A 46866-nucleotide genomic window follows, 5' to 3' on the forward strand; every position below is an offset into this window, starting at 1 on the left:
CCACGCAGTCGGGGCACCAGCCGTGCTTGCTGTTGTAGCTGAACAGGCGCGGGTCGAGTTCGGCATACGAGGTGGCGCAGACCGGGCAGGCGCGCTTGGTCGAGAACACCTCCAGCTTGCCGATATTCTTGGTGCTGGTGCCCGCCAGCATGGCCGCCTGCAGGCCGTCGAGCGGCGCCAGCACATGCACCACGCCCTTGCCATGCTGCAGCGCGGTGGCCAGCGCCGCCCGCAATGCAGCTTCGTTCTCGGGCGTCACATGAAGGTCGGCCACCGGCAACTCCACCGTGTGCTCCTTGAAGCGGTCGATGCGTGGAAAGCCGGTGGTCGGCAAAAACTCGCCATCGACGCGCAAATGCGGGTAGCCGCGCGGCCGCGCCCAGTCGGCCAGCTCGGTGTAGACGCCCTTGCGGTTGATCACCAGCGGCGCCAGCAGGCCGATGTGCTGGCCCCGGTAGCTCTTGAGCAGCTGCGCGGCGATGCTCTCGGGGCTTTGCGGCATGACCGCCGCGCCGTCCTTGGTGCAATGCTGGATGCCCAGCTTGACGTAGAGCAGCCGCAAGAAGTGCCAGACCTCGGTGGTGGTGCCCACGGTGGACTTGCGTCCGCCGCGCGACAGCCGCTGCTCGATCGCCACGGTGGGCGGAATGCCGTAGACCGCATCGACCTCGGGCCGGCCGGCCGGCTGCACGATGCTGCGCGCGTAGGCGTTGAGCGACTCCAGGTAGCGCCGCTGGCCTTCGTTGAACAAGATGTCAAAGGCCAGCGTCGATTTGCCCGAGCCCGACACGCCGGTGACCACGTTGAACTTGCCGCGTGGAATCTCGACCGACAGGCTTTTGAGGTTGTTTTCCTTGGCGTTGACGATCTGGATCATGTTGGCAAAAGCCGGCCGGGTTTTCCAGGCCCTGGGCCGGGCTTCTTCAACCTGGCTGACCTGGCCCATGGCCTGCTCGTACTCGCGCAGCGCCAGCGCGGTGTGCGACGTGGGGTGCTGGCGCACCATTTCCGGCGGCCCCTCGGCCACCAGCAGGCCGCCCGCCTCGCCGCCTTCGGGTCCGAGGTCGATCAGCCAGTCGGCCGAGCGGATCACGTCGAGGTTGTGCTCGATGATGATCAGCGAATGCCCGGCTTCGAGCAGCCGGCGCAGCGCGCGCATGAGCTTGGCGATGTCGTCAAAGTGCAGGCCGGTGGTCGGCTCGTCGAATAAAAACAGCGTGCCCCGGTCCGGGCGTTTCAGCGGCAGCGGCTGCTTGCTGGCGCTTTTGGTCTTGCCGGCGGACTTGCTGGCTTCGGCCAGAAAGCCGGCCAGCTTGAGGCGCTGGGCCTCGCCGCCCGACAGCGTGGGCACGGGCTGGCCCAGCTTCACGTATTCGAGGCCCACGTCCACGATCGGTTGCAGCGCGCGCACCACCTCGCGGTCTTGCGCAAACAGCACTATCGCCTCGCTCACGGTCAGTTCCAGCACGTCGGCCACATTGAGCAGCGCGGGCTTGAGCTGGCCAATGGCCTGGCGCTCGATCGTGATCTCCAGGATTTCGGGCCGGTAGCGCTTGCCGTCGCAGTCGGGGCAGCGCAAATACACGTCGCTCAGGAACTGCATTTCGACATGCTCAAAGCCGGAGCCGCCGCAGGTCGGGCAGCGCCCGTCGCCGTGGTTGAAGCTGAACTTGGACGCGGTGTAGCCGCGCTGCTGGGCCAGCGGCGCCAGCGCAAACAGCTCGCGCACGGCGTCCCACGCGCCCACGTAGCTGGCCGGATTCGATCGCGCGGTTTTGCCAATCGGCGACTGGTCGACAAACACCACGTCGGTCAGGTGCTCGGCGCCCAGCAGCCGGTCGTGCAGGCCGGGGGTCTCGGTGGCCTTGCCAAACTGGCGCAGCAGCGCGGGCGCCAGAATGTCCTGCATCAGCGTGGACTTGCCGGAGCCGCTGACGCCGGTCACGCAGACCAGGCGCTGCAGCGGAAACTCGACGTTCAGGTTTTGCAGGTTGTGGTCGCGCGCGCCTTCGAGCACCAGGCGCGGCGTGTTGTCCGTCACGGCGCGCTTGAAGCCCATGCCGACTTGCTTGCGCGCGCCCAGGTAGGCGCCGGTCAGGGTGTCGGCATGCTTGAGGTCCTCTGGCGTGCCGTCAAACACGATCTGCCCGCCCTTTTCGCCCGGACCGGGGCCCATGTCTATCATGCGGTCAGCGGCCAGCATCACGGCCGGGTCGTGCTCGACCACGACCAGCGTGTTGCCGGCATCGCGCAGCCGGTGCATGGCCCGCGTGATGCGGTTCATGTCGCGCGGGTGCAGGCCAATCGAAGGCTCGTCGAGCACAAACAGCGTGTTGACCAGCGAGGTGCCGAGCGCGGTGGTCAGGTTGATGCGCTGCACCTCGCCGCCCGACAGCGTGCGGCTCTGGCGGTCGAGCGTCAGGTAGCCAATGCCGACGTCGCAGAGGTATTTGACCCGCATGCGGATTTCCTCGAACAGCGACTTCAGCGCCTGGGCTTCGCCGGATGTTGCGCCTTCCCCCGCTGGGGGAAGGTTGGGATGGGGGCTCGGCGCTCCCGCCCCAGGCTGCCCCCACCCCAGCCCTCCCCCAGCGGGGGAGGGAGTAAATCCAGAGGCAGCGAAGAATGCGCTTAACCGGTCCAGCGGCAGCCGCATCAAATCGTGCAGGCACAGCCCCGGCAGCGCTTCAAGCTGCGCCCGCGTCCAGTCCACGCCCACCGGCATGAAGCGCTGGCCGGGCGGCAGCACCGCGTCGGCGGCTTCTTTGGAGCCCAGGCGCCACAGCAGCGGCTCCAGTTTGAGGCGCGCACCGCCGCAGCTCTCGCACGGCGTGTAGCTGCGGTACTTGGACAGCAGCACGCGAATGTGCATCTTGTAGGCCTTGCTTTCCAGGTAGGCAAAAAAGCGCTTGATGCCGAACCAGTGCTGGCTCCACTTGCCGTTCCAGCTCGGCGAGCCGTTGATGACCCAGGCCTGCTGCTCGGGCGTGAGCTTGGACCAGGGCGTGTCGCGCGGAATGCCGGCCGCTTCGGCGTGGCGCATCAAATCGTCTTGCGCTTCCTTCCAGGCCGGCGTCTGCATGGTCTTGATGGCGCCGGCCCGCAGCGTGAGCTTGTCGTTGGGAATCACCAGCCCGTAGTCGACGCCAATCACGCGGCCAAAGCCCTTGCAGGTTTCGCAGGCGCCCATGGCCGAGTTGAAGGAAAACAGCGAAGGCGTCGGGTCGGTGTAGCGCAGGTCGCTGTCGGGGCAGTGCAGGCCGGTGGAAAAGCGCCACATTTCTTCCAGCGCGCCCTCGGCCGCAGGCTGCACATACACATTGATGCGGCCGCCGCGCTTCAGGGCGGTTTCAATCGCTTCGATCACCCGCACTTTTTCAGCCTGGTGCAGGCGGAACCGGTCCGCCACCACGTCGAGCAGCTTGTGCGGCCCGGCCGGCGTGCCGATGTCGCGCTCCGCATGGACCCGCGTAAAGCCGCTGGCCGACAGCCACTGTTCGATCTCTGCGGCGCTGGTGTTGCCCGGCAACTCGACCGGGAAAGTCATGATGACCCTGGGATCGCTACCCTCCGTGCGCGCCATCAGCTCGGCATAAATCGACTCGGGCGTGTCGTGGCGCACCGCCTGCGCGGTTTTCTGGTCAAACAGCTGCGCCGCGCGGGCATACAGCAGCTTCAGGTGGTCGTTGAGCTCCGTCATGGTGCCCACGGTGGAGCGCGAGTTGCGCACCGGGTTGGTCTGGTCAATCGCAATGGCGGGCGGAACGCCTTCAACCTTGTCGACGGCCGGCTTGTCCATGCGGTCCAGGAACTGCCGGGCATAGGCCGAAAAGGTCTCGACATAACGGCGCTGGCCTTCGGCAAACAGCGTGTCGAACACCAGCGACGACTTGCCCGATCCGCTGGGCCCGGTGACCACCGTCATTTCGTTGGTCCGGATGTCGAGGTCGATATTTTTGAGGTTGTGCTGGCGCGCGCCGCGTATGCGGATGATTCCCTGGGGCATGGAGGCTGTCTTTCCTGAAGAGGTCAAACATTCTAGGAGTCTGGCGCGCGGGGCATGCCGGACGCGCGGATTGACCCCGGCGACGCCAGCCTTTGCCGGTCATTGTGGTTTCCCCCAACTCGTCACACTGCCCCGTTCGTGGTTAACTACCCGCCTATTTAAAAACCAAAGGAAATTCCATGAAAAGCCCAGGCCAGTGGTGCGCAGCGATTCTGATCGCCGTTTTGAGCCAAGCCAGCCACGCCCAGATTTTGATTGGACAAACCGCGGGTATCACCGGCGCCGTGAGCGCTGGGGTGAAGGAAACCACGGATGGCGCCCGACTTTTCCTGGATTCCATCAACGCCAAAGGCGGCCTGGGCGGGCAAAAGATCGAACTGGTTTCACTGGACGACAAGTTCGACCCCAAGCTGGCGGCAGAGAACGCGCGCAAGCTGATTGAAGAGCAAAACGTGCTGGCCATGTTCCTGACACGCGGCACGCCGCACACCGAAGCCATCATTCCCCTGCTGGACAAGCACGGGGTGCCGCTGGTGGGCCCGTCCACCGGCGCCATGGTGCTGCACCAGCCGGTGCAAAAACACATCTTCAATGTGCGGGCCACTTACCAGCGGGAAGCTGAAAAAGCCGTGACCCACCTGGTCTCCATGGGCATCACCCGGATCGGCATTGTGTATGCCGATGACAGCTTTGGCAGCGATGGCGTGGTCGGCGCCCAGAAAGGCCTGGCAACGGCCAAGCTGCAAGCCGTGGCGCTGGAGAAATTCAACCGGTCCAAGCCCGACTTTGGCCCGATCGCCCCCAAAGTGTTCCAGTCCAATGCGCAGGCCGTTGTCCTGGTGGCGTCCGGGCAAGCGGTGGTCGATGGCGTGAAAGCCTTTCGCGCTGCCGGCTCCAACGCCCAGTTTGTGACGCTGTCCAACAATGCGTCGGGCGGCTTCATCAAAAGTCTGGGCGACAACGCGCGCGGCGTGATCGTCACCCAGGTCTTTCCTTACGAACGCTCGATTTCCAACCCCTTGGTCAAGCAAGCCCTGGAACTGGCCAAGGCCAAGGGCATCAACGAGTTGAGCCCGGCCATGATTGAAGGCTTTGCGGCCGCCAAGGTGCTGGTGGAAGGCCTGCAACGCGCCGGCGCCAAACCCACCCGCGAAAAACTGCAGGCTGCGCTGGAAGGCATTCGCAAACTCGACATAGGCGGACTGGAAGTGACCTACGGCCCCAACGACCACACCGGCCTGGATTTTGCCGACCTGTCGATCATTGGCACCGACGGGAAGTTCAAGCGCTAAAAACCGGCGGGCGCTCAGCGCCCGTCATGGCGAGCCTCTAGTTCCGTTCCAGAACTGCACACGCCCCATGAACCGGTGCAATCTCTTTCTGTCATTGCGAACGACGCGCGGCAATCCATGACTGCGCTTTTCCAGCGATGGATCGCCGCGCTTCGCTCGCGATGACGGATCAGGGGCGGTTCATGGAAAGCAAAGCGCGGCAATTGCCGCACTACGTTCGCGGTGACGAATCGGGGCGCACCCTGGCCACGCCCGGCGAAATTCCGCCAGCGCCTTGCCAGCCAGGCCCGGCAAACCAGTCGCTGCCCAGCAGGTACTCGCGCAGCATGGGCAGCGCGTCCAATCCCCAAAACAGTTTTCCGTCCACTGCAAACGTGGGCACGCCAAACACACCCTGCGCCACCGCGTCCTCGGTATTGCGGGTCAGTTGCGCCTTGACCGCGTCGCCATGCCGGTCGCGCCGGGGTGACAGCTGCTGCGCCAGCGCGTCCAGCCGCTGCGGGTCGGTGGCCTCGGCGCCGCCGCGCCAGACATGGTGAAAAATCTGCTCGCACACATAGCGGTTGGGCGTGGCTGGCGCATGTTCGGGGCTGCAGGCCAGCGCCAGCCGCAGCAAATGCAAGGGATTGAACGGGTGGCTGGCCGGCAACTGCAGCGCAATGCCCCGGCTGTGCGCCAACCACAGCACCTGGCGGTAAGTCCAGTCGCGCTTGGGGGCAATTTCAGCCGGGCCCAGTTGGCCATGGTGCTTGAGCAGGCCGGCAAACAGCACCGGCATGTAACTGACCCGGTAGCTGACCCCCGTCAACGCTTGCGGCAGCAGCTCGAACGCCAGATAGGCGTAGGGCGAGATGAAGTCGAGGTAGACCGTGATGTGCCTGAGTTCACTGGCCGCCTCTTTGGCCGGCCCGGCGGTGTCAGATGGTTTCATGTGCGCAGTCTCCTTGGTTCTGTTCTGCGCTGAGCATAGCGGCAAGGCGGGCAGCAGGTGCCCAGCCCTGTATTGATCAGGCGCAAGCCCGACGCGTCGCAACCGGCCCGGGCTTGCGCCACAATGACTTTGCCTGTTGTCCATCCCTTTTTGCCTGCTGCCCGCCATGACACAAAACACCGCCGCTCTGCCTCTTGATGTGTTGTCGCGCCACCGCGTGTTCGGGCTGCTGCCCGAACACGCGCGTGCCGCCCTGGCCAGCCAGTGCAATTGGACCTGCGTTGCGGCTGGCGCCGAGGTGCTGGCGCCAGGCCAGTGGCCGGACCAGCTGGCGCTGATTGCCAGCGGCGCCGTCAGCCTGCAAGACCCCGACCTGGGCTGGGCGGTTGCGCTGCAGGCGGGCGAATGCTTTGGCGCTGGCATCACGCCGGCGCACCAGCAGGCGGCCTGGCAGGCGGTGGCCGTTTCCGACACCGCACTGGCCCTGCTGCCGACCGACGCGCTGAAGGCGATGTGCGCGGCCAACCCGCAGCTGGCGGTGTTCTTTCCGTCGCTGCCCGCCGTTGACCGGGCTGCGCCAGAAGATACGGGCACGGCACTCAACCTGCTGTCGGCGCCAATTCGCACCCTCGTCAAGCGCGAACCCATCACCCTGCTGCCCACCGAGTCGATTCGCGCGGCGGCCGAACTGATGCGCGCGCAGCACGTGTCGTCGGTGCTGCTGGTTGAGCAGGGCCGCCTGATCGGACTGGTGACCGACCGCGACCTGCGCAACCGCGTCGTGGCCGAGGGGCTGGCCCTTGACAGACCGGTGGCCGACATTGCCACGCTGGCGCCGCTGACGCTGGACGCCGGCAGCCCCGCCTTCGAGGCGCTGCTGCTCATGGCGCGCCACAACATCCACCATGTGCCGGTGATGGACGGCCAGCGCCTGGCCGGCATGATTACCGCCACCGACCTGGCCGAGCAGCACAGCACCTCGGCCGTCTACCTGGCGGGCGACATCTACAAGCAAACCACCGTGAAAGGGCTGGCCCGCATCAGCACGCGCATCAAGCGGCTGCAGCAACACCTGGCCGGCGCCGGTGCCAGCGCTTACAGCACCGGCCATATCATCACAGCCATCACCGACGCGCTGACGACGCGGCTGATTCACCTGGCCGAAGCGCAGTTGGGCCCGGCGCCCATTGACTACGTCTGGGTGGCGGCAGGCTCGCAGGCGCGCAGCGAACAGACCGCCAAGTCCGACCAGGACAACTGCATGATCCTGGACGACCGTTACGACGAAGCGCTGCACGGCGACTATTTCCGCGCGTTTTCCAGGTTTGTCTGCGACGGCCTCGACGCCTGCGGCTACATCCACTGCCCCGGCGAGATGATGGCCATGACCGACACCTGGCGCCAGCCGCACCAGCGCTGGGTGCAGTACTTTGCCCAGTGGGTGAACACGCCCGAGCCCAAGGCGTTGATGCTGACCTGCGTGTTTTTTGACCAGCGCGCCATTCACGGCAAGGCCGAGCTGCTGGACACGCTGCGGCGCGAGGTGCTGCAGCGCACCCGGGGCAACAGCCTGTTCCTGGCCTACATGGTCAGTAACGCGCTCAAGCACCGCCCGCCGCTGGGCCTGTTTGGCAACCTGTCACTGATTCGCGGCGGCGACAACGACCGCACCATCGACCTCAAACACAGCGGCATCGTGCCCATCGTCGACCTGGCGCGGATCTATGCCCTGGCCGGCGGGGAGCCGGCCGTCAACACCTACGACCGGCTGGAACAGGTGGCGCAGTCCGGCGAGGTGAGCGCGCAAGGCGCGCACGATTTGCGCGACGCGCTGGAGTTTCTGGGCACGCTGCGCATCGCCCACCAGGCACGCCAGATCGGACGCGGGCAGGCGCCTGACAACTTTCTGGCGCTGGAGGAACTCTCCAACTTTGAGCGAAGCCACCTGAAGGACGCGTTTTTGGTGGTGCAGACGCTGCAGGGCGTGCTGGGCCAGCGCTACCAGTCCGGGCGGTTCTGAGTTGCACGCGCGGGAGGTGCTTGAAGCCTCGACATCCTGAAAGTCGCGGCGCAGTGGGGAGCGGTTGACTCTTCCTGGTTGGGCAGGCCGGTCTCGCCCGGCCGGCCCAACCACGCAAAACCCACCCAGCACCCAAAAAGTGCCGAACGTGAAGTCACGCGACCGCGCACCCCGCCGAAATCAAGACCCCTGCGTATGCCCGTCAGTCAGGCCGAAGCAAGGCCTCATCAATACGCGCCTTTAACTCAGGCCCCTCATAGCGGGTCAAATCCCCTGCAATGGAGCGCCTCACCGCCTTCTCAGCAGCATGGCTCAAACACGGCCTGAGCTCACCCAGCATCGGGCTGGAGGCCACCAGCACCAGCGCATTGCACTTTTGCGCAGCAACCCCTTCGTTGAGGTAATCCGCGAGTTCCCGGGCAAAGCTGGCACGCTCTTTGGCGTGGGCTTCGGTTTTGGGTTCAAACTGCGTGCCCGCGTGTCCGGTGCGGCCGTGGCCCTTGCCCGCAGCGCCCGTCAGGTCGCCCCCGCTGGCTTGCCCCGTGAGGCTGGCCTGCGGGTGCACAAAGTCAATCAGTTCGGTGAGGGAATGGTCCGCGGCATGCCGCTCGAAGCAGCGGGCGCGCTCGGCATTGGCGACCAGAATCCATGTGTTTTCCATCCTGTTGCTCCTTGTGGGAATCTGTTAAAACAAGGGCGCGCCGCCCTCTGGATTCAGCGCGCCCCCCTCGGTCGGCGGCTTGGGCGCCGTGGCAATCATGCAGTCGGTGGTCAGAATCAGGCTGGCGATGGAGGCTGCGTTTTGCAGCGCCAGCCGGGTCACTTTGGCCGGGTCGATCACGCCCATTTGCAGCAGGTCGCCATAGGTGCGTGTGGCCGCGTTGTAGCCAAAGGCGTGGTCCGGCGATTCGTCAACCCGGTTCAGAATGACCGAAGGCTCGTCCCCCGCATTGCTCACGATGCGGCGCAGGGGCTCTTCGAGCGCGCGGGCCACCAGGCGAATGCCCGAGGTTTCATCGAGCGTGCTGCCGGTCAGGTCCGTCAGCGCACGTCGGGCGCGCAACAAGGCCACGCCGCCCCCGGGCACGATGCCTTCTTCCACCGCGGCGCGGGTCGCATGCAGGGCGTCCTCGACGCGGACCTTGCGCTCTTTCAGCTCAGTTTCCGTGGCCGCGCCAACCTTGATCAGCGCAACGCCCCCCGACAGCTTGGCCGCGCGCTCGTCGAGTTTTTCACGGTCGTAGTCGCTGCTGGCCAACGCGCGTTCCTTGCGGATCGCTGCAACCCGCTCCTTGATCGCCTGCGGCTGCCCGGCGCCGCCGATCAGTGTGGTGGCGTCCTTGGTGATCTCGGCGCGCGTGGCGCGGCCCAGATCCGACAGCTTGACCTTGTCCAGCGTCAGCCCGACCTCGTCGCTGACGACGGTGCCACCCGTGAGCACCGCAATGTCCTGCAGCATCGCCTTGCGCCTGTCGCCAAAGCCGGGCGCCTTCACAGCGCAGGTTCTGAGGGTGCCGCGCATCGTGTTGATCACCAGCGTTGCCAGCGAATCGCTTTCAACGTCTTCCGCGATCACCAGCAAGGGGCGGCCGGACTTGACGATTTCTTCCAGCAGCGGCAACAAGTCCTTGAGCGACGTCAGGCGGCCTTCGCACAGCAAGAGGGACACCTCTTCCAGCACGGCACTTTGCCGCTCTGCGTTGTTGATGAAATACGGCGACAAAAAGCCCCGGTCAAACTGCAGGCCTTCGACCACCTCCAGCACGCTGACCAGCCCGGAGCCGTCCTCGATCGAGATGGCGCCCTCACGCCCCACCTTGTCGATGGCGCTGGCCAGCAGCTCGCCGATGGAGCGGTCGTTGTTGGCCGAGATCGCCGCGACATGGGCAATCTCCTGGGACGTCGCGCAGGGCTTGGCCATCTTTTTGATTTCCGCCACCACGGTCTCGATCGCCAGCTCGATGCCGCGCTTGAGGTCCATCGGATTCATGCCGCCGGCCAGATAGCGCAGGCCCTCCTGGATCATGCCGTGGGCCAGCACCGTGGCGGTGGTGGTGCCGTCGCCCGCCATTTCACTGGTACGGGCGGCCACTTCGCGCAGCAGTTGCGCACCCATGTTTTCAAACCGGTCTTCAAGCTCTACCGACTTGGCCACCAGCACGCCTGAATTGACGATTTGCGGCGGGCCAAAGTCGCGCTCCAGGATCACGGTGCGCCCGCGAGGCCCGAGCGTGACCTTGACCGCCTCGGCCAGCGCATCCACGCCGCGGCGGATCTTGTCCCGGGCCTCGTCGTGAAAAATGAGCTGCTTGGGTTTCATGGCCGGGCCGCCCGGTCTCAGGCTGCGTTCTTGCGAAAGCTTTCAACGCCGCCCTTTAGCTTCTGGAGGGCACTGCTGAAGGCGTCCTTGAACTGGCTCCAGGATTCAACCGTGGCGGCTTTGAGTTCCGCCAGGCGCTGCTGCGCCGCCCCCAGATCGGCTTCAAGTTTTTGCACCTCCTCGCCCAGTTTGGCCTTGACCTCGGCGCTGGAGGCCTCGGCCTTGGTCTTGAACTCTGCAATGGTGGCCTTGAGCGCATCCAGCTCTTTTTCAGCCGTTTCGGCGAAGGCCTTGCGCTCGCCCTCTGGCTGGCTGGCCTGCCCGGATGCCGCAGGGGGTTTTTCAACTTCGGGAAGGGGGGGCTTGATCTTGTCGCAGGCCACCAAGGTGACTGCCACGACAAGAACCGCGCCAATGACGGACAACGAATGTTTCATGATGGGTCCTTCTCCCGGGGTGACGAGAACCAGACGGGTTGACCTGCAATCCGCATGGCGACAGCCTGAAATCTAGCCCTGCCCCGACCCAAGCCATTGCGAAACATCAATTGCCCGCAAATCACCCGCGACTTCAGCAGGCTCAGGCCGCAGCAGCCGCCTTCTGGATCGCATCGCGGTGGGCTTGCTGGCTGACGTGCCGGCTCTGCCGCTCGGCCCTGGGCTTGGGCGCCCCCGCCGGCAAGGCCGCGCGCTCGGCATTCAGCAGTTCCGCCAGACACAGCGGCCGCCCGCGCGCGCCGCTGGCGCGGTAATCGGCCAGCAGGGCAGCACGCACGTCATCGTCGTTCAGGCCGCGCACGGCCGTGAGGTGCGCATGCAGCAAATCCACCAGTTTTTCCAGCGCAAACTCATGCGTCTTGGCCGTCGTGCGCCAGAGCCAGTCGCTGAAATCAAGGAAATGGTTGAAGGCAGAGCCCGGCCCCAGCAGCAGCGTCAGCCCGCCCGCAAACCGCCCCGAATTGGCGACCATTTCCCAGTAGCGCGCAAAGCGCTGGATGCGCTGCATGGTGGTGAAGTCAATCGTGGAGGTCTGCAAAATCGTGTACGGCGTTTGCGGGTCGTAGACCATCGCGTAATCCGCGGTGTGCCGGGTGATCGGCGTGCCGCGCAGGCGCTTCAAAATGCCAAACTGGATCTCGTGCGGCGCCAGGTCATAGAGGCGGTCAAAGCCCTCGGCAAAGCTGTCCAGCGTCTCGCCCGGCAGGCCGAAGATCAGGTCGGCATGCACATGGGCCTGGCTTTCGCTGACCAGCCAGCGCAGGTTGTCGGCGGTCCTGGCGTTGTCCTGCTTGCGCGAAATGCGCTGCTGCACCTCGGGGTTAAAGCTCTGGATGCCGACTTCAAACTGCAGCGAGCCGGCCGGAAACTGCGCAATCAGCGCTTTCAGCCGGTCCGGCAGGCTGTCGGGCACGACTTCAAAATGCACAAACAGGTCCGGCGCCATCCGGTCCATGAAAAACTGCAGAATGCGCACCGAAAAATCCACCTTCAGGTTGAAGGTGCGGTCGACAAACTTGAAGTTGCGCGCGCCACGCCGGTAAAGCGCGTCCATCTCGGCCATGAAGCGGTCCAACTCGAACGCCCAGGCGGTCTTGTCGAGCGAGCTCAGGCAGAACTCGCACTTGAACGGGCAGCCGCGCGAGGCTTCGACGTAGAGCAGGCGCTTGGCCAGATCCTGGTCCGTGTATTCGTTATAGGGCAAGGCCAGCACCTCCAGCGGCGGCTGTTCGCCCGCAATGACCTTCATCAGCGGCTGCGGGCCGTCGAGCAGCACGCGGCACAGCTTGGGAAAGCTGACATCGCCCCAGCCGGTGACGACATGGTCGGCCAGCCGGCAGATTTCCTGTTCGCCGGTTTCAAAGCTGACCTCCGGCCCGCCCAGCACGACCTTGATGTCGGGCCTCAGGGTTTTGAGCAGGCGCACGACCTGCGTGGTTTCCACCACGTTCCAGATGTAGATGCCCAGGCCGATGACAGCAGGGTTGAGCGCCAGCAGGTCTTCGACAATCTGCACCGGCCGCTGCTGGATCACAAACTCGCGCAGCTGCGTGCGCGCGCGCAGCCCGGCGCCGCCATGCAGGTCCATATTGGCCAGCAGGCAGCGCAGACCGAGCGAGGCATGGATGTATTTGGCGTTGAGGGTGGCCAGGACGATGGCGGGGGAGTCGGTGGCTTGGCGGGAATTCATGCCCGCATTATCGAACCCTGGTTCGGGCACTGCTTCATCAAAAGCGCCTGGCGGCGATGGGGGACAATGCAACGGCGTGGCCCGTGGGCGCGCGTTCATGCGTTTTCACGCAGTCTGCGGCGGGAGCAGACATTCATGTGCCGGGCTCCGCCTGGCACCAGTGACCGACGATGCGAACGCTTACCTGTTCGCTATTTCGCCGCTACTTCACTCAATCAGTCCGACAAGGAGTCATATGGATATTCAGGGGTTTTTTGAACAGTATTGGCCATTCATGGCGCTAGGTCTTTGGTTTGCTTACAAGTGGTGGAACTCAAAAAGAGTCGTCGCCATGCTGCCGGCACTCAAGAAGGACGGAGCAACCTTTGTCGACGTGCGATCAGCAGGAGAGTTCGCAAGTGGGAACGCCCCGGGAACCATCAATATCCCCCTTCAGGAATTGGGTAGCCGACTCGGTGAGATACCCAAGTCCTCCCCGGTTGTTCTCTGCTGCGCGAGCGGAACACGAAGTGGAATGGCAAAACTGATGCTGAAGAGAAAGGGCTATCGAAAAGTTTATAACATCGGAACCTGGAACAAGCTCCTGGACTGATCTTCTTTGGGAAGCGTGGTGATGGGGCAAGCCTCTATCATCGGAAGACCATGCCCCACCTCGCCCGGAAAGCCCCACCCAAGCCGGCATGGCTGCGACTGCGGACCGACGCATGAGCCGCAGCCGGATCCGAAACGCCACCGGCGACTCCTTCTTCGCCTGGGAAGGCGAGGTGCTGGTGGTCAACATCCTGGGCAAGCCGAGCGCCAGCAAGGACGCGATTGGCAAGCCCAAGGGCACGCAGCTCAAGATCAGCGTGACTGCGGCGCCTGTTGCGGGCAAGGCCACCGACCACATGGTGCGCTTTCTGGCGCCGCTGTTTGGCGTGGCGGTGGCCGACATTGAGGTGGTGTTTGGCCGCGAGAACGTCAACAAGCAGCTGCGCATCCGGGCGCCCAGCAAGCTGCCCGCCGTGTTTGCGCAGGCGTCGCGGTTGCCCGGCGACGGGGACTGAAGCCCTTATGCTTTTTTTCACACGGCGCATTGGGCGCCCTGCCACTGGAACTAACGGCGGGGTCGCCGCTCACACTGACATCATGAAAATTCAACGCCTGCTGTCCGCTCTGTTTTTAATCGCTGCCTGCGCACTTTCCACCGGGGCAAATGCCCAAAGCAATCTCATCAAATCGGCGTCTGGCGCTGCCGTGGTCAGCACCGAGCAGGTGCGTGCTGAACTGCTGGCCTGGGCGCCCGAGGGCGTGGAGGCGGGCAAGCCGGTCTGGCTGGGCCTGCAGCTGGCGCACCAGCCGGAGTGGCACACCTACTGGAAGAATTCGGGCGACTCCGGCCTGCCGACCGAGCTGGCGTGGCAGTTGCCGGCCGGCATCACGGCGGGCGATGTGGCCTGGCCCACGCCCAAAAAAATCGCGATTGGCGCGCTGGCCAACTATGGCTACGAGGGCACGGTGCTGCTGCCGGTGCCGCTGACGGTGCCGCCCGGCTTTGATGCGCCCAATCTGGACATCAAGCTCACGGCCACCTGGCTGGTCTGCCGCCTGGAATGCATTCCGCAGGAAGGCGCGTTCACACTGAGCCTGCCGGCGCGCAGCTCCAGCGCCGCCCACGGCCAGGCGTTTCAGGCCGCCTTTGCCGCCACGCCCAAACCGCTGCCCACCGGCAACAGCCAGCTCGAAGTCAGCGGCAGCACGCTCAAGGTGTCGCTGGCGGGCCTGCCCGACGCGCTGCAAGGCAAGACGCTGGCCGTGTACCCCGAAACCAGCGGCGTGATCGCGCCCGCTGGCGACTGGCAGCAAGCCTGGCAAGGCGCGCTGTGGACGGCGCAGCTGCCGCTCTCAAGCCAGCGCACCGAAAGCCCGGCGCAGATGCCGCTGGTGGTGGCCTTCAATGACGTCGCCTACCGCATCGAAGCGCCCGTGAAAGGCGACTGGCCCGCCGTGGCCGCCCCGGCCGTGGTGTCGCCCGCGCTGCAGGCGGCGCTGCAGGCCAACGCGGCGGCGAATGCCTTGCCGAAGAGCGCGCCGTCCGTGGGCCTGCTGGCCGCCTTGCTGGGTGCGCTGCTGGGCGGCATGATCCTGAATCTGATGCCCTGCGTGTTTCCGGTGCTGGCGATCAAGGTGGTGGGCTTTGTGCATGTCAAAAACCAGGCGACCCGGCTCAGCCACGGCCTGCTCTACAGCGCGGGCGTGGTGCTGTCGTTTCTGGCGCTGGGCGGCCTGCTGCTGGCGCTGCGCGCGGCGGGCGAGCAGCTGGGCTGGGGCTTTCAGCTGCAAAGCCCGGTGGTGGTGGCGGGACTGGCTGCGCTGTTCACGCTGATCGGCCTGAACCTGGCGGGCCTGTTTGAATTTGGCAACTTTCTGCCCGGCCGCGTGGCCAACCTGGAAGCGAAAAACCCGGGCGCCAATGCGTTTCTGACTGGCGTGCTGGCCACGGCCATTGCCTCGCCCTGCACGGCGCCCTTCATGGGGGCTGCGCTGGGCTTTGCCGTGGGCCTGCCCGCGGTGCAGGCGCTGGCGGTGTTTGGCGCCATTGGCGTGGGCATGGCGCTGCCTTACCTGGCCGCCAGCGCGCTGCCGGGGGTGGCGCGCGCGCTACCGCGCCCCGGCGCCTGGATGGTGACCTTCAAGCAGCTGATGGCGTTTCCGATGTTTGCCACCGTGGTCTGGCTGGTCTGGGTGCTGGGCCAGCAAAGCGGCATTGACGGCGCCGGCGCGCTGCTGGGCCTGCTGGTGCTGATGGCCCTGGCGGCCTGGGCGCTGGGCCTGCGCCACGCGCGGCCGCGCACCCGCACGCTGCTGGCGACCGTGTCCATCGCGCTGCTGGCCGTGGGGCTGTGGGCGATTGGCCCCAACATCACGCATGAAAAAGCCACGCCAACCGCCGCGGAGTCTGCCCTCTGGCAGGACTGGGCGCCGGGCCGGGTGGAGCAGCTCACGGCGCAGGGCCAGAGCGTGTTTGTCGACTTCACGGCCGCCTGGTGCGTGACCTGCCAGTACAACAAGAACACCACGCTGACCCATGCCTCAGTGCTGGCCGACATGGCGGCCAGGAATGTCGCCCTGCTGCGCGCCGACTGGACCCGCCGCGACCCGGCCGTGACCGCCGCCCTGGCGCAACTGGGCCGCAACGGCGTGCCGGTGTATGTATTTTACAAAGCGGGCCGCGCGCCCGTGGTGCTGTCAGAAATCCTGTCCGTCGATGATGTCCGGGCCGAATTGGCCAAGCTGTAGTTTTTTTCAGGATAAGAGCCGACCATGAACCCCATTCCCGTCACCGAGCGCCTCCCCTACATCCTGACGCATTGCCGCACCATTGCGGTGGTGGGCCTGTCGCCCAAGCCGCACCGCGCCAGTTTTGACGTGGCGCGCTACATGCAGGCGGCCGGCTACCGCATCATCCCGATCAACCCCAACGCCAGCGAAGTGCTGGGCGAAAAAGCCTACGCCACGCTGCAAGACGCCGCGCAGCACGAAAAAATCGACCTGGTGAACTGCTTTCGCAACAGCGAAGACATTCCCCCCATCGTCGACGACGCCATTGCCATAGGCGCGAAGGCGGTCTGGATGCAGCTGGACGTGACGCACCCCGCCGCCGCCGCCAAGGCTGAAGCCGCAGGCCTGATGGTGGTGCAGGACCGCTGCCTCAAGATTGACCACCGGGTGCTGCAGTCCAGCGGGCAGCTGCGGGCGCCTGCGCCATCGGTCTGACGCTCGCGTCCTTCGCCCCGGCGGGCGCGCCATGCTCCAGCTGAAAAATCAGCGCCTTGACAATGCCGAACATCACCGCGCGGTCGCGCGTCGGGTGGTCTGAAAAATGAACCAGCGTGTCGCCGATACGGGCAAACGGGCCTCCCGCATCCTGGCCATAGGTCACCGTGAGGCCGTACTCGGTCATCAGCGGCCCGCAGGCCCGCCAGTCGCGCGTCCACTGCGGCAAGGCCTGGGCCTTGTCCCACAGCGTGCCGGCGCTCTCATAGCATTCCTCGACCTGCGGGTGGCCCAGCAAATGGGCCAGTTGCCGCTCTTTGGCAATGCAGCTGCGAAAGTATTCCTGGTCAGACATGCGCATGGTGTGTCCTTTAAAAGTCCATCAAAAGCTCACCGCGCCATGGTAGTCCCCAAGGGCGGCGGTGGCTAGTAGGGACGGCCCAAGGCCGCCCCCCGCACGTCTGAGACAATTGCCCCATGTTTGCACCACTTCAAAACGACACTTTCCTGCGTGCCTGCCTGCGTCAGGCGACCGACTACACCCCCGTCTGGCTGATGCGCCAGGCTGGCCGCTATTTGCCGGAATACAAAGCCACCCGCGCCCAGGCCGGCAGCTTCATGGGCCTGGCCACCAACACCGACTACGCGACCGAAGTCACGCTGCAGCCGCTGGAGCGCTTTCCGCTCGATGCCGCGATCCTGTTCAGCGACATCCTGACCGTGCCCGACGCGATGGGCCTGGGCCTGTCGTTTGCGCTCGGTGAAGGCCCGCGCTTTGCCACGCCCATCCGCGACGAAGCCGCCGTGGCCAGGCTCGAAGTGCCCGACATGAACAAACTGCGCTATGTGTTTGACGCCGTCACCTCGATCCGCAAGGCGCTGAACGGCCGCGTGCCGCTGATCGGCTTTTCGGGCAGCCCCTGGACGCTGGCCTGCTACATGGTCGAAGGCGCCGGCTCGGACGACTACCGCCTGGTCAAAACCATGATGTATCAGCGCCCCGACCTGATGCACAAGATGCTGACCATCAATGCCGACGCCGTGGCGCTCTACCTGAACGCGCAGATTGAAGCCGGCGCCCAGGCCGTGATGATTTTTGACAGCTGGGGCGGCGTGCTGGCCGATGCGGCCTTTCACACCTTCAGCCTGGCCTATACCGCACGCGTTTTAGCGCAGCTCAAGCGCGCGCACAACGGCGTCATCATTCCCCGCCTGGTGTTTACCAAGGGCGGCGGCCAGTGGCTGGAGTCCATGAAGCAGCTCGACTGCGAGGTGCTGGGCCTGGACTGGACCGTGAACCTGGCCAGGGCGCGGGCGCTGGTCGGCGAAAACGGCCCGAACGCCAAGGCGCTGCAGGGCAACCTCGATCCCAACGTGCTGTTTGCCAACCCGGCGCAAATTGAAGCCGAAGTGGCCAGCGTGCTGGACAGCTTTGGCGCGCCGCACACCGACCCAACCCAGAGCGGGCCGACCCAGATCTTCAACCTGGGCCACGGCATCAGCCAGTTCACGCCGCCTGAAAGTGTCGAGGTGCTGGTTCGCGCAGTGCATGCTTACTCTCGCAAGATGCGCACAGCCCGGGGCTGAGGCCACACCCAACGCGATCGAAGCGCTGACTTTTGGGGCTATTTCGACCGTGGCTAGCACAAAACCAATCGTCGGCAGCGGGACTTATGCACAAAATCCGCACTGTGGGTCCATCCATTCACAGTGCCCTCCCGCACTACGCTATCAAACCAATAGCGAACGTAAGTCATTGATTTATATAGGATCTTTAAATTGCCATTTTTCCGGGCAGTTTAATGAAAGCCTTGATTTACAAGGCTTTGCGGCGTCTCAGGGCAATCTATCAACAAAGTTATCCACAGAAAACCGGGACATCTTTAAAGCGGTGAAAAATCAAGGACTTAGCGCATTGTCTGTATGTACTTGTGAAGAAATGCATACATTTCGACACACAAAATGAGGTATTGGCTCCAGGTGGTGGTGGCCACCCCCGCCCACAGCGCCATTGCCGGGCCCCTGACCTACCGCAGTGAATCGCTGCTAAGCCCCGGCACCCTGGTGCGCGTGCCGCTGGGCAAGCGCGAGGTGCTGGGCGTGGTCTGGGAAGTCCTGCCCGACAGCGGCGAGTTGCCCGAAGCCAAAACCCGCGACATCGCCGGCGTGCTAGAAGGGCTGGCGCCGCTGTCGGCCACCTGGCGCAAGCTGGTGACGTTTACGGCCGGTTATTACCAGCGCTCGCTGGGCGAAGTTGCGCTGGCCGCCCTGCCGCCGCAGTTGCGGGAACTCAGCGCCCTGCAGCTGGCGCGGCGCATGAAGCGCCCCGTGGTCGATACCAGCCGCCCGCAAGATGCGACTGATTTAATAGCACTTAGCCCACAGCAGACGATGGCTTTAGCCGAATTTGATGCTGAAACCCTGGGCGCCAGGCGACCCGCCCTGCTGTTTGGCGCCACCGGTAGCGGCAAGACCGAGGTTTACCTGCGCGCGGCGGCCAGGGTGCTGGCGCAGGACCCGAGCGCGCAAGTGCTGGTGATGGTGCCCGAGATCAACCTCACGCCGCAACTGCAGGCCCGCTTTGAAGCCCGCTTTGCCCACCTGGGCAAGGAGCGCGTGGTGGCGCTGCACAGCGGGCTCACGCCGGCGCAGCGGCTCAAAAGCTGGCTGGCCGCGCATGCCGGCCAGGCACGGCTGGTGCTGGGCACGCGCATGGCCGTGCTGGCGTCGCTGCCCAACTTGCGGCTGCTGGTGGTCGACGAGGAACACGACCCCAGCTACAAGCAGCAAGAAGGCGCACGCTATTCGGCGCGCGACCTGGCGGTGTACCGCGCCAGGCTGGAAACCGCAACCGGCGAGCCCTGCCGCGTGCTGTTGGGCTCGGCCACGCCGTCGCTGGAAAGCTGGCAGGCGACGATCACCGGCCGCTACCAGCGGCTGAACATGGCAGACCGAATAGGCAGCGCCGGGGCAACCGGTTTGCCGACGGTCAGGCGCGTGGACATGAACCACCAGCCCAAGCACTGCGTGATTGCACCGCCGCTGCTGGCGGCGATTGCCCAGCGCGTGGCGCGCGGCGAACAGTCGCTGATCTTTCTGAACCGCCGCGGCTATGCGCCGGTGCTGGCCTGCCACGACTGCGGCTGGAAAAGCGAATGCCCGCACTGCAGCGCGTTTCGGGTGTTTCACAAAATAGACCGCACGCTGCGCTGCCACCACTGCGGCTTTACCGAACGGGTGCCGCGCGCCTGCCCGAACTGCGGAAACATCGACATCGCCCCCGTCGGCCGAGGCACCGAGCGGCTCGAGGAACATCTGGCCGAACTGCTGGCCGGGGTGCAGCGGCCCGACGGCAGCGCCGTGCGCATCACCCGCATCGACGCCGACACGACCCGGCTCAAGGGCGCGCTGGAGTCGCAACTGGCCAGCGTGCATGCCGGCGAGGTCGACGTGCTGGTCGGCACGCAGATGATTGCCAAGGGCCACGACTTTCGGCACATCACGCTGGTGGCGGCCATCAACCCCGACGGCGCGCTGTTTTCAAGCGACTTCCGCGCCCCCGAGCGCCTGTTCAGCCTCTTGATGCAGGCCGGTGGCCGCGCCGGCCGCGACGCCCGGCGCAGCGCCGCCAGCGAAATGTGGGTACAGACTTTTCACCCAGAGCATCCGCTGTTTGAAGCACTGAAGCGCCACGACTACCCAGCCTTTGCCGACCAGCAACTGGCCGAGCGCCAGGCCGCCGGGCTGTCGCCGTTCGGCTTTTCAGCGCTGATCAGGGCCGAAGCCAAGACACAGGAAGTGGCCCAGGGCTTTTTAAACGCCGCCGCGCTGGCCGCCCAGACCCTGCAACTCGCGGGCCACGCCCACGTCACGCCCTACCCCGCCGTACCCATGACGATCCAGCGCGTGGCGAATATCGAGCGCGCGCAAATGCTGGTGGAAAGCCCGTCCCGCGTTGCGTTGCAGGGTTTTTTGGCGGCCTGGCAGCCGGTGCTGTTTGAAACGCGCCGACAAGCGGAATTTAAAAGCCTGGTGCGCTGGGCGATTGATGTGGACCCGATTGCGATTTGAAGGGCCCCGGGTGATTTCCAGGTGTGCAGCGCCAATGACCGCAGCATTTGAGCGCAAACCGCAGACAGGCCCCGCGCCGCATTGAGGTTTGTCAACAGCGCGCACCACCAGAATCCTAAACTGGGAAAAAAAAAGAGGAAGCTGCGCAGGTGCCCGGCTCGCGGTCTGTGTCGGCAGCGCTGTATAAATCGTTTTTCTGGCTATTTACTCAGGAGAGCAACCATGTACAAAATGCTGATAGTCGCGCCGCTTACAGCGCTTGTGCTCACTGCGTGCGTCGTGGAACCCGCGCACTACGGCACCAGACTGGTCGTGGCGCCGGCACTGCCGCTGGTGGTGGAATTAGGCCCAGAGCCCTATTACTACCAAGGCGGATACCACTACCACTACAACAACGGCAACTGGCGCTATTCACGCGCAAGATCGGGCCCCTGGGTGGATCTCCCGAGGAGTCACTACCCGAAAGAGATCAGGCGCAAAGGCGGCGCTGATGGCTGGAACAGAGGCCAGGGTCGTGGGCCACGGGACCGGGATTAGCCTGGCCCTTGCCGCCTGCACCACGGCAAATGCGGCTGCTGCATGCCTTGCGGCATAAAGGTAAAAATTGTGATTGAATGAAGTCCACGCTGCTCAACAAAAAGGAGTGCTCGATGGAATCCATTCAAGTCGTTCCCCAGGCGCCCACCTTCACGCTGCCCCTCGCCAAGGTGCGAAGTGTCTACCAGCTCGCCGACGTTGAAAGCAAGCTGGGCAAGCTGCAACACAGCGACGCACGCGAGCACGACAGCTTGCGCAACACCTACGAGCGCATGCTGGAGCGCGGCCCCGAGCGCTTTCAGATGAAGCCAAGCGGCATCCCCGAGATGGCGCCCCTGTATGACGCGCTGCCCAACTTCACCGACGTTCTCGACGACGTGCGGCGCCATGTGGCGCTGAGCCACGACAGCACCGACGGCCTGGAGGTCACGCCCATGCTGCTGCTGGGCGCGCCCGGCATCGGCAAGACGCACTTCGCCCGGCAGATGGCCGACCTGATCGGCACCGGGATGAACCTGGTGTCGATGGGCTCGCTCACGGCTGGCTGGCTGCTGTCGGGCTCGGCGTCCCAGTGGAAAGGGGCCAAGCCAGGCAAGGTGTTCGAGTCGCTGGTGGACGGCCAATACGCCAACCCGGTGATCGTGATTGACGAGATTGACAAGGCCGCCAGCGACGCCCAGTACGACCCGCTGGGCGCCCTGTACAGCCTGCTTGAGCACGACACGGCCTGCTCGTTTGTGGACGAGTTTGCGGAGGTGCCCATCGACGCGAGCCAGGTGCTGTGGATCACGACGGCCAACGATGCGCGCGGCATTCCCAACCCGATCCTGAACCGGATGAATGTGTTCGAGATCCAGCCGCTCACGCCCGCCCAGGCGCGACACATCGCCCTGCGGCTCTACCAGGCCATCCGCTCCAGCCACGACTGGGGCTCGCGGTTTGATGAAGCGCCCAGCGATGACTTGCTCGACAAGCTGGCCACGCTGGTGCCCCGCGAAATGCGCCGGGCCCTGATGGCGGCGTTTGGCAACGCACGGCTGGCCAGCCGGGGCCTGCTGCAGGTCGACGACCTGCCACGCGGCGCAGCCAGCAAGGGCAGGATCGGGTTTGTGCAATAGCGTGGGGCGCTATTTCAGCAGCGCCACCGCCGCCGGAAAGCTGAAAAATGCCAGCACCGTCGACAGCAAAATAATCCGCGCGATGCGCCCGTTGTCGGCGCCAAAGCGCTCGGCCAGCAGGGCGACATTGCTGGCGCTGGGCAGCGCGGCCAGCAGCACCGCCACGGTCAGCGTGAAGCGGTCCAGCGGCAGGCCGAGCGCGATGGCGGCCAGGCCCAAGCTGCCGACCAGCACCGGGTGAAGCACCAGCTTTATAAGCACAACAGGCACATAGTCGGCCATGGGCGTGCGCGAGTCGCTATTCATTTGTGATCGCGCCAGCACCGCACCAATGGTGAACAGCGCCACCGGCGACGCCGCATCAGCGAGCAGGCTGACGGTGGCCATGAGGGGCGTGGGCAGCGCAAAGCCCACCCCTGAAGCCAGCGTGCCCAGCGCAATGGCCCAGGGCAGCGGGTTGAGCACCACGCCCTTGAGCGCCATGCGCGCCGCCCTGGCTGCGCCGTGCTCGTCGGCGCCATCGAGCTGCGACAGCGCAATGCAGAGCGACGAGGTGATCACCATGTCCACCATGATGGTCACAATGGCCGGGCCCGCAGCCTGGGCACCCAGCAAGGCCACCAGCAGCGGCACGCCCATGAAGCCGGTATTGGGAAAGGCCGCCACCAGCGCGCCAAACGACGCGTCGTTCCAGTCCATCCGGCCTTTGCGCGTCAGCCAGATCGTCAAGCCCACCACCAGCATCGCGCACAGCAGGTAGACCGCCACCAGACTGCCATTGAGCAATTGCTCGATCGGCGTGTTGGCGCCAAAACGGTAGAGCATGCAGGGCAGCGCGAAATAAAGCACAAAGCCGTTGAGCCCGGGAATAGCGTCAAGGGGCAGCATGCGCCGACGGGCTGCGACATAGCCGGCCAGCACGAGCGAAAAAAAGGGAAAGGTGACCAGGAAAATGCTTAGCACGGGGGGTATTGTCACCGGCAATTCCGGGGCGGGCTTGACTGGCTATGATGCCGTCTGGCTCTTTTAAACTTTTCAGCGTCTCCCCCGCATGTCGTCCTCCCCCCCCGTTTCCTCTGCTGCCGCTGCCGGCCTGAACCTGGCCCAGCAGGAAGCCGTCAACTACCTGCACGGCCCCTGCCTGGTGCTGGCAGGTGCCGGTTCGGGCAAAACACGGGTGATCACGCACAAGATTGGCCGGCTGATCCAGACCGGCCTCAAACCCGAGCAGATCGCCGCCATCACCTTTACCAACAAGGCCGCCGCCGAGATGCGCGAGCGCGCCAAGAGCCTGATCGGCAAGCAGGCGCGCGGCGTGCTGATTTGCACCTTTCACGCGCTGGGCGTGCGCATGCTGCGGCAAGACGGCGCGGCGCTGGGGCTGAAACCGCAGTTTTCGATTCTGGACAGCGACGACGTGACCAGCATTTTGAAAGACGCGGGCGGCAGCACCGACGCGGCCACGGTGCGCAACTGGCAGTGGACCATCAGCCGCTGGAAAGGCATGGGCCTGAACGCCGCCCAGGCCGAGGGCCAGGTCAATGGCGACGAAGAGCGGGTGATTGCCCGCATCATGGCGCAGTACGAGGAACGCCTGAGCGCCTACCAGAGCGTGGACTTTGACGACCTGATCGGCCTGCCGCTGAAACTGCTGCAGGAGCATGAAGCCGTGCGCAGCAAGTGGCAGGCGGCGCTCGGCCATGTGCTGGTCGACGAATACCAGGACACCAACGCCACGCAGTATGAAGTGCTGAAGTTGCTGGTCGGCGAACGCGGCCGCTTCACGGCGGTGGGCGACGACGACCAGTCGATCTACGGCTGGCGCGGCGCCACGCTGGACAACCTGAAAAAACTGCCGCAGGATTTTCCGAAGCTGAAGGTGGTCAAGCTGGAGCAGAACTACCGCTCGACCAGCGCGATCTTGCGCGCCGCCAACAACGTGATCGGCCCCAACCCCAAGCTCTACCCCAAAACGCTGTTCAGCGAACTGGGCGAAGGCGAGCCGGTGCGCGTGCTCGACTGCGACAGCGAAGAGCACGAGGCCGAGCGCGTCGTGGCGCGCATCCAGAGCCTGCGCGCCGAGGGCAGCCTGCTGGCAGAAGGCGGCCAGTACCGCGAGTGGAAGGACTTTTGCGTGCTGTACCGCGCCAACCACATGGCCAAGCCGTTTGAAAAGGCCTTTCGCAAGGCGAACATCCCGTACAAGGTGTCGGGCGGGCAAAGCTTTTTTGACCGCGCCGAGATCAAGGACCTGTGCAGCTGGATGGTGCTGCTGGTCAACAACGACAACAACCCGGCCTTCATCCGCTCGATCAAGACGCCCAAGCGCGGCATTGGCCACACCACGCTGGGCGCGCTGAGTCTCTTTGCCGACACCTACAAGCTCAGCCTGTTCGAGTCGCTGTTCAGCAATTCGCTGAACTCCGTGCTGCCGGCCAAGGCCGTGGGCTCGCTGCACGAGTTTGGCCGCTACCTGAACGAGCTGGAGCAGCGCGCCAAAAAAACCGTGGGCGCCGAAGAAGCGCGCGTGTTTCTGGCCGACTGGCTCAAGGAAATCGACTACGAAAAGCACCTGTACGCCGGCGAGGAAAGCGAAAAAGTCGCGGCGGCGCGCTGGAGCAACGTGATGGATTTTTGCGACTGGATGGCGCAGCGCTGCGGCGGGCAAATTGCCGACGCGTCGGGCGCGGTGGTGGAAAAGGAAACCAAGACCATGCTGGAAGTGGTGCAGACGATCGCACTGCTGTCGACCATCAGCGAGCGCGAAGGCGAGCAGAACGTGGTCACGCTGTCGACGCTGCACGCCTCCAAGGGGCTGGAGTGGCCGCATGTGGTGCTGGCCGGCTGCAACGAAGGCCTGCTGCCCTTCAAGCTCGAAGACGACGACGGCGCCAACAGCGACAGCATTGCGCTGCGCCTGCAGGAAGAGCGCCGCCTGATGTACGTGGGCATCACCCGCGCCCAGCGCACGCTGGCCGTGAACTGGCTGCGCCGGCGCAAAAAGGGCCGCGACATGATCCCCGGCGTGCCCAGCCGCTTCATTGCCGAAATGGCGCTGGACAAAACCACCATCAAGGAAGATCCGCGCGAAAAGATCAAGGCCCTGCGCGCCGAGTTCGCCAAAAAATCAGCCGACAGCCTCGCTGCAGCGGCGGCTTTCAAGCATCGCTAGCACTTCAACACGAACGTGTTGGAACATGACTGCGCCCTGGTTTTGGCGGGGTTGCGTATGCCGCGGGTGGCGCTGGAGGTGCAGGTGGTTCTGGAGGCTCTGGAGACGCTAGCGCGGGTGGTGGCGCAGGCGGTGGCACTATGACCCAAAGCAAGGATCAGACGCAGCAGCAGACTCGGGCGCAAACCCGGGATCAACTCAAAGCCCTGTAGCAGGCAGCCGGCAAGGCCGATTCCGCAACCGCGATGACCCCAAACCGGCTGAGCGGGGTTGAGCGAATCGGTGTTTGCCCGCCAACAGGCCGTTGGGCGCGTGCGGTGGAGGCGGGGCTTGCCTGGCGCCTGGCGGCCTCAATGCCTCCCCGCAAGTGACAATGCCTGTCATGACGCACAACGCTCTTCCCACATTTTTGCCGCTGACGGGTCTGTATGAGCCCTCTGCCATCCAGCAGCTTCCAGACGGGCGCTTCCTGGTGGTTGAGGATGAAAAGGCGCATGCTTTCAGCTTGGTCAGCCTTGGCGCGAGCGGGGTGGTCAAGCGCACGGCGCTGCGCCCGGGATGGTTTGAATCGGGTGACGCCTTCTGGAAGCTGGACGACCTGGAGGGGCTGGCGCTCGATACCTCGGGTTTTATCTACGCGGTCACCTCGCATTCACGCAACGACGACGGCGCTGAAAAGAAGTCGCGCGACAAACTGGTGCGCTTTCGAATTGACGCAGACCGCGTGGTCGCGCCTGCCGTGGTGGGTGGCTTGAAGCGCGCGTTGGTGGCTGTACACCCCGTTCTGGCGGCTGCGGCGAAGGCTCAGGACGTCAAGTCTGGCGGGGGGCTCAACATCGAGGCGCTGGAGATCACCCCTGACGGGCAGCGACTGCTGATCGGATTTCGCAGTCCGTTGCAGGACGGTTGCGCCCTGATCGCCAGCGTTGAAAATCCCGCCGCGATGTTTGACGCAGACGAGGCGCCACAGATTTCGCCCATTTTGCAGGCCCTGGACCTGGACGGGCACGGGATTCGCGGCATGTCGTTCATCGCCGCGCTGGGCGGCTACCTGCTGATCAGCGGCCCCGCATCCCGCGCGCGCAATGCGTTCTCGCTCTGGTTCTGGAGCGGCCAGCCCGGCGCGTCGGCGCACCGCGTCACGGTGCCAGGCTTGCTGGGCCTGGAGCACGCCGAAGGCGTCAGTCCGGCGGTCATCAATGGCGCGCCGCATATCGTCATCGTGAGCGACGACGGCAACCGAAAAGAGGGGCAATTTGCCCGTTTTCTGCTGCTCGACCCAGGGCAGTTGCAGAGGGCACCCTGAGGCTGTTGATGCAGCCAGGAAGCCGCCAGTGGTTTGTCACTCAGGCAGGCCCGGCGGGAAACGCGCATTTATGCGATAGTGCACCTTATCGCCAACTTGGCGTTTTTTATCGCCCTGGCACCCCAGCATGCTGATGCGGCGCATCGTCCACCAGCAAACTACCGGGCTGACCCTGCCTGGAACTGCCAAGACAGACACTCATCAATGACGTTCAACGATCTCCGAATTGCTATTTTTTTTATAGCAATAAACTCAACTCCATTGTGGGCTACAGCACAAAACAATCAAGCACCAGCATGCACTGACCAGCATGAACTGAAAGCCGCCCAGCTATACGGCATGTGGGCCGTGCGCTTTAGCAACCCGCCCGCCGGCCTGCCCACCCAGGCCACCTTGCGGCTGCAGCAGCATGCCGAATTCACCGAAAGCCTGGCCGGCCTGGTCACCCGCGACCTCGGGGCCGCGGCGGGCTCACCGGCCATCGCCAGCCATGCCAACCAGGCCGCGCTGGCCGGCGACCTCGAAGATGGCCGGCTACTGCTGCTGGACGAGTCTTCTGACCGGATCAGCATTACCGGCACCTGGAACGGGGAACTCATCGAGGGTTCGTGCGGCAAGCAGTTTCAGGGCAGCTGGAAAGACACCAGCCGCAGCGCTGCCGACAACGCACCCGACGTGCCTTTTACCCTCACCAAACTCCCCTGACCAACGGCTACCCTGATGACCCTGAAACGACCGACGCTGGCCCCGCGCCAGCTATGCACCCACCTGATGGCCGCCGGCTTGCTGGCGGGCGGACTGGCGCAGGCCCAAAGCGCACCCGCCCCCGCCGATTCGCCCGCCAGCGCGTCCAACACCGGCTGGCAAGCCTGCCAGATCCTGAAGGCCGACGCCACGGCGCAACTGGCTTGCTTTCAGCAATGGGCCGATTCGCAGTCGCGCACCGACCGGCCCGCGCCCTCACTCACCACGGTGCCCGCCGATACCGCCACCGGCCAGCCGGAGACGCAGATATTGCTGCTGCCCACACTGAACACCGAGTCGCCGGATGGCAAACCGATAGGCTGCAAAAACAGCCGCTACTCCGAACTCTCCAAATTCTGGGAACTGCAGCGCGGCACCGACTGCGACACCTTTTCGCTGCGCGGCTACCGGCCCATTTCGCTGGCCGTGGTCGGTTCCAATAGCGTCAACGTGCAACCCTCGTCGCCGGCGGCCGACCACACGGCCCTGACCGCCCTGCCCTACAAGCGCACCGAAAATAAAATCCAGCTCTCTGTGCGCTTCAAGGTTGCCAAAGGCATGCTCAAAAGCAGCGACGGCGAAGGCAGCGACCACGACTCGCTATGGTTTGGCTACACCCAGAAGAGCTACTGGCAGCTGTTCAGCGCGGGCCTGTCACGGCCGTTTCGCGTCACAGACCACGAACCCGAGGTCATCTATATCTACCCGCATCAGATCCCGCTGGGCGGGGGCTGGAGCTACCGGCTTTCGGGCGCGGGGCTGGTGCACCAGTCCAACGGGCAGGCGCTACCGCTGTCGCGCAGCTGGAACCGCACCTACCTGATGGGCGCGGCCGAGAAAGTGCTGGGCCAGGAGTCCAGCCTGATGCTGCAGGGCCGGGTCTGGCGCCGCCTGCGCGAGTCCTCGGGCAATGACGACAACCCCGGCATCGAAAACTACGTGGGCCGGGCCGAGCTGACCGGCAACTGGCAAATCAACAAATCCAACACCGTGGGCGTGACGCTGCGGCATTCGCTGCGCAGCGAGGCCCGAGGCTCCACGCAGCTTGACTGGCTGATGGCGCCCGCATCGTCACCCAACTACACCGGCCTGCGCTACCACCTGCAGTTGTTCAGCGGCTATGGCGACAGCCTGCTCGACTACAACCGAAAGCGCCAGGTGCTGAGTGTTGGAATGAGCCTGGTGGACTGGTAGATGGCAGGTGGCAGGTCCTGGCTGTGCGGCCGCTGCCGCTTGGCCTTAAGCTAGACGCATGATTTCCAGCGCCCCGCCCCATGCTTGACCCCTCCGATTTCGTCGTGGGCAGCATCATCGCTGGCCTGCTGCTGATCGCCATGACGCTGGCCGGCTCCTTCATTGCGCGCTTGCCGCTGAGTGCCGCCATGCTCTACCTGGGCGCGGGTGTGGCAATTGGCCCGATGGGCCTGGGGCTGATCAAGCTCAACGCATTGACCAACGTGGTGATGCTGGAGCGGCTGACCGAAGTGGCAGTGCTGATCTCGCTGTTCACCGCGGGCATGAAGCTGGAACTGCCGCTGACCAACCGGCGCTGGCGCATTCCGGTGCAACTGGCCACGCTGTCCATGCTGGTCACGGTGGGGGCCGTGACGGCGCTGGGCGTGTATGGCTTGGGCTTGTCCCTGGGCGCCTCGGTGCTGCTGGGAGCGATTCTGGCCCCGACCGACCCGGTGCTGGCCTCTGACGTGCAGGTCGGCGACCCCGGCGACCGTGACCGCCTGCGCTTTGGCCTGACCGGCGAAGGCGGCCTGAACGACGGCACCGCCTTTCCGTTTGTCATGCTGGGCCTGGGCCTGCTCGGCCTGCATGATCTGGGCGACGGCGGCTGGCGCTGGTGGACCGTGGATGTGCTGTGGGCAGTGGCGGGCGGCTTGGGCCTGGGCTACCTGATGGGCACGCTGGTCGGCCGCGCCATCATTTACCTGCGCATGCGCCACCGCGAAGCACTGGGTTCCAACGAATTCATTGCACTGGGCCTGATTGCGCTGACTTACGGCCTGGCCCTGCTGAGCCTGACCTACGGATTTTTGGCGGTGTTTGCCGCCGGGCTGGCGCTGCGCCGTGTGCACGAGCACAAAAACGGCCCTGCCGCCCAGCCTTTTCCAGCCCTGAGCACGGCGCACCAGGAAGCCTCGGGTGCCCACGCGACCACCCACATGATGAACGAGGTACAGGGCTTTAACATTCAGCTTGAGAGCTTCGTGGAGGTCGGCATTGTGCTGGCCGTGGGCGTGCTGCTGGCCACCGTCAAGTTTCAGGCCGAGCTGCTGTGGTTCATCCCGGTGCTGTTCCTGGTGATTCGCCCGGCCGCGGTTTACATCGGCCTGCTGGGCGCGCCCGTCGAAAACACCCACCGCCGCATGATGGCCTGGTTCGGCATTCGCGGCATCGGATCGCTCTATTACCTGCTCTACGCCATCAGCCACGACATAGAACCGGCGCTAGCCAAGCGACTGCTGTCGATCACGCTGGCCGTGATCGTGGCGTCGGTGATTGCCCACGGCATTTCAGTGACGCCGCTGATGCGTCGCTACGAGGCGCGCAAGGCTGCACGGCGGCGCCTGGACTGAGCGCGTCGCGGCTGGAGGGGTGGAGGCCGGCACTGCGCTCACAGCCTTTCGAGCAGCTTTGGCAGAAAAACCGCCAACCCAACCCCGCACGCAGCCACGCTGGCGATCAGGACGGCACCGGCGGCGACATCCTTGGCATCGCGCGCCAGCGCACTCCATTGCGGGGAAGCCAGGTCCACCACGAACTCGACGGCGGTGTTGAGCCCTTCGGCACACAGGACCAGGCCCATCGCGAGAATCAACAAGCCCCATTCCAGCGAACTGATGTCCAGCCAGTACCCCATGGCGGTGACGGCCAGCACCGCACCGGCATGAATCCGGGCATTCATCTGGGTTGCCAAAAGCCGCTTCACGCCGCGTGCGGCATGCCGCACCGAGGCCCAGCGTGATGCCGAGCGCGCGCCAGGCACCGTGTCTGGCTTCATGGCTGGCGCGCATAGCGCTGTTGCGGGCCGGAAATCAGCGTGCTGGCAGGGGTGCCCGGCAAACATGCGGCGCTGCGCATCGCGGCAAAAAATAAAAATCTCATCGCACGTCCTTTAGTGTGTTTGGCCGACCGCCGCAACAAGAATCAAGGGGCGGTGGACGCAGTGTGTGCCGGATGCTGGCGCAGGGCCACTTGCTCCCAGGGCGTGATGGGTTGAAGGTGGCGTTCCAGCCAGTCCAGGAGCATGCGCACACGCGGCAACTCGATTCGGTTGCTTGGCACCAGCGCCTTGAGCCAGAGGGCCGGAATGTTAAACGGCTGCAGGATCTCCATCAGCTGGCCGGATCGCAGCGCCTCGTCAACCAGATAGTCACCCATGACCGCAATGCCGTCACCCGCGATCACCGCCTGGCAGATGGCGGCGCCGTCGTTTGTTTGCAGTTTGGCACGCACCTCAATGCCCACCGGGCCCTGCGGGCTCTCGAATTCCCACCGGGTGCCGGAGGTGGTGAAGACCAGACACTCGTGATCCACCAGTTCGCCCGGGTGCAGGGGCATGCCCCGGCGCTGCAGGTAAGCGGGCGAGGCGCACACGCGTCTTTTCAGCAGGCACAGCGGCCGGTCCTGCACATGCCCGTAAAGCTCGGGCCGCGCGCCGATGGCAATGTCAAACCCTTCCTCGACCGGGTTGACGGAGCGGTCTGCCAGCACAATATCCATGCTGATCATGGGCTGGCTGCGCAAGAAGCCGTTGAGGATCTCGCTCAGGTACAGAACGCCCAGCGTGGTCGGCACCTTGACCCGGATATGCCCCTCCAGCCCGCCGCTGGCCCGCGCCATGCCGGACAGCGCGTCATCCACCTGGCGTATCGCATCCCTTACCGTGCGCAGATAGCGGTCGCCAACGTCTGTGAGTGTGAGCTTGCGCGTGGTGCGTATGAAAAGGGGCGCCTTGATGCGCCATTCCAGCTGATCGATGCGCTTGGAAACCACCGACGGAACGATGCCCAATTGGCGGGCCGCGCCGGAAAAGCTTCCTGCTTCCGCACTGGCAACGAAAGCTTTGAGGTTGGCGAGTGTGTCCATGATTTATCGCGAATCGCGAAAGGATTACGAGAAAAATTCCACATTGTCATCTAGTTTAAACTTAATTACCATGCACGTTATCCAGAAAAGAGATGACACACATGAACGCACCCGCAGCGGCGACAGCCGACCACCCCAAGTCAAGCGCCTACCAGCGCATTGCGACCGAAGAGGCCTTCGCGCCGCCCGAGATGCTGGCGATCTACCGCAAGATCATTGAAAAGGGCGATGCCGACCCCGGGTTCAAGGGCCTGATGGGGTTTTACATGAGCAGCCCCAGCGACCGTGCCCAGCACATCATGCGCTGCCTGCAGGACCTGGACCAGTTGCGCCTGCAGCACATGGACGAGTGCGGCATTGACAAGCAGGTGATTGCACTGACCGCGCCGGGCGTGCAGGTCATGGACAAGGCCACGGCGGTGTCGTTCAGCCAGATTGCCAACGACCAGTTGGCCGAGGCCGTACACCGGCACCCGACCCGATTTGTCGGCATGATCGCCGTCGCACCGCAAGACCCCACGGCTGCAGCCAAGGAAATCGAGCGCGGCGTGAGCAAACTGGGCATGAATTCGGTCATCATCAACTCGCACACGCAGGGCGAGTATTTGTCCGACCCCAAGTTCTGGGACATCTTTGCAGCCGCCGAGGCGCACGACGTGCCGATCTACCTGCATCCCAATTCACTCCCGGCCAACATGATCCAGCCCTTCCAGGAGTGCGGACTGGATGGCGCGATTTACGGCTTTGGCGTAGAGACCGGCCTGCATGCGCTGCGCATCATTACCTCGGGCGTGTTTGACCGCTTCCCGAAGCTCAAAATGATCATTGGCCACATGGGTGAAGCCTTGCCGTTCTGGCTCTATCGGCTGGACTACATGCACCGGGCCACGGTGCTGTCCAAGCGCTATGACAGCATGCAGCCGCTCAAGAAAAAACCGAGCGACTACCTGCGCGAGAACTTCTACATCACCAACAGCGGCGTCGCCTGGGAGCCGGCCATCAAGTTTTCGCAGCAGACACTGGGCGTGGACCGCGTGATGTATGCAATGGATTACCCCTACCAGTACCAGCGCGATGAAGTCATCGCCATGGACAACATGACGATGAGCGCCGAAGACAAAAAGAAGTTCTTTCAGACCAATGCCGAAACGGTGTTCAAGATTGGCTGAGTGCCGGCCGGGTAAAGATTTTATAAAAGCAGAAAGCAGGAGACAACCATGAAAAAAATGACCATTCGCGTCATGCTGGGCAGCTTGATGGTGGCGTTTTCCGTCGCGTCCCAGGCACAGGCCTGGCCCGGCCAGACCATCAAGATCGTGGTGCCTTTCACGCCCGGCACCGGCATGGACACGATTGCCCGCACCGTCTCACCCAAGCTCGCCGAGCGCCTCGGCCAGCCGGTGGTCGTGCAGAACATCCCGGGCGCCAGCGGGAATATCGGGGCCGACAATGTGGCCAGGGCAACGCCCGATGGCTATACCGTGTTGATGGGCGCCAACACCATGCTGATCACGTCACAGATCTACAAGAATGTTTCATTCAATCCCACCCAGGATTTTTCACCGGTTTCGATGGCGGCCTATGGCACCTTGATGCTGGTGGCCAACCCCAAAACCGGCATCAAGTCCATGAAGGACCTGGTCACGCTGGCCAAGTCCAAGCCCGGCTTCATCAGCTACGGCTCACCCGGCATTGGCACCCCGCACCACATGGCCATGGAATTGTTCAAGGCTGAAACCCAGACCTTCATGCTCCATGTTCCCTACAAGGGCACGGCAGGCTATGTGCAGGACCTGCTGGGCGGCGAGTTGATGGCTGGATTTTTGCCGGTGCATGTGGCGCAGGGCTTTGTCAGCGCAGGCAAGCTGACGGCACTTGCCGTCGGCGGAAACGAGCGCCATCCGGTGGCGCCCACCGTCCCGACGATCCAGGAACTCGGCGTCAAGGGCGTCAACGTGGACATGTGGTACGCCTTTTTCGTGCCCAGCAAGACGCCCTCGCCGGTCGTCGGCCGCCTCCATACCGAAATCGCAGCCGTCCTGAAACTGCCGGAAATCCAGTCGGTGCTGAGCAAGGCCGGGCTGGATGCGTCGTCATCGACGCCAGCCGAGCTGACGGCTGTTGTCGGCAAGGATTACCAGCGCTGGGGTTCGGTCATCAAGCGCAACGCGATCGCCGCCGACTGAGAAACCCGGCACCCTTTTTTGCACAAGCAGGATCACTCCAGGAGATAGCCATGTCATCAAACCGCGGTGTTGTCTACATACAGCAAGGCCAGGTGGAGGTTCAGTCGATTGCGTTTCCCAAGCTGATCAACCCCCAGGGACGAACCGCCAACCACGGCGTGATTCTCAAGGTGCTGACCACCAACATCTGCGGCTCCGACCAGCACATGGTGCGCGGACGCACCACCGCGCCGGCCGGGCTGGTACTGGGCCACGAGATCACGGGTGAAGTCATCGAGGCAGGCAAGGATGTGGAAATGCTGCAGGTCGGCGACATCGTATCGGTGCCGTTTAACGTGGCGTGCGGGCGTTGCCGATTGTGCAAGGAGCGCCAGACCGGCGTGTGCCTGACGGTGAACGAGTCCCGTCCAGGCGGCGCCTATGGTTACGTCGACATGGGCGGCTGGGTGGGCGGGCAGGCGGAGTACGTCATGGTGCCCTATGCCGACTTCAATTTGCTGAAATTTCCTGACCGTGCCCAGGCCATTGAGAAAATTCGCGACCTGACCTGCCTGTCGGACATTTTGCCCACCGGCTACCACGGCGCCGTGACTGCGGGCGTTGGTCCCGGCAGCACCGTGTATGTGGCAGGCGCTGGCCCTGTGGGACTGGCCGCAGCGGCTTCCGCCCGGCTGCTGGGTGCGGCGGTGGTGATTGTGGGTGACGTGAACCCCGTGCGCCTCCAGCATGCCAGGAGCGTTGGCTTTGAGATTGCAGATTTGTCGACGGACGTGCCCCTGGCTGACCAGATCGCGCAGATACTGGGTGTCCCGGAAGTGGACAGCGCCATCGACGCGGTGGGCTTCGAAGCGCGCGGCCACGGGCATGAAGGTGCGCAGCATGAAGCGCCTGCCACGGTGCTCAATTCACTGATGGAGATCACCCGCGCAGCAGGCAAGATCGGCATCCCCGGACTCTATGTGACGGACGACCCGGGCGGCGTGGACAAGGCCGCGAAGTCCGGCTCACTGAGCATTCGTCTCGGCCTGGGCTGGGCCAAATCCCACAGTTTCATGACGGGCCAGACGCCAGTGATGCAGTACAACCGCGCGCTGATGCAAGCCATTTTGTGGGACCGCATCAAGATCGCCGACATTGTGGGCGTCAAGGTCATTTCCCTGGACGAAGCGCCAAGCGGCTACGCACAGTTTGATGCGGGAGCACCCGTCAAATTCGTGATTGACCCGCACGGCCAATTGGCCCGCTAGCGTTTTCCCGCACGGCGCCAGTCCTGCCCTGCCCTGCCCCTCCCTTGCCCGCACCTTTGAATGCGGGCCTTTTTTGTATCCCCTGACCCCTTCTCTTTCCAAGGAAAAAAATGAAGACCTCATCCCTCGTGGCCCTCACTGTGAGCGGGCTGGCTGCAGCAGGTGCTGCCCACGCGCAAAGCAGTGTCAACCTTTACGGCCTCCTCGACGCCGGAATTGAGTCTGTGAGCAATGTGCAGTCCGTCGGACGCCTCACGCGAATGCCCTCCAATACCGCCACCATTCCTTCACGCGTCGGGATGCGCGGCCGGGAAGATCTCGGCGGTGGGCAGGGCGCTATTTTCACGCTGGAAATGGGCTTGGCGCCAGACACAGGCGCTTCAGGGCAAGGAGGCCGCTTGTTTGGCCGGCAGGCGCTGGTGGGTCTTGCCGGAAATTGGGGCGCGGTCACGCTGGGCCGCCAATACACCATGACGTTCTGGTCTCTCCTTGACTCGGATATTGTGGGCCCCACCGTCTACGGCCTGGGCGCGTTGGACTCCTACATTCCGAACGCACGCGCTGACAATTCAATTGCCTACAAAGGAAAATTCAGCGACCTGACTGTAGGCGCCACCTACAGCTTCGGCCGTGATGCCGTGAATGCAGGGCCATCGTCTGCCGGAACCAATTGTGCCGGCGAAAACGGCGCCGACGCCAAGGCGTGCCGCGAGTGGTCGGCCATGGTGAAGTACGACACCAAGGTCTGGGGCGCAGCGGTCGCCTACGACAGGATCAATGGACGCACCGTCGTCGGGACTGATAGGGTATTTGGTGGCCTGACCAACAGTTCATTGTCCGACGCACGATTGATGGTCAACGGCTATGTGAACATTGCCGCCGTCAAGATTGGCGGCGGTGTCATTCACCGCAAAACCGCAGGCATCTTGCCTACCCCGCCCAAGAGCGACCTCTGGTACCTGGGCGCGTCCTACCCCGTGACGCCGGCGCTGACCCTTGATGGGCATGTCGCAAAGCTGGTCTACAAGGACGCGGACAACTTTGACTCCACCATCGTGACGGTGAAGGCCATGTACAACCTGTCCAAACGTACTGCGGTGTACGCCCAGATTGGCACGATTCGCAATGGCAGCCGGACGAACGTGTCGGTCAGCTCCGGTGCGCCGGGCAGCAACCCCGCAATGGGTGGATCGCAGACCGGGACCATGGTGGGCGTCAGGCACACGTTCTGAACGCCTGCGCACGTGCTCCCAGGCAGCCGTGCCGGGAGCGCGTGAGGAATGAATTCTGTATCAGGCGCCCACACCTGAATCCCCACCAGTTGCGGCCGGTTGCGCCTTCGCCAGGAGCGTGATCAGCTCAGGCACCGTGGACTGCGCCGGGCCGTCTTGAAGCGCCTGGGCATAGGTCCGCCGGATACTTTCCGCCGTCTCGTGCATGGCCCCCGATTCTTGCGCCATGGTCGTGTAGTACGTCATGTCCTTCAGGGCATTGGCGATGGTGAAGCGAAATCCGGAACCGTCGCGCGATTCAATGTAGGGACGAAGGCGATTGAGCACCACGCCGTCGCCACCGCCCTTGGTCAGGATTTCCAGGAATACCTTCGGATCGACCTCGCTGCGCTCGGCGCAGGCGGCGGCTTCGGCGAGGACGGCCGAAAAGCCGAGGGACACAAAGTTGTGCAGCAGCTTGAGCCTGTGACCGGCGCCAACCGGACCGGCCAGCGTGATGTTCTCGGCAAAACATTCAAGAACCGGCTTGCAGCGTTCGAACAAGGCCGGATCGCCGCCAACAATCAGGTTGAGACGCCCTTGCGCCGCCTCTTTGGGCGTGCGCGTCATCGGTGCATCAAGAAAACCGCCGCCCGCCTTTTTGACCGATTCGGCGATGCGGATCGTGGAGGAAGGGATGGCGGTCGAGCAGTCGATGACGATGGCGCCTGGCTTGAGCCCTTCCAGCAGGCCGCCGCTGCGCAACAGCACATCCTCGACCTGCGGCGTTCCGGTAACGCACAGGATAATGATGTCAACTTCTGCGGCCAGGGCTGCCGCACTGGGTGTCGTGGTGGCGCCGGCCGCAATCAGCGCCTCCAGCGGCTGATTTCCAGGGTGGTCCAGAAGCACCATGGGATAACCATGTTTGAGGATGTTGCTGGCAATGCCATGCCCCATCATGCCAATGCCGACCATGCCAATTTTCGTCATGCTGTTCCTTCAGGTTGTTCAAGTTACCGGGCCGGTGCCAAGCCACGCGCTTTTTCCCCATCCGCCCGCGCAGATGTAGACGTGTATATCACTTCCACATAGTAGTGTCCCAACCTGCTTCAGAGGAGCGCGCGCTGGCGGTGGCCCGCGCGGCCACGCCGTCTACACTGACCGGGCCAACGCGGCGGGGCTGCCGGCGCTGGCCCACACTTTGACGAAAGAAAGCCAACCCCATGATTGACGAAACAGCGCACCATCTGATTGAGGCGCGGCGCACCCACCGCGCCATTTCTGCGGCAAGTTGCGGCACGCCCGATGCGAAGGCGGCCTATGCCGCGCAAGACGCCGTGGCCAGCGCCTGCGGCTGGTTCCGCGAGGCGCCAGCAGGCCACTGGAAATCCGGCGGCCCGTCACGGGACGCCGTGCTGACGCACGCAGCACTGCCGCCGGCTGGCGTGTGGACCAGTCCGGCCGAGGCCCAGACCTGGCCGTTTCGCCTGCGCGGCATCGAGGCAGAGATCGCCTTGCGCCTGGGCCGCGCGGTAGACCCGGCGCTGGCGCAGACGCTGGACGTGCGCGCAGCGGCGGAACTGGTCGACGCCATGTGCGTGTCCATTGAAATTGTCGATTCGCGCTGGACCGAAGGACTGGACGCGCCGGCGCTGGCCAAGCTCGCCGACCTCCAGTCGCACGGCGCACTCGTGCTCGGTCCCTGGGTTTCTTTTGCGCCACGGGACTGGCGGGCGCAGGTGTGTCGGGTCCAGATCGGCACGCAGCCGCCGGTTGAGCGCCAAGGCACGCATTCCCTGGCCGACCCGGTTTTCGTGCTGCCGGCCTGGCTTCGGCACGCAACCCGGGATGGCAGCAGCGTGCCGGCCGGAACGGTCGTCACCACGGGCACCTGGGTAGGCCTTCTCCATGCGGCCAAAGGCGATCTGGTCACGGTGGAGTTTCCGGGCGTTGGCAGCGCCTCGGTGCAGTTGTAGCGGCACGCGGACTTTTTTATGCCGGTGTGCGTGGACCGGAAATAAAAAAGCCAACCGCATGGGTTGGCTTTTTTTGCAAGATGACGCGCGGTCAGAAAATGAGCTTGCCAAGGCCCAGGACGACGGCCAGTCCAATCAAAAATATTCCAACTACGATCCAAATGATTACCTTCATCGCCTGCCTTTAAGAAAGTGGGTTTCAAGCGCAATTGTTCTACGCTTTGGCCCGGCAAACCTGCAGTGCTGGCGCTTTGTAGCTGTAGTCCACAGCCGACAGTCCGGTGCACGCTGGGGTCGGGCAGGCGCGAATCAGCAACCGTCCGTGCATTTGCCCGCGCTGTCGAACGCCATCGTCTTTCCTGAAAGAGGAATATGCACGGGCACCTTCACCGCCTTCATGAAGGCTTCCGTCTTGCTGCCTGTGCGCACCTTCCCGTTAACGGTGCCGACCTCGTTGGCGTGGGAGGCGATCACGGATGCGGGTTTCACGAGGTCGTTGATGACGTAGGCAGCCTCTACCGGCCCCGTGCTGAAGCCATCGCCGATGTTCATGACGGCGAGCTTGGCGCCGTAGTGGCCGCGCACCACCAGGTCCTGGTCGGCCGTGATGCCGGTATCTCCGGACAGATACGTCACCAGCCCGTTGCTGAACCTGAGGACATAGCCCGTCGCGAGGCCCACGTCGCCGGCGATGCCCACATCCTTCATGGCCTTGCCCAGGTCGCCGCCGATGAAGTCGGGATCGACGCCATTGCTGTGCATCGCCGTGACGGTCGCAATCCGCACGCCGCCCACGGTCACGCTACCGCCGAAGCGGGCCAGCATGGAATTCGCCGGATCGCCACCGTTGGCCTTCAGCTTCGCCGCGAAGAAGGGCGGCATCTCGCTGCCGGTCACGATCTTTGACTTCTTGGCCAGCGCGATGTTGACGACGCTGGTGTTGGGCAGTGCCGAGACCGACACATCCGGCTTGTCGCAGCTGCCCGAGTTCGGCGCCTTGCCGTGCGCGTTGCCCACGTGGTCGCCATGCATGTGGCTCACCAGGATGATGTCGATCTTGCCGAGCCGCGGATCATCCGCGCCCGCGACGGTGCGGCCCGGATCGTAGAGGACGCGGGTACCGCTGGGATCCTCGAAGACCAGCGCGCGATCTTGCGGACAGAACTCGCCCGCAATGCCGCCAAGCGGCGTCACCTTCACGGTCTGGGCCAGTGCGGGGAATGCCAACAGTGCGCAAATAGCGCTGAAGGATGCGATCCGGGTGAAGCGATTGGTCATGCTCATGGCGTTTTCCTGTTATTCATTCGATGAAGTAGAAGGTTGCCAGCGCCTGGCAACGGTGTGCGTTCGTTGCTGCCAGGCGCAGCATACGATTTTTAACATTGATGGAGGGGCCCCACCAGCTGCTCGCCGTTTCAAGCCACTCATTCCTGCAAGGCGGCCTCCGCGCCGCCCAGTCATCTCAACGTTATTGCGCCGCAGGCGCCACCGCTGCGCCTTCAACCTTGTGCCTGGCCAGCGCATCGGCGACAAAGCCCGACGACTTCATTTCCTCAATGAAAGCGGTCACGTAGCGCCCCCCGGCATCGCGGCCTTTGGGCAGACCCATGGCCTGCTGGATCACCATGAAACGACCATCGAGCAAGCGCAGGCCAGGCAGGCGCTTGGCATCAGCCTGCAGTTGCTGCTTGACGCCGGCGGCCACCTCCATCTTTTGCGCCAGGAACATGTCCGTCACCGTTGGCGAGGTGGGCGCTTTCACCAGCTTGGCTGCCTTCAGTTCACGGGTCAGAAACAGGTCGTACGCGCTGCCATTGCCAACGACCACCCGGTTGCCCACGCGGTCGACTTCGGCATTGCTCCTGATCGGCGAATCGCTCCGCACCAGGTAAGCACCTTCGATGACGACGTAGGGCGGCGTCTGGATCATGCCGGCGCCACGCACCGGGTCGATCGCCACAAAGGCGATGTCCACCTGGGCAGCGGTCACCGCGTCAACCACCTTGCCGGCGGACGGGAAGGTGACCAACTCCACGGGTACGCCGAGGCGCCGGCCCAGTTCGCGGGCCAGATCCACAGAAACCCCGCGCGGCTCGCCGGTTGCGGCGTCTTTTGTGGCCAGGATGGGGTTGCCAAAGTTGATCGCAGCCCGAAGTTTGCCGCTGGGCGCCAACTCCGCAACGGGTGCGGCTGGGCGGGTGGCGCATGCCGTCAGCACGCAGGCCATCAGCAGCACGCCCATGGGGCCCAACAGGCGGGCCATCACGGATTTGCTTTTAACGCGGTCATTGGGCGCGAGGCCCAAGACGGGGATGGTGGAAAGGCCGGTCAGCAAGGGGCGAATGGGCATCTATGTCTCCGTGGTTTTAATTGGAACGAGGCAAATCATTGGAGCCGCTCCGAATACCCTTGTCAATCGAGCATTGCCGCAGTCATTGGTGTGCTTTCCAGGTAGTCCCGTCGCCCAGGCAAGAAAAAACCCCACGGTCTTTTGAACAGCGGGGGGGTTTTACCCTTGCGGGATATTTTGGGGGCTGGGGGCTGGGGCGGAATCGAACCCCTGATCGAATTACTGATCCACCACAAAGCCGTCAAAGTGAGGCCGCATGGAGATCGGCTTGGACAGCGGAGGCCGTATCTTCTGCGCGTCCGGCAGGAGGTTCATACCCAAGCCCGGCCCTGTGGGAATGTCCACGAAGCCGTTGTAGGGCCGAGGCACCTCGTCCACGATGTTGCTTCCCAGATGCTCGGGACGGGATTCAAAAATGCCTGCCTCAAAGCCAGTGGCATATTCCTGGATCGCAAAGTTGGGGACGGCTGCGGCAATCTGCAAGCAAGCGGCCAGGCCGATGGGCGACAGCGGGTTGTGCGGCACGATCTGGATCTGATGGGCCTCGGCAATGGCGGCGACCTTGCGCGCGCCGGTGATGCCTCCGCACAGGCAGACATCCACCCGTGCGTACTCGACGCCGCCGCGCGCCATCAGCGCCTGGAACTCGTAAATCGTGGAGAACCGCTCGCCGGTGGCGATGGGAATGTTGATTTTCTGGGCCACGCGGGCCATCGCATCCAGGTTTTCCGGACGGATCGGATCCTCAATGAACATCGGATGCGTGTCTTCGATGCCGCGGGCAAACACGATGGCCTCGGCGGGCGTCAAGCGGCGATGAATCTCCACCAGCAGGTCAACCCGGTCGCCGACCACCTCGCGCATGCGCTGGGTGTTGTCGATGGCGTCGCGCATTTTCTTGATGTGCGTCTTGAAGTACACGCTGTCATGGCCCTCATCGAGGAACGGGTTGAGGTGCCCGAACGCGTTGAAGCCCGCTTCCATCTTGGCCTGGCATTCCACCAGCATCTTCTCGATGGTGTTTTCGTAGATGTGACCGTAGATGCGCGCCTTCTTGCGCGCGGCGCCGCCAAGGAGTTCATAAATAGGAACGCCCAGCGCCTTGCCCTTGATGTCCCACAGCGCGATGTCGATCGCCGAGATGGCTGCGTTTTCCGCCATGCCCTGGAAATAGCTGAAGCGGTGCATCACGTTCCAGTGATGCTCAATGGCAAAGGCGTCCTTGCCTTCCAGGTATTCAGCGAAGCGCCGGATGCAGACGCCCGCAGCCTCGATGTGGCCCCAGGTGCCCGCCTCGCCAAAACCAACGATGCCCTCGTCCGTGGTGACGCGAACAAACATGAACTGCCCTATGTGCAGGGGTTCGACTTTTTTGATTTTCATATTCTGAAGAGAAAGAGTGTGTGTTGTTGAAAAATCAGTCCAACTTGATACGGGCTTTTTGAACCAGCTCTCCCCAGCGGCGCGCTTCTGCCTCAATGTGACGGGCGGCCTCGGCGGGCGACATGGAAACCGGCTCTGCGCCGGCGGCAACGAGCTTTTCCTTGACCTCGGGCCGCATCAAAACCTTCTGAATCTCCGCATGGAGGTAGTTCACGACGTCCGCAGGCGTGCCCTTGGGTGCCGCAAGCCCGAACCAGTTCGCAATATTGAAACCGGGAAAGCCGCTTTCAGCCGCGGTGGGAACGTTCGGCAGCGACGACAGCCGCTTCGAGTGGGCAACCGCCAGCGGGCGCATGCGCCCCGAACTCAACTGGCCGATGACCGTCGGCGCGGCGGTGATCAGCACCTGCACCTGGCCGCCCAGCAGGTCGGACAAGGCCGGCCCGGAGCCTTTGTAGGCGATATGGGTCATATCGATGCCGGCGACAGACTTGAGCAGTTCCCCTGCGATATGTGGACCACTGGCGGAGCCGCCCGACGCAAAGTTGAGCTTGCCGGGTTGCGCTTTCGCCAACTCCACCAACTCCCGCAGGTTTTTAACGGGCACATCGGCGTTGACCACCAGCACATAAGGCGCCTCGGCGAAGACAGTGATGGGCGCGATGTCCTTGATCGGGTCGAAGGACAACTTTGGAAACAGCGCCGGCACGATCGTTTGCGTCATCTCGTTGGCCAGCAGGGTGTAGCCATCGGCCGGAGCCTTGGCCACATAGCCAGTGGCGATCGTCGTGCTGCCGCCGCCCTTGTTTTCGATCAGGAAGGTCTTGCCGGTGGACGTCGCCAGGGCCTGTGCCATCAGGCGCGCAACGATGTCGGTGGTGCCGCCCGGGGCATAAGGGACGATGACGCTCACGGGCTTGGCCGGATAGCCCGCCTGCGCGTGCGCGAAAAGCGGCAGGGTGGACAGGCCGGCCAGGACGGCGCGGCGCGAGAGGGTGGGCAGCAATGGATGATTCATGTGGTCTCCTCGTTGTAGAAGCTGACGATCGGTGAACTGAGACTCCAATGTAGTCATTGCCTGCGACAACTAATCGCGCAGAAGTTACACCATTGTTAAAATAAACTGAATAATGATTGAGATCACGAATGCGTCCGCCGAGATGGCGTTTTTTCAGGTTCTGATGCGCTGCGGCAGCCTGTCCGCGGCAGCCCGCGAGCTGGGGCTGTCAACGCCGGCGGTGAGCCGGCGGCTGGCGATGCTTGAGGCGCGCCTGGGTGTCCAGATGCTCAACCGCACAACCCGGCGGATCAGCCTCACGCCCGAGGGCGAGGAATACCTGGTCCAGGCGCGCCGCATCCTGGCAGACATTGAGGACATGGAGCATGAACTAAGCCGGTCCCTGTCAGAGCCGCGCGGACAGGTGCGCGTCAATGCGACGCTGGGCTTCGGCCGCAGCCACGTAGCCCCGGTGATCTCGAAATTTTGCAAGGCCTACCCGGGCGTCCAGGTACAACTGCACCTGTCCGTGGCGCCGCCGCCGCTTTCAGAGGATGCCTACGATGTGTGCATCCGTTTCGGTGAGCCGCCTGACGCGCGGGTCATCGCGCGCAAGGTCGCTCAAAATCAGCGACTGCTCTGCGCGTCGCCCGCCTACCTCGCCGAACGCGGCACCCCGCGCGCACCGGCAGACCTGGCGCGGCACAACTGCATCAGCATTCACCACGGAGACGAGGCCTACGGACTGTGGCGGCTGACCTCCGGGCGACGCACTGAAGCGATCAAGGTCACGGGCTCCATGGTCACCAACGATGGGGACATCGCCGTGGCCTGGGCGCTGGATGGCCACGGCATCCTGATGCGGGCGCAATGGGATATCGACAAGTACCTGCAAAGTGGCCGGCTATGCCGGGTGCTGGCGAACTACGCCACGCCCCCCGCCGATATTTATGCGGTGTATCCCCAACGGCACCAAAAGGCACGCCGCGTGACGGCTTTTGTTGACTACCTTTCCAGATCCTTTGATTCGACGGCCAAAAGCATGGCAGCGCAGTTGACGGCCAGCTTGTAGCAGACCATGGGCCGTGGGCACGTCAAACCGCCCCCCGGACTTCTTCATGGATGATGCCCTTGTGTCGGCGCTGGCTGGTGAAGTCTTTGGCCCTGGCGGCCTTGCTGCGAATCAGACGCTCCTGCGCAGTGCGCGAGGATGGCAGCTCACGGTATGGCGTTCGATGCCGGGACAGGCGACATGAATCGAGCAGGTGGCGCGTCTTTGCTTGGCCTTCCCTTCTGTCGCCGATGGCGCACTTGATGGAGTGCCAGCGCCCAGTCGCGGCGGCGGCTGAAGCCTCTATTCGGCATCCATGGCCGCCCCAGCGTACAGATCCATCATCGTTTTGCGAAGCCAGCAGTTTCCGGGGTCCGAGTTGAATCGCTCGTGCCAATGCTGTTTGACTTTGTATTGCGGCATCGGCACCGGGGTTTCGAGCACTTGAATACGCTCCTGCAGCGCCAAGGCGCTGCCGAGAAATTTTGGCACGACGACAAGGAGCTCGGTCTGCGCCACGATCCGGGCGACGCCCAGGAAGCTGGGCACTCGCAACACGGCGCGACGCTCGATGCGATGCTTTGCCAGCACCTTGTCAACAATCGAGTGACCCGTCCCCGAGGTGGTCACCACGATGTGCCCTTCGCTCGAGAATGCGCGCCGACTGACCGATCCTTGAATCCGCGGGTGCGCTAGCGAGGCCAGGCAGACAAAGCTCTGCGCGAACAGTGCCTGCTGATAAAAGCCAGCATCGAGGTCAGGCGTAAACCCGACAGCCAGATCTACGTTGCCGGACTCAAGACTCCGCCGCGTGGCAAACGAGATATTTTCCGCTTCGACGACCAGCCCTGGCGCCGTCCGTTGCAGGTGGTTGATCAACTTCGGCAGCAGTACGACCTCGCTGATGTCTGTCATGGCGATACGAAATACGCGCGTCGCCTCAACGGGGGAAAACGCGTCATGCTGTGTTCCGCGCGCTTTCTCGATGCGCAGCAGCGCTTCCTGAATTTCGGGGTATATGTTTTGCGCTCTCGGGGTCGGCTCCATGCCTTGAGATGTTCGGCTGAACAGGCGATCGTCAAAGTGGTGGCGCAGCTTGTTCAGGGCAATGCTGGCGCTGGCTTGCGCAATCCCGAGCCGCTCCGCAGCGCGGGAGACGCTCCGCGTTTTGTAAATCTCGACGAATACGCCGAGCCAATCAATATCAAGTTTGGCCATGAAGCAATATATAAAAACGATATTTAAAGTATTACATATTGCCCATGGAACAAATAGTGGGGAGCGGTGATAGTCGAGATCTGCTGAAGAGTCAGGAGACATGACAACCTCCGTGTCTGAGCGCGGAGAACTCATCGCCCCTCCTTCAATGGCCTCACGCGCCGTTGAGATCGCGGTAGCCGCCCACGCCGAGCCCCACCGTTAATGTTCTCTTTTCAAGAATCAACGATGACCAACGAGAGTGGAAAAACATGCAATTTCATCTGAACGGCTTCAAGCCTGGTGATCCCCACGTTCAAGACGCATCTGTCCACGTCGCCCAACGAACAGACGCACTGCCTGAGGAGGTTGACGTCCTGATCGTGGGCTGCGGGCCTGCTGGCTTGACGCTGGCGGCGCAGCTGGCCGTGTTTCCCGGAATCCGCACCTGCATCGTGGAGCACAAGGACGGTCCTCTGCAGTTGGGGCAAGCGGACGGCATCGCCTGCCGGACCATGGAGATGTTCGAGGCATTCGACTTCAGCGAGCGGGTTCTCAAGGAAGCTTGCTGGATCAACGAGGTGACTTTCTGGAAGCCGCACGAGAAGCAGCACGGGCGCATTGTTCGCCACGGGCGCGTCCAGGACACGGAAGACGGACTGTCGGAGTTTCCTCACGTGGTGCTGAACCAGGCGCGGGTGCATGACTTTTACCTGGACTTCATGCGCAACTCGGCAAGTCGGCTGGAGCCGTTCTATTCCCGTCGCTTCCTTGATCTGGAGATAGACCGGAGCGCTGACGACTATCCGGTCACCGTGCGTCTGGAGCGAACGGACGCGGTCCATACCGGCACAGTAGAAACGCTGAAGGCGCGCTACGTGGTCGGCTGCGACGGCGCGCGCAGCGGCGTGCGCAAGTCCATCGGGCGTCAGCTGGTGGGCGACTCCGCCAACCACGCCTGGGGCGTGATGGACATGCTTGCCGTGACCGACTTCCCCGACATTCGCTACAAGGTGGCCGTCCAGTCGGAAAATGGCAACCTGCTGGTGATTCCGCGCGAGGGTGGCTATTTGGTTCGCGTTTACGTCGAGATGGACAAGTTGGGTGAAGAGGAACGGGTTGCCAATCGCGGTATCACGCTCGACAAGCTCATCGAAGCAGCGCAGCGCATTCTTCATCCCTACAAACTGGAGGTCAAGGAGATCCCCTGGTGGTCGGTGTACGAAATCGGCCAGCGCATTTGCGACAAGTATGACGATGTCCCAGAGGACGAAACCGGCGCCCGTTTTCCCCACGTTTTCATCGCAGGCGATGCATGCCACACCCACAGCCCCAAGGCGGGTCAAGGCATGAATTTCTCCATGCAGGACACCTTCAACCTGGGATGGAAGCTCGCCGCGGTGCTGTCCGGGCAGTGCGGACCTGAACTCCTGCGTACTTATTCCGAGGAGCGCCAGGTGGTCGCCCAGGAACTGATCGACTTCGATCGTGAGTGGGCCAAGATGTTCAGCGATCGCCCGCAGCACGATGCAGGCGGCGACGGCAAGGGCGATTCCAAAGGCGTGGACCCGAAGGAGTTCCAGAAGTATTTCGAGCGGCACGGGCGCTTCACGGCCGGCATGGGCACGCACTACCGCCCCTCCTCCATATGTGGAGAAGCCACGCACCAACACTTGGCCACCGGCTTTGTCGTCGGCACACGAT

At 63.8% G+C, this 46866-nt stretch carries 38 protein-coding genes; 22 read left to right on the top strand and 16 right to left on the bottom strand.

Features of this window, described 5'->3' with window-relative positions; translation table 11 throughout:
• Positions 1-4006: excinuclease ABC subunit UvrA (uvrA, locus tag IV091_RS00905; protein ID WP_293464090.1), on the bottom strand; the 4006-nt coding region annotated here is incomplete at its 3' end.
• A gap of 179 nt (positions 4007-4185) precedes the next feature.
• Here uvrA and IV091_RS00910 point away from each other — a divergent pair.
• Positions 4186-5298, top strand: coding sequence for an ABC transporter substrate-binding protein (locus IV091_RS00910; RefSeq protein WP_293464091.1), 1113 nt, complete (start codon positions 4186-4188; stop codon positions 5296-5298).
• Positions 5299-5509: 211 nt separating this feature from the next.
• Here IV091_RS00910 and IV091_RS00915 read toward each other — a convergent pair whose 3' ends face one another.
• Positions 5510-6229 carry a 2-hydroxychromene-2-carboxylate isomerase gene (locus IV091_RS00915; protein ID WP_293464092.1) on the bottom strand — a complete coding sequence of 240 codons (720 nt, stop codon included), beginning with the start codon at positions 6227-6229 and terminating at the stop codon, positions 5510-5512.
• A gap of 166 nt (positions 6230-6395) precedes the next feature.
• Between IV091_RS00915 and IV091_RS00920 the strand changes: the two genes are divergently transcribed.
• The gene (locus IV091_RS00920) at positions 6396-8249 is read left to right on the top strand and encodes a putative nucleotidyltransferase substrate binding domain-containing protein (protein WP_293464093.1); all 1854 of its coding nucleotides are present in this window, start codon (positions 6396-6398) and stop codon (positions 8247-8249) included.
• 202 nt (positions 8250-8451) lie between these two features.
• Here IV091_RS00920 and IV091_RS00925 read toward each other — a convergent pair whose 3' ends face one another.
• The 4 genes from IV091_RS00925 to IV091_RS00940 all read right to left on the bottom strand — a co-directional run bounded on the left by IV091_RS00925 (position 8452) and on the right by IV091_RS00940 (position 12756).
• Entirely contained in the window at positions 8452-8910 is a 459-nt protein-coding gene (locus IV091_RS00925; protein ID WP_293464094.1) for a host attachment protein, read from the bottom strand.
• 24 nt (positions 8911-8934) lie between these two features.
• Positions 8935-10569, bottom strand: coding sequence for a chaperonin GroEL (gene groL / locus IV091_RS00930; RefSeq protein WP_293464095.1), 1635 nt, complete (start codon positions 10567-10569; stop codon positions 8935-8937).
• Between the two features lie 17 nt (positions 10570-10586).
• Positions 10587-11006 carry a hypothetical protein gene (locus tag IV091_RS00935; protein ID WP_293464096.1) on the bottom strand — a complete coding sequence of 140 codons (420 nt, stop codon included), beginning with the start codon at positions 11004-11006 and terminating at the stop codon, positions 10587-10589.
• 142 nt (positions 11007-11148) lie between these two features.
• Positions 11149-12756: a DUF4080 domain-containing protein gene (locus IV091_RS00940; RefSeq protein ID WP_293464097.1), complete on the bottom strand. Its 1608-nt coding sequence runs from the start codon at positions 12754-12756 to the stop codon at positions 11149-11151.
• A gap of 235 nt (positions 12757-12991) precedes the next feature.
• On the opposite strand from IV091_RS00940, the gene IV091_RS00945 reads away from it, so the two are divergent.
• From IV091_RS00945 to IV091_RS00960, 4 genes are all read left to right on the top strand, one after another.
• The gene (locus tag IV091_RS00945) at positions 12992-13348 is read left to right on the top strand and encodes a rhodanese-like domain-containing protein (RefSeq protein WP_293464098.1); all 357 of its coding nucleotides are present in this window, start codon (positions 12992-12994) and stop codon (positions 13346-13348) included.
• 112 nt (positions 13349-13460) lie between these two features.
• Complete coding sequence (locus tag IV091_RS00950) at positions 13461-13802, top strand: DUF167 family protein (RefSeq protein WP_293464099.1); 342 nt, start codon at positions 13461-13463, stop codon at positions 13800-13802.
• Between the two features lie 82 nt (positions 13803-13884).
• Positions 13885-16035 carry a thioredoxin family protein gene (locus IV091_RS00955; protein WP_293464100.1) on the top strand — a complete coding sequence of 717 codons (2151 nt, stop codon included), beginning with the start codon at positions 13885-13887 and terminating at the stop codon, positions 16033-16035.
• A 24-nt stretch (positions 16036-16059) separates the two neighbouring features.
• Complete coding sequence (locus IV091_RS00960; RefSeq protein ID WP_293464101.1) at positions 16060-16512, top strand: CoA-binding protein; 453 nt, start codon at positions 16060-16062, stop codon at positions 16510-16512.
• On the opposite strand, the gene IV091_RS00965 is transcribed toward IV091_RS00960, so the two are convergent.
• Complete coding sequence (locus IV091_RS00965; protein WP_293464102.1) at positions 16448-16873, bottom strand: aminoacyl-tRNA synthetase; 426 nt, start codon at positions 16871-16873, stop codon at positions 16448-16450. The two genes, IV091_RS00960 and IV091_RS00965, sit on opposite strands and share 65 nt — an antisense overlap.
• Before the next feature lie 116 nt (positions 16874-16989).
• On the opposite strand from IV091_RS00965, the gene hemE reads away from it, so the two are divergent.
• From hemE to IV091_RS00985, 4 genes are all read left to right on the top strand, one after another.
• Positions 16990-18099, top strand: coding sequence for a uroporphyrinogen decarboxylase (gene hemE, locus IV091_RS00970; RefSeq protein WP_293464103.1), 1110 nt, complete (start codon positions 16990-16992; stop codon positions 18097-18099).
• Positions 18100-18474: 375 nt separating this feature from the next.
• On the top strand, positions 18475-20583 hold the full coding sequence (gene priA / locus IV091_RS00975; protein ID WP_293464104.1) for a primosomal protein N': 2109 nt from the start codon (positions 18475-18477) through the stop codon (positions 20581-20583).
• Between the two features lie 222 nt (positions 20584-20805).
• Positions 20806-21120 (top strand): hypothetical protein, encoded by a 315-nt coding sequence (locus tag IV091_RS00980; protein WP_293464105.1) that lies wholly within the window; start codon positions 20806-20808, stop codon positions 21118-21120.
• A 113-nt stretch (positions 21121-21233) separates the two neighbouring features.
• Positions 21234-22238: an AAA family ATPase gene (locus tag IV091_RS00985; RefSeq protein WP_293464106.1), complete on the top strand. Its 1005-nt coding sequence runs from the start codon at positions 21234-21236 to the stop codon at positions 22236-22238.
• Between the two features lie 9 nt (positions 22239-22247).
• Here the strand turns inward: IV091_RS00985 and IV091_RS00990 are convergent, their stop codons facing one another.
• On the bottom strand, positions 22248-23201 hold the full coding sequence (locus tag IV091_RS00990; RefSeq protein ID WP_293464107.1) for an AEC family transporter: 954 nt from the start codon (positions 23199-23201) through the stop codon (positions 22248-22250).
• 88 nt (positions 23202-23289) lie between these two features.
• On the opposite strand from IV091_RS00990, the gene IV091_RS00995 reads away from it, so the two are divergent.
• The 5 genes from IV091_RS00995 (at position 23290) to IV091_RS01015 (ending at position 30048) form a co-directional block, all read left to right on the top strand.
• Entirely contained in the window at positions 23290-25410 is a 2121-nt protein-coding gene (locus IV091_RS00995; protein WP_293464108.1) for an ATP-dependent helicase, read from the top strand.
• A gap of 382 nt (positions 25411-25792) precedes the next feature.
• A complete protein-coding gene (locus tag IV091_RS01000; protein WP_293464109.1) occupies positions 25793-26716 on the top strand; it encodes a DUF3616 domain-containing protein in 924 nt (307 codons plus the stop codon).
• Between the two features lie 348 nt (positions 26717-27064).
• A complete protein-coding gene (locus tag IV091_RS01005) occupies positions 27065-27421 on the top strand; it encodes a hypothetical protein (RefSeq protein ID WP_293464110.1) in 357 nt (118 codons plus the stop codon).
• A 15-nt stretch (positions 27422-27436) separates the two neighbouring features.
• A complete protein-coding gene (locus IV091_RS01010) occupies positions 27437-28654 on the top strand; it encodes a phospholipase A (protein ID WP_293464111.1) in 1218 nt (405 codons plus the stop codon).
• A gap of 80 nt (positions 28655-28734) precedes the next feature.
• Positions 28735-30048, top strand: a complete 1314-nt coding sequence (locus IV091_RS01015; protein WP_293464112.1) for a cation:proton antiporter — start codon at positions 28735-28737, stop codon at positions 30046-30048.
• 38 nt (positions 30049-30086) lie between these two features.
• On the opposite strand, the gene IV091_RS01020 is transcribed toward IV091_RS01015, so the two are convergent.
• Together IV091_RS01020 and IV091_RS01025 are read right to left on the bottom strand one after the other, a co-directional pair.
• Positions 30087-30473, bottom strand: coding sequence for a diacylglycerol kinase family protein (locus IV091_RS01020; RefSeq protein ID WP_293464113.1), 387 nt, complete (start codon positions 30471-30473; stop codon positions 30087-30089).
• 146 nt (positions 30474-30619) lie between these two features.
• Positions 30620-31561, bottom strand: a complete 942-nt coding sequence (locus IV091_RS01025; RefSeq protein ID WP_293464114.1) for a LysR family transcriptional regulator — start codon at positions 31559-31561, stop codon at positions 30620-30622.
• Positions 31562-31662: 101 nt separating this feature from the next.
• Between IV091_RS01025 and IV091_RS01030 the strand changes: the two genes are divergently transcribed.
• The 4 genes from IV091_RS01030 (at position 31663) to IV091_RS01045 (ending at position 36226) form a co-directional block, all read left to right on the top strand.
• On the top strand, positions 31663-32730 hold the full coding sequence (locus tag IV091_RS01030; protein WP_293464115.1) for an amidohydrolase family protein: 1068 nt from the start codon (positions 31663-31665) through the stop codon (positions 32728-32730).
• Positions 32731-32778: 48 nt separating this feature from the next.
• Positions 32779-33747, top strand: coding sequence for a tripartite tricarboxylate transporter substrate binding protein (locus tag IV091_RS01035; RefSeq protein WP_293464117.1), 969 nt, complete (start codon positions 32779-32781; stop codon positions 33745-33747).
• Positions 33748-33797: 50 nt separating this feature from the next.
• Positions 33798-34994 (top strand): formaldehyde dehydrogenase, glutathione-independent, encoded by a 1197-nt coding sequence (gene fdhA / locus IV091_RS01040; RefSeq protein ID WP_293464119.1) that lies wholly within the window; start codon positions 33798-33800, stop codon positions 34992-34994.
• Between the two features lie 110 nt (positions 34995-35104).
• Complete coding sequence (locus tag IV091_RS01045) at positions 35105-36226, top strand: porin (RefSeq protein WP_293464121.1); 1122 nt, start codon at positions 35105-35107, stop codon at positions 36224-36226.
• Between the two features lie 60 nt (positions 36227-36286).
• On the opposite strand, the gene IV091_RS01050 is transcribed toward IV091_RS01045, so the two are convergent.
• Positions 36287-37198, bottom strand: a complete 912-nt coding sequence (locus IV091_RS01050; protein ID WP_293464123.1) for an NAD(P)-dependent oxidoreductase — start codon at positions 37196-37198, stop codon at positions 36287-36289.
• A gap of 233 nt (positions 37199-37431) precedes the next feature.
• Here IV091_RS01050 and IV091_RS01055 point away from each other — a divergent pair, with 233 nt between their 5' ends.
• Positions 37432-38184 carry a fumarylacetoacetate hydrolase family protein gene (locus tag IV091_RS01055; protein ID WP_293464125.1) on the top strand — a complete coding sequence of 251 codons (753 nt, stop codon included), beginning with the start codon at positions 37432-37434 and terminating at the stop codon, positions 38182-38184.
• Between the two features lie 309 nt (positions 38185-38493).
• On the opposite strand, the gene IV091_RS01060 is transcribed toward IV091_RS01055, so the two are convergent.
• From IV091_RS01060 to IV091_RS01075, 4 genes are all read right to left on the bottom strand, one after another.
• A complete protein-coding gene (locus IV091_RS01060; protein WP_293464127.1) occupies positions 38494-39468 on the bottom strand; it encodes an MBL fold metallo-hydrolase in 975 nt (324 codons plus the stop codon).
• Between the two features lie 184 nt (positions 39469-39652).
• A complete protein-coding gene (locus IV091_RS01065; RefSeq protein WP_293464139.1) occupies positions 39653-40411 on the bottom strand; it encodes an ABC transporter substrate-binding protein in 759 nt (252 codons plus the stop codon).
• A gap of 342 nt (positions 40412-40753) precedes the next feature.
• Positions 40754-41917, bottom strand: coding sequence for a mandelate racemase/muconate lactonizing enzyme family protein (locus IV091_RS01070; protein WP_293464129.1), 1164 nt, complete (start codon positions 41915-41917; stop codon positions 40754-40756).
• 34 nt (positions 41918-41951) lie between these two features.
• The gene (locus IV091_RS01075) at positions 41952-42923 is read right to left on the bottom strand and encodes a tripartite tricarboxylate transporter substrate binding protein (protein ID WP_293464130.1); all 972 of its coding nucleotides are present in this window, start codon (positions 42921-42923) and stop codon (positions 41952-41954) included.
• 124 nt (positions 42924-43047) lie between these two features.
• Here IV091_RS01075 and IV091_RS01080 point away from each other — a divergent pair, with 124 nt between their 5' ends.
• Positions 43048-43986 carry a LysR family transcriptional regulator gene (locus IV091_RS01080; RefSeq protein ID WP_293464131.1) on the top strand — a complete coding sequence of 313 codons (939 nt, stop codon included), beginning with the start codon at positions 43048-43050 and terminating at the stop codon, positions 43984-43986.
• Between the two features lie 282 nt (positions 43987-44268).
• On the opposite strand, the gene IV091_RS01085 is transcribed toward IV091_RS01080, so the two are convergent.
• Positions 44269-45183, bottom strand: a complete 915-nt coding sequence (locus IV091_RS01085; protein WP_293464132.1) for a LysR family transcriptional regulator — start codon at positions 45181-45183, stop codon at positions 44269-44271.
• Between the two features lie 251 nt (positions 45184-45434).
• On the opposite strand from IV091_RS01085, the gene IV091_RS01090 reads away from it, so the two are divergent.
• Positions 45435-46866 (top strand): FAD-dependent monooxygenase (locus IV091_RS01090; RefSeq protein WP_293464133.1); only part of this gene is annotated, 1432 nt, incomplete at its 3' end.

It is taken from the genome of Polaromonas sp., from assembly GCF_018780625.1.
GTDB lineage: Bacteria > Pseudomonadota > Gammaproteobacteria > Burkholderiales > Burkholderiaceae_C > Polaromonas.

Coding starts and splice junctions, on each gene's coding strand:
- IV091_RS00910 (WP_293464091.1), top strand. CDS start 4,186: ATGAAAAGCCCAGGCCAGTGGTGCGCAGCGATTCTGATCGCCGTTTTG.
- IV091_RS00915 (WP_293464092.1), bottom strand. CDS start 6,229: ATGAAACCATCTGACACCGCCGGGCCGGCCAAAGAGGCGGCCAGTGAA.
- IV091_RS00920 (WP_293464093.1), top strand. CDS start 6,396: ATGACACAAAACACCGCCGCTCTGCCTCTTGATGTGTTGTCGCGCCAC.
- IV091_RS00925 (WP_293464094.1), bottom strand. CDS start 8,910: ATGGAAAACACATGGATTCTGGTCGCCAATGCCGAGCGCGCCCGCTGC.
- groL (WP_293464095.1), bottom strand. CDS start 10,569: ATGAAACCCAAGCAGCTCATTTTTCACGACGAGGCCCGGGACAAGATC.
- IV091_RS00935 (WP_293464096.1), bottom strand. CDS start 11,006: ATGAAACATTCGTTGTCCGTCATTGGCGCGGTTCTTGTCGTGGCAGTC.
- IV091_RS00940 (WP_293464097.1), bottom strand. CDS start 12,756: ATGAATTCCCGCCAAGCCACCGACTCCCCCGCCATCGTCCTGGCCACC.
- IV091_RS00945 (WP_293464098.1), top strand. CDS start 12,992: ATGGATATTCAGGGGTTTTTTGAACAGTATTGGCCATTCATGGCGCTA.
- IV091_RS00950 (WP_293464099.1), top strand. CDS start 13,461: ATGAGCCGCAGCCGGATCCGAAACGCCACCGGCGACTCCTTCTTCGCC.
- IV091_RS00955 (WP_293464100.1), top strand. CDS start 13,885: ATGAAAATTCAACGCCTGCTGTCCGCTCTGTTTTTAATCGCTGCCTGC.
- IV091_RS00960 (WP_293464101.1), top strand. CDS start 16,060: ATGAACCCCATTCCCGTCACCGAGCGCCTCCCCTACATCCTGACGCAT.
- IV091_RS00965 (WP_293464102.1), bottom strand. CDS start 16,873: ATGCGCATGTCTGACCAGGAATACTTTCGCAGCTGCATTGCCAAAGAG.
- hemE (WP_293464103.1), top strand. CDS start 16,990: ATGTTTGCACCACTTCAAAACGACACTTTCCTGCGTGCCTGCCTGCGT.
- priA (WP_293464104.1), top strand. CDS start 18,475: ATGAGGTATTGGCTCCAGGTGGTGGTGGCCACCCCCGCCCACAGCGCC.
- IV091_RS00980 (WP_293464105.1), top strand. CDS start 20,806: ATGTACAAAATGCTGATAGTCGCGCCGCTTACAGCGCTTGTGCTCACT.
- IV091_RS00985 (WP_293464106.1), top strand. CDS start 21,234: ATGGAATCCATTCAAGTCGTTCCCCAGGCGCCCACCTTCACGCTGCCC.
- IV091_RS00995 (WP_293464108.1), top strand. CDS start 23,290: ATGTCGTCCTCCCCCCCCGTTTCCTCTGCTGCCGCTGCCGGCCTGAAC.
- IV091_RS01000 (WP_293464109.1), top strand. CDS start 25,793: ATGACGCACAACGCTCTTCCCACATTTTTGCCGCTGACGGGTCTGTAT.
- IV091_RS01010 (WP_293464111.1), top strand. CDS start 27,437: ATGACCCTGAAACGACCGACGCTGGCCCCGCGCCAGCTATGCACCCAC.
- IV091_RS01015 (WP_293464112.1), top strand. CDS start 28,735: ATGCTTGACCCCTCCGATTTCGTCGTGGGCAGCATCATCGCTGGCCTG.
- IV091_RS01020 (WP_293464113.1), bottom strand. CDS start 30,473: ATGAAGCCAGACACGGTGCCTGGCGCGCGCTCGGCATCACGCTGGGCC.
- IV091_RS01025 (WP_293464114.1), bottom strand. CDS start 31,561: ATGGACACACTCGCCAACCTCAAAGCTTTCGTTGCCAGTGCGGAAGCA.
- IV091_RS01030 (WP_293464115.1), top strand. CDS start 31,663: ATGAACGCACCCGCAGCGGCGACAGCCGACCACCCCAAGTCAAGCGCC.
- IV091_RS01035 (WP_293464117.1), top strand. CDS start 32,779: ATGAAAAAAATGACCATTCGCGTCATGCTGGGCAGCTTGATGGTGGCG.
- fdhA (WP_293464119.1), top strand. CDS start 33,798: ATGTCATCAAACCGCGGTGTTGTCTACATACAGCAAGGCCAGGTGGAG.
- IV091_RS01045 (WP_293464121.1), top strand. CDS start 35,105: ATGAAGACCTCATCCCTCGTGGCCCTCACTGTGAGCGGGCTGGCTGCA.
- IV091_RS01050 (WP_293464123.1), bottom strand. CDS start 37,198: ATGACGAAAATTGGCATGGTCGGCATTGGCATGATGGGGCATGGCATT.
- IV091_RS01055 (WP_293464125.1), top strand. CDS start 37,432: ATGATTGACGAAACAGCGCACCATCTGATTGAGGCGCGGCGCACCCAC.
- IV091_RS01060 (WP_293464127.1), bottom strand. CDS start 39,468: ATGAGCATGACCAATCGCTTCACCCGGATCGCATCCTTCAGCGCTATT.
- IV091_RS01065 (WP_293464139.1), bottom strand. CDS start 40,411: ATGGCCTGCGTGCTGACGGCATGCGCCACCCGCCCAGCCGCACCCGTT.
- IV091_RS01070 (WP_293464129.1), bottom strand. CDS start 41,917: ATGAAAATCAAAAAAGTCGAACCCCTGCACATAGGGCAGTTCATGTTT.
- IV091_RS01080 (WP_293464131.1), top strand. CDS start 43,048: ATGATTGAGATCACGAATGCGTCCGCCGAGATGGCGTTTTTTCAGGTT.
- IV091_RS01085 (WP_293464132.1), bottom strand. CDS start 45,183: ATGGCCAAACTTGATATTGATTGGCTCGGCGTATTCGTCGAGATTTAC.